General features: G+C 56.8%; 54 protein-coding genes (2 of these 54 cut by a window edge). 25 read left to right on the top strand and 29 right to left on the bottom strand.

Features of this window, described 5'->3' with window-relative positions; genetic code table 11:
• The 8 genes in view from AC6I8R_RS02300 to AC6I8R_RS02265 are tightly spaced (at most 23 nt apart) and all read right to left on the bottom strand, a layout consistent with a single transcriptional unit that may run on beyond the window.
• A protein-coding gene (locus tag AC6I8R_RS02300) for an FAD-binding oxidoreductase (RefSeq protein ID WP_208724677.1) crosses the window boundary here: on the bottom strand, positions 1–505 show its 5' portion. 887 nt of this gene lie to the left of the window's left edge; the window shows 505 of its 1392 coding nt (coding positions 1–505); it begins with the start codon at positions 503–505; the stop codon falls past the left edge of the window.
• A gap of 23 nt (positions 506–528) precedes the next feature.
• Complete coding sequence (locus AC6I8R_RS02295) at positions 529–1329, bottom strand: ABC transporter permease (RefSeq protein WP_415173129.1); 801 nt, start codon at positions 1327–1329, stop codon at positions 529–531.
• Entirely contained in the window at positions 1329–2162 is an 834-nt protein-coding gene (locus tag AC6I8R_RS02290) for an ABC transporter ATP-binding protein (RefSeq protein WP_415173128.1), read from the bottom strand. Before AC6I8R_RS02290 ends, AC6I8R_RS02295 begins: the two co-directional genes overlap by 1 nt.
• Positions 2159–3130 (bottom strand): ABC transporter substrate-binding protein, encoded by a 972-nt coding sequence (locus AC6I8R_RS02285; RefSeq protein ID WP_021184200.1) that lies wholly within the window; start codon positions 3128–3130, stop codon positions 2159–2161. The genes AC6I8R_RS02290 and AC6I8R_RS02285 overlap by 4 nt, the downstream gene beginning before the upstream one ends.
• Positions 3131–3144: 14 nt before the next feature.
• Positions 3145–4023 (bottom strand): creatininase family protein, encoded by an 879-nt coding sequence (locus AC6I8R_RS02280; protein ID WP_497831863.1) that lies wholly within the window; start codon positions 4021–4023, stop codon positions 3145–3147.
• A gap of 14 nt (positions 4024–4037) precedes the next feature.
• Complete coding sequence (locus AC6I8R_RS02275) at positions 4038–4493, bottom strand: RidA family protein (protein WP_021184198.1); 456 nt, start codon at positions 4491–4493, stop codon at positions 4038–4040.
• A complete protein-coding gene (locus AC6I8R_RS02270) occupies positions 4483–5688 on the bottom strand; it encodes an amidohydrolase family protein (protein WP_497831862.1) in 1206 nt (401 codons plus the stop codon). Before AC6I8R_RS02270 ends, AC6I8R_RS02275 begins: the two co-directional genes overlap by 11 nt.
• Positions 5685–6641 (bottom strand): PDR/VanB family oxidoreductase, encoded by a 957-nt coding sequence (locus AC6I8R_RS02265; protein ID WP_497831861.1) that lies wholly within the window; start codon positions 6639–6641, stop codon positions 5685–5687. Before AC6I8R_RS02265 ends, AC6I8R_RS02270 begins: the two co-directional genes overlap by 4 nt.
• 147 nt (positions 6642–6788) lie before the next feature.
• Here AC6I8R_RS02265 and AC6I8R_RS02260 point away from each other — a divergent pair, with 147 nt between their 5' ends.
• From AC6I8R_RS02260 to AC6I8R_RS02250, 3 genes are all read left to right on the top strand, one after another.
• Entirely contained in the window at positions 6789–7739 is a 951-nt protein-coding gene (locus tag AC6I8R_RS02260; RefSeq protein WP_021184195.1) for a LysR family transcriptional regulator, read from the top strand.
• Between the two features lie 218 nt (positions 7740–7957).
• On the top strand, positions 7958–9823 hold the full coding sequence (bglF, locus tag AC6I8R_RS02255; protein WP_415173125.1) for a PTS beta-glucoside transporter subunit IIABC: 1866 nt from the start codon (positions 7958–7960) through the stop codon (positions 9821–9823).
• Between the two features lie 15 nt (positions 9824–9838).
• Complete coding sequence (locus tag AC6I8R_RS02250) at positions 9839–11233, top strand: glycoside hydrolase family 1 protein (RefSeq protein WP_021184193.1); 1395 nt, start codon at positions 9839–9841, stop codon at positions 11231–11233.
• A 69-nt stretch (positions 11234–11302) separates the two neighbouring features.
• Here the strand turns inward: AC6I8R_RS02250 and licT are convergent, their stop codons facing one another.
• Complete coding sequence (gene licT / locus AC6I8R_RS02245; RefSeq protein WP_497831860.1) at positions 11303–12166, bottom strand: BglG family transcription antiterminator LicT; 864 nt, start codon at positions 12164–12166, stop codon at positions 11303–11305.
• Positions 12167–12575: 409 nt separating this feature from the next.
• Between licT and AC6I8R_RS02240 the strand changes: the two genes are divergently transcribed.
• Both AC6I8R_RS02240 and AC6I8R_RS02235 read left to right on the top strand, forming a co-directional pair.
• Positions 12576–14096, top strand: a complete 1521-nt coding sequence (locus AC6I8R_RS02240) for a sialate:H+ symport family MFS transporter (protein WP_497831859.1) — start codon at positions 12576–12578, stop codon at positions 14094–14096.
• 1 nt (position 14097) lies between these two features.
• Positions 14098–14793 (top strand): RraA family protein, encoded by a 696-nt coding sequence (locus tag AC6I8R_RS02235; RefSeq protein WP_021184190.1) that lies wholly within the window; start codon positions 14098–14100, stop codon positions 14791–14793.
• 32 nt (positions 14794–14825) lie between these two features.
• Here AC6I8R_RS02235 and AC6I8R_RS02230 read toward each other — a convergent pair whose 3' ends face one another.
• Complete coding sequence (locus AC6I8R_RS02230; protein WP_497831858.1) at positions 14826–15722, bottom strand: DMT family transporter; 897 nt, start codon at positions 15720–15722, stop codon at positions 14826–14828.
• Positions 15723–15969: 247 nt separating this feature from the next.
• Between AC6I8R_RS02230 and AC6I8R_RS02225 the strand changes: the two genes are divergently transcribed.
• The 4 genes from AC6I8R_RS02225 to AC6I8R_RS02210 are packed head-to-tail and all read left to right on the top strand — an operon-like array spanning position 15970 to position 19294.
• A complete protein-coding gene (locus AC6I8R_RS02225; protein ID WP_497831857.1) occupies positions 15970–16809 on the top strand; it encodes a transporter substrate-binding domain-containing protein in 840 nt (279 codons plus the stop codon).
• 11 nt (positions 16810–16820) lie between these two features.
• Complete coding sequence (gene pxpB / locus AC6I8R_RS02220; RefSeq protein ID WP_415173156.1) at positions 16821–17522, top strand: 5-oxoprolinase subunit PxpB; 702 nt, start codon at positions 16821–16823, stop codon at positions 17520–17522.
• Entirely contained in the window at positions 17519–18505 is a 987-nt protein-coding gene (locus AC6I8R_RS02215; protein ID WP_497831856.1) for a 5-oxoprolinase subunit C family protein, read from the top strand. The genes pxpB and AC6I8R_RS02215 overlap by 4 nt, the downstream gene beginning before the upstream one ends.
• Before the next feature lie 21 nt (positions 18506–18526).
• Complete coding sequence (locus AC6I8R_RS02210; RefSeq protein WP_415173121.1) at positions 18527–19294, top strand: 5-oxoprolinase subunit PxpA; 768 nt, start codon at positions 18527–18529, stop codon at positions 19292–19294.
• A gap of 157 nt (positions 19295–19451) precedes the next feature.
• Here the strand turns inward: AC6I8R_RS02210 and AC6I8R_RS02205 are convergent, their stop codons facing one another.
• Positions 19452–20654: a pyridoxal phosphate-dependent aminotransferase gene (locus tag AC6I8R_RS02205; protein ID WP_208724667.1), complete on the bottom strand. Its 1203-nt coding sequence runs from the start codon at positions 20652–20654 to the stop codon at positions 19452–19454.
• 493 nt (positions 20655–21147) lie between these two features.
• Here AC6I8R_RS02205 and nac point away from each other — a divergent pair, with 493 nt between their 5' ends.
• The 6 genes from nac to AC6I8R_RS02175 all read left to right on the top strand — a co-directional run bounded on the left by nac (position 21148) and on the right by AC6I8R_RS02175 (position 25696).
• The gene (gene nac, locus AC6I8R_RS02200) at positions 21148–22071 is read left to right on the top strand and encodes a nitrogen assimilation transcriptional regulator NAC (RefSeq protein WP_013507594.1); all 924 of its coding nucleotides are present in this window, start codon (positions 21148–21150) and stop codon (positions 22069–22071) included.
• Positions 22072–22180: 109 nt separating this feature from the next.
• Positions 22181–22597, top strand: a complete 417-nt coding sequence (locus AC6I8R_RS02195) for an acetyl-CoA carboxylase biotin carboxyl carrier protein (RefSeq protein WP_021184182.1) — start codon at positions 22181–22183, stop codon at positions 22595–22597.
• Between the two features lie 130 nt (positions 22598–22727).
• Complete coding sequence (locus tag AC6I8R_RS02190; protein ID WP_013507592.1) at positions 22728–23480, top strand: SDR family oxidoreductase; 753 nt, start codon at positions 22728–22730, stop codon at positions 23478–23480.
• A gap of 12 nt (positions 23481–23492) precedes the next feature.
• On the top strand, positions 23493–24188 hold the full coding sequence (locus tag AC6I8R_RS02185) for an amino acid ABC transporter permease (protein WP_021184181.1): 696 nt from the start codon (positions 23493–23495) through the stop codon (positions 24186–24188).
• A 5-nt stretch (positions 24189–24193) separates the two neighbouring features.
• A complete protein-coding gene (locus AC6I8R_RS02180) occupies positions 24194–24949 on the top strand; it encodes an amino acid ABC transporter permease (protein ID WP_021184180.1) in 756 nt (251 codons plus the stop codon).
• A gap of 9 nt (positions 24950–24958) precedes the next feature.
• The gene (locus AC6I8R_RS02175) at positions 24959–25696 is read left to right on the top strand and encodes an amino acid ABC transporter ATP-binding protein (protein WP_021184179.1); all 738 of its coding nucleotides are present in this window, start codon (positions 24959–24961) and stop codon (positions 25694–25696) included.
• A 35-nt stretch (positions 25697–25731) separates the two neighbouring features.
• Here AC6I8R_RS02175 and AC6I8R_RS02170 read toward each other — a convergent pair whose 3' ends face one another.
• The 3 genes from AC6I8R_RS02170 to AC6I8R_RS02160 form a co-directional block, all read right to left on the bottom strand.
• Positions 25732–26901 carry a Gfo/Idh/MocA family protein gene (locus AC6I8R_RS02170; RefSeq protein WP_415173119.1) on the bottom strand — a complete coding sequence of 390 codons (1170 nt, stop codon included), beginning with the start codon at positions 26899–26901 and terminating at the stop codon, positions 25732–25734.
• 10 nt (positions 26902–26911) lie between these two features.
• On the bottom strand, positions 26912–27835 hold the full coding sequence (locus AC6I8R_RS02165; protein ID WP_415173118.1) for a TIM barrel protein: 924 nt from the start codon (positions 27833–27835) through the stop codon (positions 26912–26914).
• A 180-nt stretch (positions 27836–28015) separates the two neighbouring features.
• Complete coding sequence (locus AC6I8R_RS02160) at positions 28016–29044, bottom strand: LacI family DNA-binding transcriptional regulator (RefSeq protein WP_497831855.1); 1029 nt, start codon at positions 29042–29044, stop codon at positions 28016–28018.
• 277 nt (positions 29045–29321) lie between these two features.
• On the opposite strand from AC6I8R_RS02160, the gene AC6I8R_RS02155 reads away from it, so the two are divergent.
• The 3 genes from AC6I8R_RS02155 (at position 29322) to AC6I8R_RS02145 (ending at position 31783) form a co-directional block, all read left to right on the top strand.
• Positions 29322–30200 carry a sugar phosphate isomerase/epimerase family protein gene (locus AC6I8R_RS02155; protein ID WP_021184175.1) on the top strand — a complete coding sequence of 293 codons (879 nt, stop codon included), beginning with the start codon at positions 29322–29324 and terminating at the stop codon, positions 30198–30200.
• A 408-nt stretch (positions 30201–30608) separates the two neighbouring features.
• Complete coding sequence (gene yghU, locus AC6I8R_RS02150) at positions 30609–31487, top strand: glutathione-dependent disulfide-bond oxidoreductase (RefSeq protein WP_021184174.1); 879 nt, start codon at positions 30609–30611, stop codon at positions 31485–31487.
• A 2-nt stretch (positions 31488–31489) separates the two neighbouring features.
• A complete protein-coding gene (locus AC6I8R_RS02145) occupies positions 31490–31783 on the top strand; it encodes a DUF1330 domain-containing protein (protein ID WP_208724661.1) in 294 nt (97 codons plus the stop codon).
• A 57-nt stretch (positions 31784–31840) separates the two neighbouring features.
• On the opposite strand, the gene AC6I8R_RS02140 is transcribed toward AC6I8R_RS02145, so the two are convergent.
• The 4 genes from AC6I8R_RS02140 to AC6I8R_RS02125 form a co-directional block, all read right to left on the bottom strand.
• On the bottom strand, positions 31841–32929 hold the full coding sequence (locus tag AC6I8R_RS02140; RefSeq protein ID WP_021184172.1) for a YncE family protein: 1089 nt from the start codon (positions 32927–32929) through the stop codon (positions 31841–31843).
• Positions 32930–33079: 150 nt separating this feature from the next.
• Complete coding sequence (locus AC6I8R_RS02135) at positions 33080–33997, bottom strand: substrate-binding domain-containing protein (RefSeq protein ID WP_497831854.1); 918 nt, start codon at positions 33995–33997, stop codon at positions 33080–33082.
• Positions 33998–34075: 78 nt separating this feature from the next.
• Entirely contained in the window at positions 34076–34855 is a 780-nt protein-coding gene (locus AC6I8R_RS02130; protein WP_415173114.1) for a TIM barrel protein, read from the bottom strand.
• The gene (locus AC6I8R_RS02125; protein WP_021184169.1) at positions 34855–35874 is read right to left on the bottom strand and encodes a Gfo/Idh/MocA family oxidoreductase; all 1020 of its coding nucleotides are present in this window, start codon (positions 35872–35874) and stop codon (positions 34855–34857) included. Before AC6I8R_RS02125 ends, AC6I8R_RS02130 begins: the two co-directional genes overlap by 1 nt.
• 197 nt (positions 35875–36071) lie before the next feature.
• Here AC6I8R_RS02125 and AC6I8R_RS02120 point away from each other — a divergent pair, with 197 nt between their 5' ends.
• Positions 36072–38030: a sigma-54-dependent Fis family transcriptional regulator gene (locus tag AC6I8R_RS02120; protein ID WP_021184168.1), complete on the top strand. Its 1959-nt coding sequence runs from the start codon at positions 36072–36074 to the stop codon at positions 38028–38030.
• Positions 38031–38093: 63 nt separating this feature from the next.
• On the opposite strand, the gene AC6I8R_RS02115 is transcribed toward AC6I8R_RS02120, so the two are convergent.
• The 4 genes from AC6I8R_RS02115 to AC6I8R_RS02100 all read right to left on the bottom strand — a co-directional run bounded on the left by AC6I8R_RS02115 (position 38094) and on the right by AC6I8R_RS02100 (position 42589).
• Positions 38094–38774, bottom strand: a complete 681-nt coding sequence (locus AC6I8R_RS02115) for an SDR family NAD(P)-dependent oxidoreductase (protein WP_497831853.1) — start codon at positions 38772–38774, stop codon at positions 38094–38096.
• Entirely contained in the window at positions 38771–39955 is a 1185-nt protein-coding gene (locus AC6I8R_RS02110) for a sialidase family protein (RefSeq protein WP_021184166.1), read from the bottom strand. The genes AC6I8R_RS02115 and AC6I8R_RS02110 overlap by 4 nt, the downstream gene beginning before the upstream one ends.
• 1 nt (position 39956) lies before the next feature.
• Positions 39957–41378: a sodium:solute symporter family protein gene (locus tag AC6I8R_RS02105; protein WP_036626386.1), complete on the bottom strand. Its 1422-nt coding sequence runs from the start codon at positions 41376–41378 to the stop codon at positions 39957–39959.
• Between the two features lie 305 nt (positions 41379–41683).
• Entirely contained in the window at positions 41684–42589 is a 906-nt protein-coding gene (locus AC6I8R_RS02100; RefSeq protein ID WP_021184164.1) for a LysR family transcriptional regulator, read from the bottom strand.
• An 86-nt stretch (positions 42590–42675) separates the two neighbouring features.
• Between AC6I8R_RS02100 and AC6I8R_RS02095 the strand changes: the two genes are divergently transcribed.
• Positions 42676–43746 carry a tartrate dehydrogenase gene (locus tag AC6I8R_RS02095; RefSeq protein ID WP_021184163.1) on the top strand — a complete coding sequence of 357 codons (1071 nt, stop codon included), beginning with the start codon at positions 42676–42678 and terminating at the stop codon, positions 43744–43746.
• Between the two features lie 116 nt (positions 43747–43862).
• Here AC6I8R_RS02095 and AC6I8R_RS02090 read toward each other — a convergent pair whose 3' ends face one another.
• From AC6I8R_RS02090 to AC6I8R_RS02075, 4 genes are all read right to left on the bottom strand, one after another.
• Positions 43863–45188, bottom strand: a complete 1326-nt coding sequence (locus AC6I8R_RS02090; RefSeq protein ID WP_497831852.1) for a glycoside hydrolase family 28 protein — start codon at positions 45186–45188, stop codon at positions 43863–43865.
• 78 nt (positions 45189–45266) lie between these two features.
• The gene (locus AC6I8R_RS02085; protein ID WP_021184161.1) at positions 45267–46082 is read right to left on the bottom strand and encodes a carbohydrate ABC transporter permease; all 816 of its coding nucleotides are present in this window, start codon (positions 46080–46082) and stop codon (positions 45267–45269) included.
• Complete coding sequence (locus AC6I8R_RS02080; RefSeq protein ID WP_013507566.1) at positions 46082–46954, bottom strand: carbohydrate ABC transporter permease; 873 nt, start codon at positions 46952–46954, stop codon at positions 46082–46084. Before AC6I8R_RS02080 ends, AC6I8R_RS02085 begins: the two co-directional genes overlap by 1 nt.
• A 57-nt stretch (positions 46955–47011) precedes the next feature.
• Positions 47012–48352, bottom strand: coding sequence for an ABC transporter substrate-binding protein (locus AC6I8R_RS02075; protein ID WP_021184160.1), 1341 nt, complete (start codon positions 48350–48352; stop codon positions 47012–47014).
• Positions 48353–48881: 529 nt separating this feature from the next.
• On the opposite strand from AC6I8R_RS02075, the gene AC6I8R_RS02070 reads away from it, so the two are divergent.
• Entirely contained in the window at positions 48882–49481 is a 600-nt protein-coding gene (locus tag AC6I8R_RS02070) for a GNAT family N-acetyltransferase (RefSeq protein WP_497831851.1), read from the top strand.
• A 12-nt stretch (positions 49482–49493) separates the two neighbouring features.
• On the top strand, positions 49494–50585 hold the full coding sequence (locus tag AC6I8R_RS02065) for an ABC transporter ATP-binding protein (RefSeq protein ID WP_497831850.1): 1092 nt from the start codon (positions 49494–49496) through the stop codon (positions 50583–50585).
• A 332-nt stretch (positions 50586–50917) separates the two neighbouring features.
• Here AC6I8R_RS02065 and AC6I8R_RS02060 read toward each other — a convergent pair whose 3' ends face one another.
• Both AC6I8R_RS02060 and AC6I8R_RS02055 read right to left on the bottom strand, forming a co-directional pair.
• Positions 50918–52039: an ROK family transcriptional regulator gene (locus tag AC6I8R_RS02060; protein WP_021184155.1), complete on the bottom strand. Its 1122-nt coding sequence runs from the start codon at positions 52037–52039 to the stop codon at positions 50918–50920.
• Between the two features lie 28 nt (positions 52040–52067).
• Positions 52068–52934 carry a glucosamine kinase nucleotide-binding domain-containing protein gene (locus tag AC6I8R_RS02055; RefSeq protein WP_497832735.1) on the bottom strand — a complete coding sequence of 289 codons (867 nt, stop codon included), beginning with the start codon at positions 52932–52934 and terminating at the stop codon, positions 52068–52070.
• Positions 52935–53215: 281 nt separating this feature from the next.
• Between AC6I8R_RS02055 and AC6I8R_RS02050 the strand changes: the two genes are divergently transcribed.
• Positions 53216–54376, top strand: coding sequence for a Gfo/Idh/MocA family protein (locus AC6I8R_RS02050; protein WP_415173109.1), 1161 nt, complete (start codon positions 53216–53218; stop codon positions 54374–54376).
• Between the two features lie 69 nt (positions 54377–54445).
• On the opposite strand, the gene AC6I8R_RS02045 is transcribed toward AC6I8R_RS02050, so the two are convergent.
• Positions 54446–55717, bottom strand: coding sequence for an MFS transporter (locus AC6I8R_RS02045; RefSeq protein WP_415173108.1), 1272 nt, complete (start codon positions 55715–55717; stop codon positions 54446–54448).
• 418 nt (positions 55718–56135) lie between these two features.
• Here AC6I8R_RS02045 and AC6I8R_RS02040 point away from each other — a divergent pair, with 418 nt between their 5' ends.
• On the top strand, positions 56136–56735 hold the full coding sequence (locus tag AC6I8R_RS02040; protein ID WP_497831849.1) for a hypothetical protein: 600 nt from the start codon (positions 56136–56138) through the stop codon (positions 56733–56735).
• Positions 56736–57019: 284 nt separating this feature from the next.
• On the top strand, positions 57020–57282 hold the 5' end (the start) of the coding sequence (locus AC6I8R_RS02035) for a glucose/quinate/shikimate family membrane-bound PQQ-dependent dehydrogenase (RefSeq protein ID WP_415173106.1). The gene runs 2128 nt beyond the window's last position; the window shows 263 of its 2391 coding nt (coding positions 1–263); it begins with the start codon at positions 57020–57022; the stop codon falls past the right edge of the window.

Below are 57282 nucleotides of genomic sequence, written 5' to 3'. Positions count from 1 at the left end.
GCGGGCCATAGTTGATGGAACCCACGCCACCAAAACCGCCGCCAAACAGACCGCCAAGAGTCGCCAGCTTCCAGGTGGACGGCATACAACGCAGCTCCCAACCGAGCGGCCGGGTATGGGCTTCCAGATCACCGAGGCGAATCCCGGCCTGCGCACAGACCGTGCCTTGCCCCATGCTCACCACGGCGTTGAGTTTGGTCATATCGACCATCAACCCACCGTTAAGCGGAATCAGCTGACCGTAGTTGCCGGTGCCACCACCCCGCAGATTCAGCGGGATGCGGCGGGCAGTACAGGCCGCCACCACCGCCGCCAACTCCTGCTCATCGCGCGGGCGCACCGCCAGCTCGGCGAACTTCTCTTCCAGTTGCGGTTTCAGCACCGGGCTGAACCAGTGAAAATCGCGCGACAGGCGTTTGACCTTCGGCGCTTCTTTAATCCAGTCAAGTTCAGGCAACGCCGCAACCAGCGCCGCCAGTGCAGACTGACGATCGGAATCAGACATCTTTCTTTCCTGTAGTTGAGGTATCAGGTCGGGCTAAGTTCGCTCTCATGCCAGGCCGCCAATACGCGGCGCGTCAGCCACGACATCAGGGCAAACAGCAGGAAACCCGCCAGAGAAATCAGCAGCAGCGCGGCAAACATCAGCGGAATATTGAGCTGATAACCGGCCTGCAAAATCTGGTACGCCAGCCCGGTATCGGTGCCACCGGTGCCAGCAACAAACTCCGCCACCACCGCGCCAATCAGCGACAAGCCGCTGGAGATACGCAGCGCGCCAAAGAAGTACGGCAACGCCGAAGGAATGCGCAGGCGCAGCAGAATCTGCAAACGCGACGCATGGTTCAGTTTGAAATAACTCAGCAACCCCGGCGAGACGCTACGCAGTCCCTGGGTGGTGTTGGAGATAATGGGAAATACCGCCATCAGCGTGGCACACACCACCAGCGACATGGTGGTGTCTTTCACCCAGATGATGATCAGCGGCGCAATCGCCACAATCGGCGTTACCTGTAAAAACACGATGTAAGGAAACAACGCGCTTTCGATAAAGCGGTTCTGCACCAGCAAAAACGCCACGATGGAGCCAATCACAATCGCCACCACAAAGGAGATCACGGTGATTTTCAGGGTGTAAAGCAAGGACATAAACAGCGTCGGGAAGTTCTGCACCAGGCTCTGCGCCACTACCACCGGCGACGGCACCAGAAAGGCGGGCACCTTCAGCGAGGTCACCAGAAACTGCCACAGCAACAACAGTACGATGGCGAACAGCGCCGGGAACAGCCACTGCTGAAACTTACGCTGCGCGGCTAAGGGCTTCTTCATTATTTGCTCTCCTGACTGGCGGCAAACAGACCGCGCTGCAACTGCTGTGCATACTGCGTAAACTGCTGGCTGACACGGAACTCATCATCACGCGGGAACGGCGCATCAATGCTGATATCATCCACCACGCGCCCGGGTCTGGCGGCCATCATGATCACCCGCTGCGACAGGAACACCGCTTCCTGAATCGAGTGAGTGACAAACACCACCGTCAGCTTCTGCTCCTGCCACAGTTGCAGCAGGTCGCTATCCAGCTTGTTACGGGTGATCTCATCCAGTGCGCCGAAGGGTTCATCCATCAGCAACACCTTGGGCCGCGTCACCAGACCACGCGCAATCGACACACGCATCTGCATCCCGCCGGACAACTCGCGCGGCAGCACATGACCAAACTGCCCCAGACCGACCAGTTCAAGGATCTCCCGCACGCGGGTGTCGGCTTCGGCACGCGGCACGCCGGCTAAGTCGAGCGGCAGGCGCACATTCTTGTGCACGCTGCTCCACGGCATCAGCGTCGCCTCCTGAAACACGAACGATAACGGCAGATCGCGCTGTTTTTCCCGGCGATCGCGCCGAAACAGCATCAACTTGCCATCGCTCGGCTCAATCAGCCCGGCGATCATTTTCAGCAAGGTACTTTTGCCACAGCCAGACGGACCGAGCAGCGAGACAAATTCGCCCTGGCGAATCGTCAGGTCCACCGGCAGCAAGGCACGCGTACCGTTCGGGTAAATTTTCTCAGCGGAGAGCACTTCAATCGCCGGAGAGGCCGCATGTAGCGGCACCGCTTGCGCATCATTGCTCATCAGGGTCAGTCGGCTGGCGGCATTCATGGCATAACCTTCACGTCTTGAATGAATTTCAGGGTGTAGCTGCCGTCAAACGGTACTTTCGCCGGGTCGATCAGCTTGTTGTCCACCAGCAGTTGCCAGGTCTGCTTCAGGCGCGGTACGGTCATGATGCCGATACCCCCGGTCTGCGCATCGCCGCCGGTCAGCATCTGATACTTCTTCATCTGCGCGATGCTGAAGGCAATCTGATCGTCGGTCATCTGCGGGTTTTCTTTCTTAATCAGCACGTTGCCCGCAGCCGGATTCTCCAGGTAGTTTTTCCAGCCCTGCATTGAGGCTTTGACGAAGGCTGCAACCGCCTGCGGACGTTTTTCGATGGTCGATTTCATACAAACGATGCTGTTGCCATACGGCGGGTAGCCCCAGTCGCTGATGGGGTAAACATTGGCCTGTGCACCGGCCTTCTGCACCGCGAACGGTTCGGAGGTCACGTAGCCCTGCTGCACCAACGTTTTATCCGCGAGGAATGGCTGCACGCTAAAGGTATAAGGACGTACACGCGCGTTTTTCAGGTTGAGTGCGCTCTGCGCCCACGGCCAGTACGAGGTATAGGCTTCTGCGGCTAACAGGAAAGTTTTCCCCTGCAAATCAGCCTGACTTTTCACATCCGGGTGGGTAATAAACACAATCGCCGAGTGCTGGAAGGTGGTGGCAACCGGTACCGCTTCCACGCCCTGCTGCCAGGACTCCAGCGCCTGCATGTTATCGCTGATGATGCAGTCAGCCTGACCAGCAGCCATCAGCTGCATGGTGTGCACCTGCGGGCCGCCCATTTTAATGGTGACATCCAGCCCGGCATCGCGGTACAGATTTTGCGCCTGAGCCTGATAAAAACCGCCATGCTCGGCCTGAGCATACCAGTTGGTCATAAAGGTAAATTTCTCGGCGGCCATACCTGGTGCCGACAGTGCCACAGCAAGCGCGGCGACAATGCTCAATGTTTTTTTCATAGCCGATCCCCGAATTAGCGCGGTTGTAATAATGATGCTGCGTCGTTTTGGTCTAAAACTTTGCCCTGCCACTGCCCTTTGCCCCACGCCGGTTCGGCACGGGTTACCCAGGTCATTTGGTGCACTTCGGTGATCACCTGCGCCCAACTGATAGCCAGCGACTCAAGGATCGCCGCGCCCTGCTCTGGAGTGGAAGGCAACGGATCGCCAATCACGCCGCTGGGGCCGAAATCATACGAAGCCCAGGCCGCCATCGGGCGGGTGCTGGAGAGTGTCGGGCACGGGAACGCCGGTGGATAGTTGGCGACGGCTTTCTCCATCTGCACCGTATCAGGTGCCAGCGCCAGCATCAGGGCGGTTTCGGCATGACCGGCGTGCATCGCCATCTGACGCTCTTTCTCGTCCATAAAACTTTCGGCGCAGTTCGGTACTTTGAAAGTGTCCTGCATGATGATGATCATGTCGCCGTGGCGCAGACGCAGTTCACGCATCGCCATCTGCAATGGCTGCGGTTGACCGCCATGACCGTTTACCATCAGTAACTTACGGAAACCGGCGCGGTACAGCGATTCGCCAATCTCCAGAATGGTGTGCAGCAGCGTCTCACCGGTCAGCGTCAGGGTGCCGGGGAAATGCAGATGCTCATCCGATTTGCCATAGGTGATGGGCGGAATGGCGTAGGCCGGGATTTCTGCCGGTAAACGCGCCAGTGCATGGCCGACTACCCCGGAGGAGATCACGCTGTCCACCGCGCACGGCAGATGCGGGCCATGCTGCTCAATCGCCCCGGTCGGCAGAACGATCACCGTGTTGGCTTTGTCTTCCAGCGTGGCGATATCGGTCCAGCTCAGATACGGCAAAAAGCGGTTTGCCGGAATATAACCATGTAACATCTCGCTTCCTCGTGTTATTGCGGCAACCACGCCGTCGCTTCAACTTCAATTAAGACATCCGGGCTGGGCAGCATTTCGCTGACCTGTACCACGGTAGAAACCGGTGGCGTATCGGGGTAAAACAACTTGCGCACCCGACTGTAGTGAGGAAAGTGGTCCAGATTGCGGAAGTACTGCACCAGCTTGATCACATCGCTCATCTGGCCGCCTGCGCTCTCGATGGTGGTGCGGATGCTCTCCAGCACGTACCAGCTCTGCGCCAGAATTGGCCCTTCTTTGATATCGGTGGAAAACTCGCCGGTACGCCCCAACAGTTGCTGCGCCTCGGCGGGGATATCGTCGTAACCGCGCACAATCAGCGCGGTTTGTGGATTCACCGGGATGATGCCGGAGAGAAAGATAAAATCGCCCGCGCGTCGCCACGCGGCATACTTCGCCAGCGGTTTACCCGCCCCAGCTTCAAGCGTCATTGGTGAACTCTCCATAACAGATCCCCTGTTTCAACCGATAGCGGTGGCGGCTGCGCAGTGGCCAGCTTGCCGCTTCGGCAGCAGGGAAAATGACAAAATCGTTAGCCAGCAGAGTTGCACCGTCATGTAACGCCGCACGCTGGCAAATCAGGGCCGATGCTTCATCAAAAGCCGCGCCCAGTTGCGCACTCAGTAACCCGCTAAACAGTGTATCGAGTGGGTCGTAGCTGCCGACCGGACAGAACGCGTCCTGCACGTTATCCGCTCCCAGCAACACCGGCATACCACGCGTTTGCGCCTCTTTAATCAGGGTTAAACCGCGCTGGCGCGGGGTGCGTCCCGGCACCGCGTCCTGTAACAACAGGTTGGTCAGCGGCAGCGCAATCAGGGTGACGCGGTGTTGCGCCAGCACATCGAGGATCGCCTCGCCGTCCTCCTGCTGCGCCAGCGCACAACCGTGGCTACAGGTAATACGTCCGCTAAACGGATGGTGTTGCAAATAACGCGCCAGCCAGCGCAACCCTTGCGCGTCGTGGCTCAGTTCTTCGTCGATATGCAGATCAATATCCAGCCGCCAGCGTTCTGCCGCCTGTAACAGATGGGTAAATGCCTGCGCATCCCAGTTGCTGCTGTGAATAAAACCGCCAAGCAACGCACCGCTGGCAGCGACCTGGGCGGCAATATGTTCCGCCTGGTCGGCATCGGCAAAAAAGGTCAGCGGGGCCAACGCCACCCGTTCGAGGGTGCACAGCGGATGCTGCATTTCGCCCACGATCTGCCACGCCAGTGGCGCATCGGCTGAGAACCAGTCGATATGGGTACGCAGCAGGCCCACGCCAGCCTCCACCGCCCAGTTCAGCGCCTGGCGGGCGCGTTGGCGCAGATCGTCCGCGCTCCAGCGCGCCCGGTCCTGATGCATCGCAGCAATCGCCGCCAGCAGGCCCGGTTGCAACGCCGGGCTGCGCTGCACGGTGAAGGTTTTATCGAGATGGGCGTGAGGTTCAATCAACGGCGGCAGCACCAGCGCGCCGCTCAGCGCCAGATAGCCGCTAACGTCACGATCTGGCTCGATATGGGTGCCATCTTCGCGAAAATGTAGCGTCGCCAGCACTGGATGATCGCCATGCATCGGCCAGTCCTGCGGGAGCAGCCAGCGGGGTAAACGCGCGCCTGTCGCGCCTGGATACGCGTTCACAGGTCAAGTACCAGTAACGGGGAACGGGCGCGTGAGCAGCACAGCACGACGCAGTCATTCGCCGCGCGCTCTTTCTTACTCAACACTTCATCGCGATGATCCGGCTCACCGCTCAGCACGCCGGTAATACAGGCTCCGCACATGCCCTGCTCGCAGGAGAGTTCGATGTCGATCCCTGCGCGCTCCAGCACTTCAGCAATGCTTTCATCGGCATTGATGGTGTAACGCGCACCGCTGGAGGCGATTTCTACCGTGAACACGTCGCCAGCAATCGATTGCGTGGTGACATCAGGTTTGAATTTTTCGCTATGCAGTTGATCGTCACGCCAGCCATGTTGCTGCGCCAGTTGATGCAGATGATCCATAAAACCCGCCGGTCCACAGCTCACCAGCACGCTGTTGTGCGCTACTTTGAGGTCTTCCGGTACTCGCTGGCGCAGGCTATCGCCCTCGCTGCTGTAATGCAGCACCACCCGCGAGCCAAGCTGGTCCAGACGCGCACTGAACGGCAGCTCATCGTGACGTTTAAGAAACAGATGCAGCGTGAACTCGGCATTCTGCGCCGCCAGTTGCTCAGCCATCACCAGCAACGGCGTCAGCCCGATACCCGCCGCAAACAGCAACGTACGCGGCGCTTCCGGCAGCGGAAAATGGTTGCGTGGTGCGGAGATGGTTAAACACGTCCCCGTCTGCACCTGATGGTGTAGCCAGCGAGAGCCGCCGCCCGATGCCTGATCGAGACGGACGCAAACTTGATAGTGTGCCTCCCCGGCGGCCGAGCACAGCGAATACTGCCGCTTGCCACAGTCGGGAATGGTCACATCAATATGGGCACCGGGGGTAAACACCGGTAGTGGGTGGCCGCTGGCAGACGCCAGGGTCAGTAATACATTGCCAGCACCGTTGAACTGCTTTGCGATGACGGTGACAGCCAGATTCTCTGCCTGCTTCATAATAATCCTGCATACGACGGACACGTCATCAGCCGGGAGGCCGCGCGTAGTCTTGTTTTTATCGTGATTGCGATTATTATTTTGCCTGTGTGTAAGCGTCCATCTGTTTAATTCGCACGATGCGTTGCAAAAAAGAGAGCACCCGCTATGTTCGCCTTCTCCCGGTTTCTGATCTACTTCACCGAGGTGGCCCGCCAGGGTTCACTGCGCAAGGCTTCCGAGACGCTGCATGTCTCGGCATCCTCCATCGATCGACAGATTTTGCGGGTGGAACAGCAGCTGGATATGCCGCTGTTTGAACGTCATCCATCAGGATTACGTATGACCGCAGCCGGGGAAATTTTGCTGAACGCCGCCAGGAACTGGCAGCGTGAGTTTGGTCGCGTCTGTACCCAGCTCGATGATCTGCGCGGCCTGCGTCACGGTCATGTGCATATCGCCACCATTGATGCCATCAACCGCGGCTTTTTCTCAGCCATTCTGCAACGCATTCGCACCGAGTATCCCGGTATCTCCTTTACGCTCACCACCATGAGCAACATCCATATCGCTAACGCGCTGACCAATGGCGACGCCGATTTTGGCATCATGCTCAATCCACAAAGCTCGCGCGAGCTGCTGGTGAAGTCGTTTGCGGATTTACGCCTGGGTATTGTGGTCAGCAGCCAACACCCGCTGGCCAAGCTGGAAACTATCCGCTTCAGCCATTGTGAATCCTGGCCGTTTATCGTTCCCGCCGCCCCCCTGATGCTGGCAGAGCCGCTTGAGGCCCTGATCAACAGCTCCGGCATCACCCTGAATGAGGTAGGCCGCACCAACAATATCCATATGCTGCGTTCGCTGGTTCGCGATGACGTGGGCATCAGCCTGATGTGTTGGCTGGATATTGTGGATGAATACCGCCGTGGTGAACTGAAATTTATCCCGCTGATAGATGGCATGCTGAAGCCGTTTACCCTGTCGCTGTGCGTCGCCCCGCAGCGTCAGCTATCGATTGCCGCCTCAATGATGCTGCGTGAACTGGAGTCGTTTTTCGCCCTGATGCAGAACGAAGAAGCCCTGGCGGGGCAAACCACTGCCCCTCCGCCCGCCCCGTAACAGCGGGATTTTTGACTCGGCTCACACTTTCTCCCTTTCCCCTCTTGCCAGTCTGCCGTTGATTGCTGAAGATGGGCGCGATTCAGGATTGTTACTGCAAATCAGGCAAAACCTAAATCGCACCGCATTCAGTTTTCGAGCGCGGTGCGATTTAGGTTTTTTTTTGCCTCCAATCCGGGACAACCCGAGAACAACAGCGATTATCAGCGGGAGTAGGTATGCCATATCAGGAACTGGCCGACGAAATTGTCGAAGGTGTCGGCGGTAAAGCCAACATCATCAGCGTGATCCACTGCGCCACACGCTTACGCTTTAAACTCAAGCAGCCGGGTAAAGCTCAAACCGCGGCGTTGAAGAATAATCCCGGCATCATCATGGTGGTGGAGAGCGGCGGCCAGTATCAGGTGGTGATTGGCAACCACGTTGGCGAGGTATATCAGCAGGTAGCCAGTCGTCACGGTTTGGAGAACGACAACAGCGACCGTGCCGATGCCCCCAAACAAACGCTGTTCGCCCGCTTTATCGATCTGGTTTCCGGCATCTTCACCCCGTTTATCGGCGTGATGATCGCCTCCGGTATTATCAAAGGACTGCTGGCGCTGGCGCTGGTGCTGGGCGTCATGCATCAGGAGAGCGGCAGCTACAAACTGCTGTTTGTCGCCAGCGATGGCCTGTTTTATTTCCTGCCGATCCTGCTTGGCTACAGCGCCAGCAAAAAGTTTGGCGGCAACCCGTTTGTCGGCATGGCTATCGCCGCTGCGCTGGTCCATCCGCTGATCCTCACCGCGCTGGAACAGCAGCAGCAGGGCGAGAATCTGCGCTTTTTCGGCATCCCGCTGGAGATCATCAACTACAGCTCATCCGTGATCCCGATTATCTTTGCCTCCTGGGTTGCCAGCCTGGTTGAACGGGTGGTACATCCGCGTTCTCCTGGCGCGGTGCGTAACTTCACCACCCCGCTGCTGTGCCTGATTATCACCGTGCCCCTGACCTTCCTCGCCATCGGTCCGGCTGCCACCTGGCTGAGCCGCATGCTGGCGGAGGGGTATCTGTGGATTTACAGCCTCAGCCCGACCATCGCCGGTGCGGTGATGGGGGCCATCTGGCAGGTGTGCGTGATCTTCGGTCTGCACTGGGGGCTGGTACCGATCATGCTGAATAACCTCACTAACTTCGGCCACGACACCCTGCTGCCGCTGCTGATGCCAGCAGTGCTCGGCCAGGCTGGCGCCACCCTCGGCGTGATGCTGCGTACCCATGAAGCCAAAGTGAAGGCGATGGCCGGTTCTGCCTTTAGCGCCAGCATCTTCGGCATCACCGAACCGGCGGTGTACGGCATCACCTTACCCAACCGTCGTCCCTTTATCTTTGGCTGCATCGGTGGCGCACTGGGTGCTGCAATCCTTGGTTTCTGGCATACCACCATTTATTCGTTTGGTTTCCCCAGCATCTTCACCTTTATTCAGGTGGTGCCGCCCAGCGGCATCGACGCCAGCGTCTACGCCTCTTTTGCCGGTGCCATCGTGGCATTGCTGTTCGCCACCGTCGCCACCTGGCTGTTTGGCCTGCCCACTCCCGCCCCGTTAGTGGAAACCGCCCCGACTGCGGCAGGCGACGCCTCGCCGGTACGCAAGCAAACCGTGTTTAGCCCGATCTCGGGCAAGGTAATGGCGCTGGATTCGATCAAAGATGAAACCTTCGCCAGCGGCCTGCTGGGCAAAGGTGTGGCAATTGTGCCGGATAATGGCCGCGTGGTGTCGCCGATTGATGGTGTGGTGTCATCATTTTTCCGCACCCACCACGCCATTGGATTGACCGCAGACGACGGTGCGGAAGTCTTGATTCATGTCGGTCTCGACACCGTCAAACTGGACGGCAAATTTTTCACGCCACACGTCGCCGTCGATGATGTGGTGAAAGTGGGCGATCTGCTGCTGGAGTTCGACCTGAGCGCCATTCAGGCGGCCGGATACGATCTCACCACCCCGGTGGTGGTCAGCAACAGCGATGAATTTATTGATGTTTTATCCCTGCAACCGTCAACGGTAACGGCCTGTGCGCCGTTGCTCAGTGCGGTGAAATAATTGAGGAGTTACAAGATGACCTTACGTTTCCCGGATGGATTTTTATGGGGCGGTGCCGTAGCCGCCAACCAGGTAGAAGGCGCGTATCAGACCGGTGGCAAAGGCTTATCCACCTCCGATCTGCAACCGAAAGGCATTTTTGGCGATCGCGTTGAACGCCACGCCGGTGATTTCGGTATCAAAGACACCGCGATTGATTTCTACCACCGCTTCCCGGAAGACATCAAACTGTTCGCCGAAATGGGCTTCACCGTGCTGCGTACTTCAATTGCCTGGACGCGCATCTTCCCACAGGGCGACGAAGCCGAGCCAAACGAAGAAGGGCTGGCCTTTTACGATCGCCTGTTCGACGAGATGGCGAAATACAACATTCAGCCGCTGGTCACGCTGTCGCATTATGAAATGCCGTACGGGCTGATCAAAAAATACGGCGGCTGGGGCAGCCGCACCACTATCGACTGCTTCGAGCGTTACGCACGCGCGGTATTCACCCGTTTCCAGCACAAGGTGAAACTGTGGCTGACGTTCAATGAAATCAATATGTCGCTGCACGCGCCCTTTACCGGCGTCGGTCTGCCGGAAGAGAGTGACCAGCAGGCGATTTATCAGGCCATCCATCATCAACTGGTCGCCAGTGGCCGTGCGGTCAAAGCCTGCCATGAAATCGTTAAAGACGGCAAAATCGGTAACATGCTGCTCGGCGCGCTGCTCTACCCGCTCAGCTGCCGCCCGGCGGATGTGATGGAAACCATGCAGCAGAACCGTGAATGGCTGTTCTTCGGTGATGTGCAGGTACGTGGCTACTACCCGGCCTATATGAAACGCTTCTTTGCCGACCGTCAGATCCAGATCAACATTACCGATCAGGACAAACGCGACCTGCAAAACACCATCGATTACATCTCCTTCAGCTACTACATGACCGGTTGCGTCACCACCAATGAAGAAGAGAATCAGAAAGCGCGCGGCAACATTCTGTCGATGGTGCCAAACCCGCATCTCGCCAGTTCCGACTGGGGATGGCAGATTGACCCGGAAGGGCTGCGTATCCTGATGAACCTGCTGTACGACCGCTACCAGAAACCCCTGTTTATCGTGGAGAACGGTCTTGGCGCGAAAGACAAGGTCGAAGCCGATGGCAGCATCAACGACGACTACCGCATTCAGTATCTCAATGACCATCTGGTGCAGGTGCGTGAAGCGATTGAGGACGGCGTGGAAGTGATGGGCTACACCTGCTGGGGACCGATCGATCTGGTCAGCGCTTCAAAAGCAGAGTTCTCCAAACGCTACGGCTTTATCTACGTCGATCGCGATGATAACGGCAACGGTACGCTGGTGCGCTCACGTAAGAAAAGTTTCTTCTGGTATCAGGAAGTGATTGGCAGCCACGGTGCTTCACTGAAGTAAAGCACCTCGTAGCGGCGCGATTTATCGCGCCTGTTTTAAAAGACGCGTGATAAATCGCGCCGCTACGGATCAGGCTTCATCGTCCCCGATTTGCAACGCCCGCGTCTCTTTACGCACCCGCTCGATATGGATGGTGAGAAACATCCGCTCCTCATTCGACAAGGCATAGTGGTATTTCTGCTGAATATGCTGATCAACCTTGATGGTGCACTGGTACGCTTCCGGGTACTTGTCGCGCACCACATCATGGAGCGATTCATCCTCGCTGCACACGCCGCGTTTACCCAGCATACGTTGCGCGAAAAATTTCAGATGGTTAACAAAGCGGTTATAGCTCAGGCTTTCAACGCGATAATCGAGTTGCAGGCGATACTTCACAATCTGCAAAATATCCTGCATAAACCGCGTGATATGCGCGACATCTGACATATCGTTATCAAGCTGGGCATTCACCAGATGCATGGCGATAAAACCGGCCTCATCCTCTGGCAGACGTTCACCGAAGCGTTTCTCAATGATCGCCAGTGCCTCCAGCCCCAGCGCGTACTCGTTGGGATAGAGCGTTTTGATCTCCCAGATCAACACATTGCGGATCGGCAAATTTTGCCGATGTCGTTCAATCGCAAAGTTGCAGTGATCGCATAGCGCGATCGACAGACTTTCATGCAATTTCGATCCCAGTTGCTCCCTGGCACGCGCGATGATCAATTCGGTGGTGGTGATCACCTCGATCGGGATCTCCGACAGCAGTTCGCTCAGGCGATTGGTCAGCGTATGGTTTTGCAACGCAAACACTTTTTCGATCAACTGCGCATCCAACGGATCGCCAATGCGCTTGTTGAACGCTAACCCGCGTCCCATCACCACCTGTTCCTGGCCCTGCTCGCCCAGCACGATGGCCACATTATTATTAAGTATTTTCGCAATCTTCATTTGGCACCCTGAAAACGAAAAAACCTGACCTCCCGCGAAGCGAGCTGTCAGGTTTTGCCTGTGTGGAGGAACACAGTAACAATCCGCTCCATCATAAATGCCTGGCATCACACGGCAAGCTGAAATCGGGATAAATGTGACCCGGCTCCGTTTCTTTTCACTGATGATAGCAGAGGACCATACAATAAATTTATTCCCCCATAATAAAATCCAATAAATTTATTTATCATTGAGTTAAATCAACCCTGATTTTTATTTCGTGATCACTCCACCGTTAGCCGTAACACAACATCCGTAACACGCTATTTATCCGGTAGGCTTCATCAAACAGAAAAATAAATACCCTGAACCGGACGTGCCCGCACGCCCCTTATTTCCCTTACCCTATAAATAACATCAGGAGTCAGCCATGCCTGAAGAAACGACGCTATTACCCTGGTATAAACGGCTGAATCGCCAGCAATGGAAGGCATTCTGGGCCGCATGGATGGGTTATATGCTGGACGGTTTTGACTTCGTCATTATTACCTTAGTCCTGACCGAAATAATGGCGGAATTTAATGTCACCACGGCGGAAGCGGCGGCGTTAATTTCTGCCGCATTTATTTTGCGTTGGTTTGGTGGATTGGCACTCGGTGCTATGGGCGATAAATATGGCCGTAAAAGTGCGATGATCACCAGCATTATATTATTTGCCGGTGGCACGTTCGCCTGCGGTATCGCACCCAATTATACCTGGATGTTTATTGCCCGCGTGTTGGTCGGAATCGGCATGGCCGGTGAATATGGCACCAGTTCTGCCTATGCCATCGAAACCTGGCCGAAAGATATGCGCAATAAAGCCAGCGCCTTCCTCAATTCCGGCTTTTCTGCGGGGGCCATTTTGTCGGTGCTGGCGTATAGCTGGGTGGTTCCGCTGTGGGGTTGGCGCTCGCTGTTTTACCTCGGCATTATCCCGGTGTTTTATGCCCTGTGGCTGCGCCGCGCCATTCCGGAAGCCGAAGAGTGGGCGGCGGCCAAAGCCAAAGCTGCCAAACCGGCAGAAACCATGATCGACACGCTGTTTCGTGGGCCAAACCGCTTACGTAACACCCTCAACCTGCTGCTGGGATTGGCCGCCGCCGTGTCCCTCTACTTCTGCTTCGACCACCAGACCTCCGGGGTGGTGACCGGCGTGCTGGCGGTGATCATCGCGGCAATCTTTATCCGTTTTCTGGTGCAGAGCGGCGGCGAGCGCTGGCCCACCAGCCTGATGCTCACCGTCACTATCGTCTGCGTGTTTCTTTACGGCTGGCCGATCCACGCGCTGCTGCCTACTTACCTGAAAACCGAGTTGCACTACTCGCCAGAAGTGGTCGCGCTGGTGTTCTCCTTTAGCCGCTTCGGCATGGGCCTTGGCTGCTGCGTGGCGGGGATCGCCGCCGATCGCATCGGTACGCGCAAAACCTATGTACTGAGTCTGCTGATCGCCCAGATGATCATCATCCCGGTATTTATGCTCAACGGCTCCAGCGTCTGGTTACTGTGCCTGCTGATCTTCCTGCAACAACTGTTCAGCCAGGGCGTCGGCGGCCTGCTGGCGAAGATGATCAGCGGCTACTTCGATACCGAGCAGCGCGCAGCCAACCTCAGCTTTATCTACAACATCGGCTCACTCGGCGGTGCACTCGCGCCGGTGCTGGGTGCGCTCATCGCGCAGCACGCCTCACTGGGTAGCGCGCTTGGCGGCCTGTCGTTTGGCCTGACCTTCGTGGTGATGTTGTTGATTGGCTTTGATATGCCGTCGCGCGTGCAGCGCTGGTTAAAACCGCAGGCGCTGCGTCACTACGACACCGTCGATGGCACCCCACTTGCTGGCGCGTTCACCCGTGAAGAACGTGCCGCCCAGGACCTTACCCGCTTAACTCAGGCAAACCCTGAAAGGAGATAACATGACCGCAGGAAACCGCATTTATTTACGTCGCCCGGCTGATGCTGAACCGCTGCTGGAAACCTTCCGCACCCTGCCAGCTGCCGTGGTCGCGGATTGTATGAGCCGCCTGCCTGCCCTGTCAGCGGAGATCAGCCTGAAAACGGCCCCACAACAACCGATTATGTGTGGTCTGGCAGTGACGGTGAAAGCCCGTTCAGGCGACAACCTGATGCTGCACAAAGCGCTGGATATCGCCGGGCGCAACGATGTGATTATTCTGTCGAACGAAGGCGATCGCAGCCAGTCGCTGATGGGTGAAGTCATGGCGACCTATGCGAAGCAGCGCGGCATGGAAGGGATTGTGCTGGATGGCCCGGTGCGCGACATCGACGGATTATCACGCATGGATTTCCCGATCTACGCAGCCGGAGTCACGCCGGGTGGCCCCTTTAAAGACGGACCGGGTGAGATCAACGTGCCGATCGCCTGCGGCAAAATCCATGTCTCTCCGGGCGATATCATCCTCGGTGATGCCGATGGCGTGATTGTGATCCCGCGCCAGGATGCCGCACGTATCCTGGAAGATGCGCTGGCCTATTTACAGGTGGATGAGCGCAACTTTGAGCTGGCGAAAACCGGCTCACTGGAACGTGGCTGGCTGGATGAGACGTTACGCAGTAAGAAGGTGGAGATTATTGACGATATTTATCGTTAACAGGAATCGCGCCGCCAGGATGCGGCGCGTTGTTACACCAGCGCCAACTTCCGCTGCCGTTGCTCACGCCACACGGCAAAAATCCCGGCCAGCGCCACAATCGATGCGCCAAACAGCGTGGTGGGACCAGGCAGGCTATTAAGGAACAGGTAACCTACCACCATCGACCATACCAGGGTGGTGTAATCAAACGGGGCCAGCAGCGAAGCATCCGCGTAACGCAGGCTGAGCGTGACCAGAATCTGTGCCAGACCGCCAAACAGCCCGCAGCCAATCAGCAGCAACAGCTGGCTGCCGCTGGGCATCGCCCAGCCAAACACAATAGTGGCGAGGCCAATCACCGTGGTCATCAACGAAAAATAGAACACAATCGCACCGGGCTTTTCGATGCCATTGAGAAAACGAATTTGCACGTTGGAGGTGGCGGTACAGATCGCCGCCACCAGCGCGCACAGCACGCCGATACCCGCGCTGGCATGGGCAGCACTGGCGGAGAACAGCGTCAGTTTGGACGACAGCATGATCAAAATGCCGGACAGGCCGACCATCACCGCCAGCCAGCGCGATGCCCTGACCCGCTCTTTCAGCAGCACCGCCGCCATGATCACGGTAAACAGCGGCGCGGCGTAGCTCAGTGCAGTGGCATCCGCCAGCGAGATATACACCAGCGCCAGATAGTTAAAGTACATGCCACCGGTGCCGGAAAAACCCCGAATCAGATGACCGAACAGATTGCGGGTTTTCAGGTTTTCCAGCACGTTCCCCTGAATTTTCAACCATATCAGCAGTGGAAACAGCGCGACAAAACTGCGGAAAAAAATCACTTCCCCGGTGGGTATGGTGCCGTTCAACCCTTTGACACACGCCAACATCAGCGTTGAACACAACGCCGCCATTATCTTCAGAACTACGCCTAATCTGGCATTCATTGCTTTGACCCTATTCTCTCTCTACCACTCGCAACCGGCTTGATTGCCGAGAGGACAACGCGCATACCTTATGGAGAGACAGAGGGCCGCGATAACACTATTTTGCTCTGCCTGAATAGCAATAACTTATCGCCCACCGTCATAGCATTTCGCTATCGCGCGACAGGGTTTCCCTCTTATTCGCCGCAAAACAAAGCCGATATAGTCCAGGAAACGCGAATATTGACGGATTACCGAGGGGAATCACATGACCATGAAAAGACGTACCACCATCGGGCTGGCGCTGCTGCCGCTGCTGGCTATCTCTTCCGCCCATGCTGACCTGATGGCAAACATTAAGTCGAGCGGCGAACTTAAGTGCGCAGTCTATTCCGACGTGCCACCCTTCTCCTCGCCGGATCCGCAAACTCGCCAGTTGGCTGGCATGGACGTTGACCTGTGCAACGCGCTGGCAAAACAGATGGGGGTCAAAGTCACCCTGGTGCCGACTTCCGTGGAAGCACGTATCGCAGTGATCGCCACTGGCCGCGCCGATATCCTGATCGCTAACCTTGCCTACACCAAAACCCGTGGCAACCAGATCCAGTTCAGCGACCCGTACTATGTCGCCAAAGAGATGCTGCTGGTGAAAGCGCCGCTGGCCGACAAGCCGCTGAGTTACTTTAAAGGTAAGCGCATCAGCGCCACCAAAGGCACCACCTCAGAACAATCCATCCACCTGAAAGGCGCACGAGCCGTGACCTTCCAGGACACCGCCTCGGCTTTCCTCGCGGTGGAACAGAACAAAGCATTGGGCTTTGTCACCAACACCATGACCGGTATCAAGATGATCACCCAGGCGAAAAAAGACGGTATCGATCTGGCGATGATCAAAGAACCGATGGCGCTGGAACCGATTGGTGTCGGCATGAAACGTGACGAGCCAGCGTTGTTAGCCAGCGTCAACAGCGGCCTGAAAGCGATGGACGATGACGGCACCATCGACAAAATCTGGGACACCTGGATTGGGCCAAAGACCGAATACAAAATGGTGCGTGAGGAGCGCGTTCAGCCGCTCTCCAGTCTGAAATTTGAACCGCTGGAATAACCATGCCCGTGATGTCGCCATCTGATATCAAGCCCGCCAGCGCACCCGCGCTGGCTTGCTCCTCTACCATTACCCTCTCCACCATTGGCGCACGCGCCTGGCTGGTGGAAGCACCGGGCGGTTTTGATTTGCCCTCACAACGTCGCGTCTGGTCGCTGGCACGATTGCTCGCCAGTGGCGAAGACGTTGAATCACTGATCCCTGGGGTCACCAATCTGCTGGTGCTGTTTCGCCAGATTCCCCCCGACGAGACTGCGGTGCGCGCCCGACTGCATGCCGCCTGGGAACAGGCGCAGGCCATCCATCCGCAGGGCAAACTGATTGAGATTCCTGTGGATTACGGTGGCGAACACGCGATCGATCTCGATGCCGTTTGCCGACATACCGGTTTCAGCGCGCGCGAAGTGGTACGTCGTCATCATCAAAGCGAATACACGGTATTCGCCCTCGGCAGCGCGCCGGGCTTTGGGTATCTGCATGGGCTGGACCCGCAGCTGGCAACGCCACGCAAAAAAGTACCGTCGCTCAGCATGCTGAAAGGCACCGTCACCATTGGCGGCGCGCAGGCAGGCGTCTCGGCGCTGACCGGCCCGAATGGCTGGAACGCGATTGGCTATGCCGAACTGGAGGTGTTTGATCCCCTGGCGGACTCACCGGCGTTGATGGCCCCCGGCGATCGCATTCGCTTTCTGCCGCAGAGGATTGAACTGTGATTGAGATTGAACAAAGCGGTGCGCTCAATACGGTGCAGGACTTAGGCCGTTTCAACTATCGCCATATGGGCGTGTCGGTGAGCGGCGTGATGGACCCACTGGCGTTGCGGGCAGGCAACCTGCTGCTCGGTAACGAGGAAAATGCCGCCGCGATTGAAGTGCAACTGTTTCCATTTCGCGTGCGCTTTTTGCAGGATACCAGCATCGCCGTGACCGGCGCTGACTGTCGCGCCACGCTGGATGGCAGCCCTCTGCCGCCCTGGTGGGGTTGCGGCGTTCGCGCCGGTCAGGTGCTCGAGCTGCGCTACCCACGCAGCGGCGCCCGTGGATATCTGTGCATTGCCGGTGGTATCGATGTGCCCGTGGTGCTGGATTCGCGCAGTACCGCGCTGCGCGGTGCCTTCGGTGGTCATCATGGCCGGGCATTGCAGCGTGGCGACCAGTTACCCCTTGGCCCGACAACTGGCCCGACATTACCGCAGGCGGGTATCGGTATCGAACCGCCGGAAAGCGCGCTGGGTACCTGGTTCCCGCGTAATAACGCCGGTGAGATCCAGCTACGCGCCATTCCCTCCGGCGAGTACGCATTGTTTGCTGAAGACGCCACGCGTTTCTGGCAGCAATCCTGGCAAGTTTCCAACCAAAGTAACCGTACCGGTTACCGGCTGGCAGGAGATCCGATCTTCCCGTCACAAACGGTAGAGATGCGATCCTATGGCCTGATCCCCGGTATCGTGCAGGTGCCCCCGGCCGGTGAGCCGATCATCCAGTTAAGCGATGCCAACACCGCCGGTGGTTATCCCAAGATCGCCGGGGTGATCGAGCAGGATCTGTGGCGACTCGGTCAGGTACTGCCCGGCCAGTCCATTCAGTTGGTAAAAAGTGATGCGCGTGAAGCCATCGCCATCGAACAAGAAGTGACGCGCTGGCTCACCCGGCTGCGTCTGAGCTGCCTGCCGCTGCGCAAGGCCGTGGGCGTTTAACCCTGGCAAGGAACCAAAACGATGAAGATTGATGTCAATTCCGATATGGGAGAAGGCTTCGGCGTTTATCAACTGTGTGATGACGCCGCACTGATGCAGGTGGTGTCATCCGCCAATATTGCCTGCGGTTTTCATGCCGGTGATCCCACGATCATGACCAACATGGTCCGTCTGGCGAAGCAGCATGGCGTGGGGATTGGTGCACATCCGGGCCTGCCGGATCGCCAGGGTTTTGGCCGCCGTGAACTGCCTTTTTCCGCTGACGAAATTTGCCAGCAGGTGGCGTATCAGCTGGGTGCATTGATGGCGATTGCCCGTGCCGAAGGCACTCAGGTTGCCCATTTCAGCTTCCACGCAGCGATGGGCAATATCGTTAACCGTGACGCCGCGCTGGCGCAGCAAGTGATGGAGCTGGTGGCGCGTATTGATAGCTCGCTGATTATCTTCGCCCAGCCGGATACCATTATTGAACGCGCTGCGCAGGCCGCCGGTCTGAAAACCCTGACGCTGTTCCTCGCCGACCGCGCTTACGATGCCCAGGGGCGTCTGGTGCCGCGTGGTATCGCCGGTTCGGTGATTAAAGAAGAAAGCGCGCTGCGCGCCCGTGTGCGCCAGTTTCTGCAACGCGGCACCGTCACCACTCTTGAAGGTGAAGAGATCGCGGTACGCGCCCGCTCAATTCTGGTCCACAGCGATACACCGGGTTCACTGGCGCTCGCCACCATCGTACGCAGTGAAGTTGAAGCCAATGGTCATCAGGTGGCTCCGGCGACTGAAGTGCTGGCCTGATACCCTCACCCCGGCCCTCTCCCGCAAGCGGGAGAGGGAGAAGGGAGAGAGTGCTATATGTACCCCCTCCCGCAAGCGGGAGAGGGATGCAAGATTTGCTCGGTCGGTCCCCTCTCCCGCTTGCGGGAGAGGGTTAGGGTGAGGGTTAAGGCAATCCTTACCGGCAACCGGCACAAAACGCCGCAATACGATCACAACCCGTCTGCAAACGTTCCATGCTGGTGGCGTAAGACAGACGGATAAACGGACTCATGCCGTAAGCCGCCCCCTGCACCGTCACCACATGTTGCTCCTCAATCAATGCCAGTACGAAATCGGCATCGTTGTTGATCTGACGGCCACCCGCGCTGACTTTACCGATATAACCCGCGATATTAACGAACAGATAAAACGCGCCTTGTGGCTTATGGCAACGCAGACCATCAATTGAGGTCAGGCGTTCCAGCACGTAATCGCGACGTTCGCGGTAGATACGTGCACGTTCCTGCAACAGATCCTGTGGGCCTTCCAGCACCGCAACTGCGGCGGCCTGAGTCAGGGTGGTCACGCCACCACTGTTCTGGGTATTAACGTTGCTCATCGCCTTGATCAACGGAGCCGGGCCGCCGCAAAAGCCGAGACGCCAGCCGGTCATTGAGTACGCTTTTGACACGCCATTCACCGTCAGCACCCGGTCATACAGACGCGGTTCAACCTGCGCCAGGGTATAAAAACGCACGTCGTCATAAATCAGATGTTCGTAGATATCATCCGTCATGATCCACACCTGCGGGTGACGCAACAGCACTTCTCCCAACGCCTGCAACTCTGCTTTGCTCGCCACTGAACCGGTCGGGTTACTGGGATAGTTGAGCAGCAGCCATTTGGTTTTATCGGTGATCGCCGCTTCCAGCTGCGCCGGAAGCGGTTTAAAACCATTCTCCTGGGCGCACGGCAGCGGCACCGGGATACCACCGGCAAATTTCACGATATCGGCATAGCTGATCCATGACGGCGTCGGGATCACCACTTCGTCGCCCGGATTGATGGTCGCCAGAATGGCGTTGAAGATGATCTGCTTGGCACCGCCAGCCGTAAGGATCTGGCTGACGTCATAATCCAGCTGGTTATCACGTTTAAATTTCAGCTGGATCGCTTTACGCAGGGCTGGCGTGCCATCGGTGGGTGGATAACGGGTATCCCCCGCGCGCGCCGCCGCATAAGCCGCCTCAATGGCGTGGTCCGGCGTCGGAAAATCGGGTTCGCCGGTGGAAAGTGCCACCACATCAATGCCCTGCGCCGCGAGATCGCGTGCTTTTTGGGTCATGGCGACGGAGGCGGAAACAGTCACATTCTTTAGTCGATCGGCTATCTCGGGCATGGGGAACACTTCCCTCTCTCAGTGTCAGCAGAAACGGCGCGGCACGCCAAAACGCGCGCGGCCAGCAAAGTTCTCTGAGCATAGGTTTTCGCCCACAACCACCGCTAATAGTGCTTTGTTGTGGTGATATAACACAAAACGATGACAGGACCGGCTGCACACTTTTGCAGCAAAGTCAGCGCATTGCCCGGAAATGCGCGGCGGGTCACGCAGCGCGCGCGCCAGATATGTTAAAAAACTGTTACTTTCAAGCCGCTGCGCGCGCCATCGTGGCGCATTGCTCCCGTCAGCCATCGGTAACGCTAATGGGAAAATGCACCAAAATTGTGCAAAACATCCTGTCTGAACATTTGTTGAGCAGGCAGTAAGTCAACTCAGCAAAAGCCTTAGGAGGCATGTGCGCCGTACCCTCCTGCCTGAGTTCAATCACTAAACCTTATTCTGGCATCAACTTTGCTTGATGCTGATATGCGTTCCGTTGGAGGGAGTGACCATGAATCTTCGCCGTCTTAAATACTTCGTCAAGATTGTCGATGTCGGCAGTCTGACGCAGGCCGCCGATATTTTGCATATCGCCCAGCCCGCCCTGAGCCAGCAGCTGGCAACGCTGGAAGGGGAAGTGAACCAACAATTGCTGATCCGCACCAAGCGCGGCGTCACCCCTACCGAAGCGGGTAAAACCCTCTATTCTCACGCCCAGTCCATTTTGCGCCAGTGCGAACAGGCGCAAAGTGCGATTGATCGTGTCGGGGCGTCGCTCAGCGGCAGCGTCTCAGTCGGCCTTGCGCCCGGCACGGCAGCGCAAAATCTCGCCCTGCCGCTGATGATGGAAGTGCAGCAGCAGCATCCCGGTATCGTGCTTTATTTCAACGAGAACTTCGGCACCACGCTGAGCGAGTTGATCATGAACGGTCGCATGGACATGGCGGTGATCTATGACCATCGCAATATCCACGGCCTGCGTTTTATGCCGCTGATGAAGGAAGATCTGTGCTTCGTCTGTCCGTTCAGCCTGGCGAAACCGATGAAAGAGATCCGTCTGGCAGAAGTGGCGCAGTACGATCTGTTCCTGCCGCGCATCTATAACATCATGCGTAAGGTGCTGGACGATGCCTTTGTGCAGAATAACCTGCAATATCGTGTTAAGTGCGAGATCGAATCACAAACCACGCTTAACGCCGCACTGACTGCCGGTCTGGGTGCCACCATCATGCCCGAATCCGCCGCGCGGGCGATGTTGAAAACCTCAGACTCGTGGATGGCGAAGATTGTCGAGCCAGATGTACAAGCCTCGTTGTCGTTCTGCATGTCCGATCATCTGCCGCTGTCGCAACCGGCAGAAGCCGTTAAATCGATTCTGTTGTCGCTGATGTCACGGCGCAACGTGGAAAACCATCCCCTGACGCTGGTGGGATAAGCCTCGCTTATTACCGCAAAGCGAAACCCTCTTACTGCCCGTCTGACGAACGCGCTAGATTGACTGCGTTAGCTGCCCGCTCCGGCGGGCTTTCTTTGACGGGAACCCTATGGAAAAAACTGCAATACCGCTGCCGACGCTGCGTGCCGTCGCGCGCAAAATGCAAACCGCCGGGCTGAGCCACCTCACGTTGGGCGGCAAGGCGTGGTCGGTAAAAATGACCTTTGCCGCTGTGCCCCCCTCTGCGCCTCAACCGGTTCCCGCACCGCCGATCGCGCTGCGCCCGGTCGGCGCACCCATGCCCGGTACGCTGCGGTTACGCCATCCGCTAAGTCAGCAGGATTTTGTCCAGCCCGGACAGGTCGTCAAACCCGATGACGTGCTCGCACTGGTGCAGGTTGGCCCGCTCTATTTACCGGTCATCAGCCCGGTAAACGGCACGGTACAAAACGTGGTAATCAACGACGGCTCACCGGTAGAATACGAAGAAGAAATACTGATAATTCATGATCATAACCAGGAATAAGCGCGGTTATAAGGGTCGCTTATTGCCTCAAAATTTTTATGTCTTATCCCCATTGAACATAACTGCATAAAGTCAGAAAAAGATCAGAAACGCGCCGCTGCCCCAGGCCCGGCGATGACAGGAGAGGCAAATGCCATTTTCAGATTACAAAACCGCACTGGTCACTGGCGCATCCGCCGGGATGGGTGAAGCCATTGTTGAGCGTCTGTGCCAGGAAGGCATTACCGTTCATGCCGTGGCACGCCGCAAAGAACAACTGGCGGCGCTGGCCGAACGTACCGGCTGTATCCCACACGCGGTGGATGTCAGCGATCTCAGCGCACTGACCGCCCTGTGCCAGGACCTGCAAATCGACATTCTGGTGAACAACGCCGGGCTGTCGCATCCGGGTTCGATTCTGGATGCCGACGAAAACGTGATTGAAACCCAGGTGGATGTCAACCTGCGCGCCGTGCTGCACCTGTGCCGGCTGCTGGTGCCAGGCATGGTGGCACGCGACCGTGGTCATGTGTTCAACATCACCTCCATCGCCGCAATTTACAACTTTGGCGGCAACTCGGTGTACCACGCCACCAAAGCCGGGGTCCATGCCCTGTCGCGTCAGCTGCGCGTCGACTGCTATGGCAAACGTGTGCGTATCACCGAGATCTGTCCGGGCCGCGTCGCCACCGATATTTTCGGCAACGTCTCTGGCGATCACGAAGAAGCGCGCCGTCGCTTTATCGATGGCTTTGAACTGCCGCAGGCGAAAGATATCGCCGACTGCGTAGCCTTTGCCCTCTCTGCGCCGGTGGCGGTGAATATCGGCAATATCGAAATCACCCCGACGTTGCAGGTACCGGGCGGCCTTTCCACCATGCGACCGGGCGACCGCGCCGAGTAATGAGGTAACACTATGGCACTCGATTTCAGCAGTGTGATAACCGGCCACTTCGGCCAGATGATCGTTGACGGAACGGTGGTCACTCTTGAACTGGCGTTGGGTGCCTGGCTGCTGGCGATGATCCTCGCCATGCTGCTGGTGGTGATCCGCCTGACCGATCAACGCATCGCGGTCGGACTGGTGAAGGCCTATGTTTCTTATCACCGCAATGTCCCGACGCTGATTCAGTTAATGATGTGGTATTTCGCCATTCCGACGCTGCTGCCGGAAGCGCTGCAAATGTGGATTAACAACCTCAACGCCGAATTTCTGTTTTCACTGGTGGCGCTGGGCCTGTGTCAGGCGGCGTACTTCTCGGAAGATATTCGCAGCGGTCTGCGCGCTATCCCGGATGGACAGAACGAAGCGGCGCGTGCGCTGGGGATGGGTTATGTGCGCGCCATGTGGTCGGTGATCCTGCCACAGGGGATTCGTAACGCGCTACCGGCGCTGATTAACCATACGGTGCTGCTGTTCAAAAACACCAGCCTGGCGATGGTGATTGGTGTGGCGGAACTGACCTATGTCACCCGCGATATTGAAAACCAGACCTTCCGCACCTTCGAGTCCTATTTTGTGGCAACCGTTGGCTATCTGTTCTTCTCCCTGATGCTGATGGGCCTTGGCGCGCTACTGGCCCGCCGCTTTCAACGCGTCTATGCGAGGTAATGGCGATGTTTGAGATGTTCACCATTTTGCATGACAACGGCATGCTGCTGTTAATGGGCCAGTACCCGAACGGGCCACTGGGCGGGGTGCTCTGTACCCTGGTGATCTCGCTGCTGGCGGTATTGCTGGCCTTCCCAGTGGGCGTGTTGCTGGGGTTGGCGCGTCTGTCGCCGTGGCGCTGGCTGAGCTGGCCCGCCACCTGCTGGGTCTATCTGCTGCGCGGCATCCCGCTGATGATGGTGGTGTTCTGGACCTACTTCTGCGTACCGCTGTTGATTGGTCACAACATCAGCGGCTTCTCCACCATGCTGTGTACGCTGGTGATTTATGAGAGCGCCTATATCGCCGAGATCGTGCGTGGCGGTATTCAGGCGTTACCGCACGGGCAGTACGAAGCAGCGCGTGCATTAGGCATGGGCCACATCAAGACCCTGCGTCTGGTGATCCTGCCGCAGGCGTTGTTTAACACCCTGCCAAGTCTGGTAAGCCAACTGGTTTCGATCATCAAGGACAGCACCCTCGGCTACGTGATTAACGTGCCGGAGCTGACATTTGCGGCCAACCAGGTCAGCAACCAGTTACTGACCAAACCTTTCCAGGTGTTCGCCATCGTGGCGCTGAGCTACTACATCATCTGCTTCAGCCTGACGTGGCTCGCCAACAAACTCGAAGCGCGCCTTGCGCAGAAACGTCGTCAGTCACCGGTGGAGACGCCCACGGTAGCACCGGCGGTGATGATGACTAAAACCCAATCGCAATAAGGAACCGCTATGAGACCGATGATTCTGTTTAATCAGGTCAACAAATGGTACGGCGCGTATCAGGCGCTGACTGACCTGAGTGCCGAGATCAATCCCGGCGAAGTGGTGGTGGTCTGTGGCCCCTCCGGTTCCGGTAAATCGACACTGATCCGCACCGTTAACCGCCTGGAGCCAATTGAAGGCGGCCAGATTGTGTTTGACGGTATCGATATCCACGGCAGCAGCACGCGCCTGAATCAGCTGCGCACGCGTATCGGTTTTGTGTTCCAGAGCTTCAACCTGTTCCCCCACGTTTCCGTGGCCGAGAACATTATGATGTCACCGATGAAGGTACTGGGCGTGAAGCGATCAGAGGCACGTCAGCAAGCGGGGGAACTGCTGGAACGTGTCGGCCTGTCGCACAAGGCGGATGCTTATCCGGCGCAGCTTTCCGGCGGTCAGCAACAACGCGTGGCGATTGCCCGTGCGCTGGCGATGAAGCCACCGGTGATGCTGTTTGATGAACCGACATCAGCACTCGATCCCGAAATGGTGGGTGAGGTGCTATCGGTGATGCGCGGCCTGGCCCAGGAGGGGATGACAATGATGTGCGTCACCCACGAGATGAACTTTGCCCGTGAAGTGGCGGATACCATCTGGTTTATGGATCAGGGGCAGATTCTGGAAAAGGCCACGCCGGACAAGTTCTTTACCCAGCCGCAGCACCCGCGCGCACAACGCTTCCTGAGCGATTTGCGCTCGCATTGATTAAAGGGCGCGATAAATCGCGCCGCTACGGAAAATCAGCAATCCACCCACACCGCACCGGCGTCGGCGGATTGCACGCATTGCTCCACCCAGCGCACCCCCATCAGCCCGGCATGTACATCGGGATACCAGAAGTCGCCCAGGAAAGCGTGATCATCGCGATCGGTAGCATCCATTGCCAGCGCAAAGCGACGATAGAGATTGGACCAGGCTTCAAACAGCCCTTCAGGATGCCCCCCGCCAATACGATCTTCCTCTACAGCGCGGCTGTGCAAATACCCCATACCGCGCTCCAGAATCTGCACCGGCTGCCCCTGCACTTCATAACGTAGCTGGTTCGGTTGTTCATCCCACCACTCGAGGCTGGCCTTTTCACCAATCACGCGCACTTTCTGGCCGTGCATCGAACCACAGTTCACCGCCGACGCCCACATGGTGCCTACCGCGCCGTTGTCATACTCCATCATCACAAAGGCGTTATCTTCCAGCGGTGCCCGACTTTTGACGAAACTCTGGCGGCTACACAGCAGGCGTGTAACTTTCAGCTTCGGCACCATAGTTTCCGCGATAAACAACGGATGCGTCGCCAAATCGCCCAGCACATAGCTGGGGCCGACAAAACGGGGATCGACGCGCCATTTGGTGCTGGCATTTTGCAGCTCCACGGCCTCGTTATGAAAGCCGTGAGCAAACTGCATATTAATGATGCGAATCTCCCCCAGCAGCCCTTCGGCGATCATCTCCCGCGCCTGATGAATCAACTGATGCCCGGCGTAACCATAGGTCACACCGATGATTTTTTTCTTCTCAGCGCAAAGTCTTTCCAGCTCGTCGGCCTCGGCAGCGGTGAAGCACAGCGGCTTTTCACACACCACATGCAGCCCGGCATTGAGCGCCGCCCGGCAGATAGCAAAGTGGGTGTTATTAGGCGTGGCGATGGACACCGCTTCAATGCCGTCAGCGCGTGCCGCTTCAGCAGCAAACATCGTCTCGTAATCGGCATAGCAGCGATCTTCCGCCACCCCCAGCGTTGTGCCAAAGGCCCGGCCCCGCACGGCGTCGATATCAAACGCCCCAGCCTGTAAGACAAAATTGCCGTCGCGCAGCGCGGCAGAACGGTGAATGTAACCTATCTGGCTGGTGCCACCGCCGCCGACCATACCCCAGCGCAGTGAACGATCGAGAGCTTTTGTACCGTTAATCATGATGTTGTCCTCAGAATCCGACTGATTGCAGATAGTGCAGGCTGGCTGTGACGTCGCGCAGGCTGGTGTCAGCATGGCGCGGATCGCGTTCCTGTTCGATGGTGATCCAGCCCTGATAATCGCGTTCCGCAAGGAAGGCGCGCACCGCCGGATAGTCAATTGCCCCTTTGCCAATCGGACACATCACCCCTTCGGCACAGGCAGCAAAGAAGTCGATGCCGCGAGCGATAACATCGCGCCATACCGCCTCGTTCACGTCTTTAAAGTGCAGATAATCGATGCGATCCCAGTAGCGATTGAGGTAGGGAATCGGGTCCATGCCTGAGTAGTACAGATGGCCAGTATCGAGACACAAACCCGCCACCTCATGCGGGATATCCTGCACCAACTGTTCCAGTTCATCGGCGAATTCAATGCAGCCTCCGGCGTGAGGATGGATCACCGCGCGTACGCCATATTCACTCCAGGCGATCTCACTCAGGGTGGTGATGTGCTGCATCATGCGTTGCCAGTCTTCCGGGGACAGGCGTGGCGCTTTATCCGACTGACCGGCATATTTCGCGCGCTGCGGATTACCAAAATCGATTATCACCAGATAGGGAGCCGGCGCGTTCTGCGCATGGGTTTTCTCAGCCGTCGGCACCAGGGAGAGATTGCGGCAGATATTGTGGGTCAGTTCCACCATCGCCGGGAAATTGGCTGCACTGACCAGATCGTCGAAAATTGTGCCTGCTACCAGCGACAGCCCGTAATGTTCCAGTTGCTGGCGTAGCTCGCTGGCCGCCACCGGCAGATAGCTCCACGGCCCCAGCTCAATGCTGCGATACCCGGCTTGTGCCGCTTCGCTCAGGACTTTTTGCCACGGCGGCAGGAAAGGATTTTTCGGATCATCGACGCCCCAGCTACAGGGCGCATTGGCGATATGGATAGTCATGATCGTTCCTTGCTGTGATTGATGCAGCAAGTATCAAATAAAAATTTCATCCACAACAAGCATGAAACTTTCATTTTTTGATAGCGATCAAGTTATTAATTATCATTTAAATGATAGATTATCTATCATTTGGTGCAATAAATCGCGCCGCTACGCCTAAGCAGCGGTTATCGCGCGTTTTTACAAATTCTCCCGTGTGACAATATCGAACGGCAGCGTGACCTGCATAAAATGCTCGCTGCCATCCGCCTGATGCTGTTGCAGGGTTTGTACCAGGGTAGTTGCCAGACCCTCAATACGATGACGCAGCATCACCGTGATGGTGCCATCAATCAATGCCAGATCGCCGTCGCTGACCGGGCCATGACAAATCAGTGCCACGCGACGCTGCGGTTGCTCACGCAGCGCGCGAATGACCCCTTCAATCCCGCCGCACGGCGCAAAAATCAGCGCCAGATCGGCATGTTCATCCAACAAACGACGCGTTGCCAGATAACCCCCGTCAATCGACTCATGGGTTTTGAGTGGTTCCAGCACCTGACGCGCGTTGTCCTGCTCGCGCAGGTAAGAACGGAAACTGATTTCGCAACTCTCCTGGCAGGTAAAACGGTGGTCCCCCACCAGCACCCCTACCGGTCCCGGCTGATGCAACAGATGCGTCGCCATCCAACCTGCGGTGCGTCCGGCCTTCTGGTTATCCAGCCCGAAATAACCGGCATGACCACAGGGGGAGAAGTTGGAAAACAACGCATATACCCGCACGCCCTGACGCGATACCGTTTCGATCGCCCGGCGAATCAGCGGATGGTCAAGCGCCACCAGCCCGATGACATCCACCTGTTGCGCCAGCGAATGCAGCGAGGCCACCACCGCATCCACATCGTCAATATCGTGCCAACAAAATTGTGCTTCGCTACCGGCGGGATGTAACGGCTGTGTCTGCTGACGCAACGCGTCAGTGAGCGACTGATAAAACGAATAATTTTTTGCCAGCAGAATAAACCCCATACGCAACGCGACAGCAGGCGTTAAAGCCCGGCTGCTGAGTAACGGCATCAGGTCAGCGCGATACCCCAGACGCCCCGCCGCTTCCAGCACCTTCTGCTCGGTGGCGGCGCGCACCGGCGCACGACGGTTAAGCACGCGATCAACCGTCGCAACGCCGACACCCGCAGCGGCGGCAATCGCATTCATGGTGATTTTACTCATACAAGATATCCGTGATAGAAAATTATCAAAAAATGATAACCGGATGACATCAAATTTGCGAATAATTCGCGCCAAAAATCGTCATATAATCGTAATTTCTGATAGAGAATCCCTCATAAATTTGACCACCATCGCAAAAACGAAACGAAAATCACCAATCAACCTACTTTTCGGAATAAATGTTTGATAATTATTCTGCCTGACAACGCTTGTGGTGAGGGGTGGATTTGCTTCAGCAAAGCGTTAAAGCAACCGGCTTAACGCGCAGGAGAAAACAATGAAAATCGCTTTTGACGTGGATGTAATCCGCGACCTGGGGATCACCCGCATGGTGCAGCAGGTGGCGGAATGGGGCTACAAATACATCGAACAGTCGCCCCATCCACAAATTAACCCGTTCTATAAACACCCGAAAGCCAGCCGCGAAATCATCACCGAATATAAGAACGCGCTGCGCTCCACCGGTGTGGAGATCTCCTCGTTTATCGTGGTGTATCGCTGGTCTGGCCCGGACGAAGCCCGCCGTCAGGCGGCGGTGAAGAACTGGAAGCGGATGATCGAGATCGCCGTGGAAATGGGCGTGCCGGTGATCAATACCGAGCTGTCCGGCAATCCCAATGAACCGGAGATTTGCGAAGAGATGTTTTACCGTTCGATGGAGGATCTGCTGCCCATTATCGAACGCGAAGGCATTCGCGTGGAAATCCAGGCCCACCCGTGGGATTTCTGCGAGGAGAGCAACGAAACCGCTGATATCGTGAAATCATTCCGCAGCGATAACGTGAAGTATATCTACAGCGCGCCGCATACCTTTTTCTACGACAAAGGCAAAGGCGATGTGAAAAGCATGCTGCATTATGCCGGTGACGATCTGTCGCATATGTTGATTGCCGACACCATGAACCACACCAAACATTGCCGCTATATCGTCAACCCGCCGGGGGTTGATGCCACCATCCACCAGCATGTCGGCGTGGGTGAAGGTGAAGTCAATTTCGATGCGCTGTTCGAAGCGTTACGCGAGATGGATTTTGCCAAACGTACTTTTAAGGTCGGCGGCGAATCGATTATCTCGGCAGCGTTGTTTGGTTATCCGGAAAAAATGAAGTACCAGGCAGTGGAAACCCGCGAGCTGATTGAACGCGAGTTGCTTTGAGTTTGGTGCGCTTTGTTACCCTCACCCTAACCCTCTCCCGCAAGCGGGAGAGGGAACCGATCGAGCCTATGGCATTTCGCCCTCGCCCTCATGGCAACCGATCGAGCATATGGCACTTCTCCCTCGCCCTTATGGCAACCGTTCGAGCATATGGCACTTCTCCCTCGCCCTCATGGGAACCGTTCGAGCATATGGCACTTCTCCCTCTCCCTCATGGGAACCGATCGAGCATATGGCACTTCTCCCTCTCCCTCATGGGAGAGGGCCGGGGTGAGGGTATCAGCACGCACCAACCCCACCTCAACACCGGACTTTGCCTCTCACCGCCAGCGCGGTTAAATCGCCTGTGACTGCGGCTGCTACACTCAGTGGCAGCAAAAAATGCAACCACAACAAGGCGAAATCACTATGTCGGAACATCAGTATCAGCCCGCAAAAGTCTGGACCTGGGACCCGGAAGCCAAAGGCAACGGCGCGAAAACCAACCGTCCGACTGCCGGGCCGACGCATGAGAAGACCCTGCCGGTCGGCAAACATCCGCTTCAGCTTTATTCGCTGGGCACGCCAAACGGCCAGAAAATTACCATCCTGCTGGAAGAACTGTTGGCGCTCGGCGTGAAAGAAGCCGAATACGACGCCTGGTTGATTCGCATCGGCGAGGGCGATCAATTCTCCAGCGGCTTCGTTGAGGTCAACCCTAACTCTAAAATTCCGGCACTGCGCGACCACTCGGTTAACCCGCCGCTGCGCGTGTTTGAGTCCGGCAACATCCTGCTGTATCTGGCGGATAAATTTGGTCACTTCCTGCCGAAAGATGTGGCGGGCCGCACCGAAGCGCTGAACTGGTTGTTCTGGTTGCAGGGTTCAGCCCCCTACCTTGGCGGCGGTTTTGGCCATTTCTATTTCTACGCGCCGGAAAAAATCGAATACGCCATCAACCGCTTTACCCTCGAAGCGAAACGTCAGCTCGACGTGCTGGATCGTCAGCTGGCAGATCACCGCTATCTGGGCGGCGACGAATACAGCATCGCCGATATCGCCACCTGGCCGTGGTACGGCAACCTGATACTGAACAATCAATACGACGGCGCTGAGTTCCTGGATGTGCAGTCATATAAAAATGTGGTGCGCTGGGCGAAAGAGATTGCGCAGCGTCCGGCGGTCATCCGTGGCCGTAAGGTGAACCGCGCCTTTGGTGCCGCGCCGGAAGATCAGTTGCTGGAACGCCATGATGCCTCCGATTTTGATACCAACACCGAAGACAAACGCCAGGCGCGAGGAGAGTAACCGTGAGCGCATATGTGATTTTTATCCGCGATGAAACCCTGAACGACAGCGAAATGGCCACCTACGCGCAGAAAGCGGGGGAAGCACGCGGTGATCATCCGATTAATCCGCTCGCCTTTTACGGCGCGCTGGAAACGCTGGAAGGCCCACAAGCCGAGGGCGTGGTGGTGCTGGAGTTCCCGGATATTGATGCGGCAAAAGGCTGGTATTACAGCCCGGCCTACCAGGAAGCGAAAGAACATCGTCTGAAAGGGGCGAACTATCGCGTGTTGCTGGTGCAGGGCGTCACAGCGTAGCGGCGCGATTTATCGCGCTTATTCATTGAGGGCGGTGTCACCACCGCCCTTTACCTGTCAATTCAACGGGATACGCACCACGCTATCCGGTCCTTTCGCAGAATGATCTTTGTTGAAGCCCTGCTTCACCGTCACGAATAACGTCTGACCATCCGGCGATACCAGCAAGCTGTTGGGATGAGTCGGCAGCGTCCAGCTATTTTTCACCGCATAGCTGGTGGCATCGAGTTGCAGCACTTTGCCCGATTCACGCTGGCTGATGTAGATCTCATTGCGTTTGGCATTGAACTTAATACCCAGCGCGTCACCGTCAATACGCTTGATCACCTTGCCAGTATGCTCATCAAACACCAGCGTGGTTTTCGCTTTAGAGTTGTCAGTGACAAACAGGCGGCCGGTGGCCGGATCTTCCGCCAGATTCAGCAGCAGGTAGGTTTTGTCGTCGCCCGGCGTCCAGCGCTGTTCGATCTTGTGATTACGCGGGTTGATCACCAGGATCTCGCCACTGCCGTTGGCCGCATAGATACGATTGGTCACTGAGGAGTAAAGCAGACCGGTGACCCACTTCCCGGCATTTTTAATGGTGGTTTTCAGCTTAAAGGTTTTGGCATCCACCACCCAGATCAGGCCCGGATCGGCGACTCCGCCGATATACAGCAGGCCATCATGCAGCATGATTTCACGCGCGCCCGTCGGGAAGCCTTTGTCATTGATCAGGCCAAACTTCAGACGCTGCAACACCTTGCCGCTTTGCGCATCAACTTTCGAAATCCCGCCATCCAGCGTATTGGTGACGTACAGCAGGCTGCCGTCCGGCTCCATCGTCATGCCGAAGTTTTTCAGGTCGGTATGGGTTTCGCCGAGGGTTTTCAGCGTGGCCGGATCAAGACGGTAGATCACCCCACCGTTGACGCCTTTAAAACTCTGGGCACTGGCGACATACAGCGAAGCAGTGCTGCCAGGAACATACGCCATCTCATACAGGCCTTCCGCCAGTACGCGCTGCTGCACATTGCTGGCAACCGGTTGTGGGGCGACGACCGGAGCAGCGGCTTTTTTTGCCGGTGCCTGGCAGGCCGTCAGACTGAGCGCCGTCACCACGGCCAGCGCCACGCCCGCGATACGCGGATTGAACAAGGATTTCATTCTTAGCTCCATCAGGGAGTTATAAAAAGAATGAGAATCATACGTATTAACGATTGGCGAGTAAACGTAACGCTGATTATTCGTCACAGCGCAATAATTGCGCCGCTACAAGCCAGCAAGAACCGTAGCGGCGCGATTTATCGCGCAATATTAATTCGCCGCCACAAACTGCGTGTAATTTTCCGGCGTAATGGTTTTATAAGGCACCCAGTTGTAAACCTGCACTTTTTGCTTATCCAGCAACGCTTTGGTCACCTGCACCGCCCCGGTTGCCTGCCCTTTAGCATCCTGGAAAATCGTCAGCACCATCTTGCCGTTCTTCACGAACTGCTGCCCGTCCGGTGTGCCGTCAATACCCGCAACGAGGATCTTTTCATTCTTCGCCTGATTCAGCGCCATAATCGCGCCAATGGCCATCTCATCGTTGTTCGCAGCGATGGCATCAATCGGACGCTGGTTAAGCAGCCAACTCGACACCACATCCACCGCTTCATTGCGTTGCCACTTCGCACTTTGCTTCTCGACCACCTTCATATCTTTGTATTTGGCGATCACCGCTTCTACCGCCCTGGTACGCTCACGCGCTTCCTCGTTCGACAGCGCGCCCATCAGAATCGCCACGTTGCCTTTGTAATTCATCTTTTTCGCCAGCGCCTCCATCTGCATTTCTCCACCCAGCGCAGAATCTGAACCGACGTAGGCCATATCCGCAGGCAGCTTCACCTCCGGCTTACGGTTAACGAAGATCAGCGGAATACCGGCACTCTTTGCGGCGGTGATCATCGGCAGCACCCCCTGGGTATCCACCGGATTGAGGATAATCGCGTCCACCCCCTGGTTGATAAAATCGTCCACCTGCTGCACCTGGAGCGCCACATCGCCTTTGGCATCCACAAACTGACCCTTGAGCTGATTAGCCTTCAGTTCGGCTTCCATCTGGGTGCGTAAAATGGACACAAAATTGAGGTCGAAGTTAGCCAGGGCCACACCGACGGTGAAGGTCTTTGCACTAACACTCAGGCTGAACAACAACGAACAGAGCAGGATAAATAAGCTTCTGATTTTCATGATAGTTTCCTGTAGGGTTGAGATTTTATTGTTGTGTTTTAACGCCGGGCAACAGGCAAATACCCGGCAGGGTAACGCTTATAAACTGAAGTGATCGCGGAACTGTGCCAGCGCGGCAGTGCTGTCGCCACTGGCCCATCCCTCCATCGCCACCGTGCCCTGATAGCCGATCTCATGCAGCGTGCGGGCAATGGCACGATAGTTGATTTCCCCGGTGCCCGGCTGCTGACGCCCCGGCACATCGGCCACCTGAATCTCACCAATCGCCGGGCCAGCACGACGGATCAGTTCGATCAGGTTGCCTTCGCCAATCTGCGCGTGGTACAGGTCGAGATTCATCTTCAACGCCGGACTGTTCACCGCCTCCACCAGCGCCAGGGTATCGGCGGCCAGGGCAAACGGCGTACCGGGATGGTCAACCGGCAGATTAAGGTTCTCCAGCGTGAACACGCGTCCTGCCCGTTCGCCGAGTTGGGCGACTTTGCGTAGCGTGTCAGCGGCTTTCAGCCACATCGCGCCAGTCACCACCTCTACCGGTTTGACCGGCAGCCCCTGGTCATCCAGCCCGGTGCCGTGCAGGTTCAGTCCCGGACAGTTAAGCCGCGCCGCCACCGCCAGCGAGGCTTCGGCACTTTGTAACAACTCAGCGATGGCATCATCGTCGGTCAGGTTGCCGGTCAGATAGCCGGTCATGGAGGTAAAACGCGCCCCGGTAGCCGCCAGCGCGTCAATATCCTTATTGGCCCAGCCCCAGATTTCGACGCCAAAACCCAACGCATGAATACGTTTAACGCGTTCAATAAACGGCAGATCGAGAAACACCATCTCGGCGCAGACAGAAAGTTGATAGCTCGCCATTAGCGACCTCCCAGCGTGATCGGTTGGTTGCGTTGTACGGACTCAATACAGGCCAGCGCGATTTCCAGTGCGTTGCGTGCATCTTCACCGGTGGCACGCGGGGTTGCGCCGGTACGAATGCAACGCGCGAATTCCGTCATCTCTGCCACATAGGCTTCACGCAGCAGGTCGGAGTCCAGCCGTGAGGTATCAATCGCGATGCCACCCGCGTGATAACGCACGCAGTGGTTGGCATTGATGTGCCCGGCCTGCAACATCCCTTTGCTGCCAAATACTTCGCCCCGCACGTCATAGCCGTATACCGCCTGGAAGTTGGCTTCGGCGGTAGCAATCGCCCCATTGTCGAAACGAATCGTCACCACTGAGGTATCCAGTAAGCCTTTATCTTTAAAATCCGGCCGCACCAACGCATCAGCCAACGCATAGACCTGTACCGGCTTTGCATGCGGATTGAAGTGCAGCAGGGTGTCGAAATCGTGAATCAACGTCTCGAGGAAGATGGTCCACGGCGGGATCGGGGCAGGATCGCGCAACGCCGGGTCACGCGTCACCGAACGGCTGAGTTGGGTGACGCCATTCTCTCCGGCTTCCACCGCGGCGATGGCCGCCGCAAACCCTGAGTCAAAACGACGGTTGAATCCCACCTGCAACACCACACCGGCACTTTTCGCTGCGGCAATGGCACGGTCGGCTTCATCCAGCGTCACCGCCATCGGTTTCTCGCAAAACACATGCTTGCCCGCCTGCGCCGCTGCAATCACCCATTCGGCATGGGTACGTGCTGGCGCGGCAATCGCCACCGCATCAATCTCCGGGTCCTGCAACAACGCGTGCAGGTCACTAAAGGCTTTCGCCACCCCCAGTTGCTGCGCCAACCGTTCCGCCGCGCCGGGCTGGGGATCGGCGATGGCGGCCAGCGTCGCTCCCGGTACCCGGTACGCCAGGTTTTCCGCGTGGAAGCTACCCATGCGACCGGCACCAATCAAGCCAACGCGTACAGGTTTGGAATCAAGACTCATTGCTAACTCCTTGTTATTTTGGAGGCATCCCGAATGGATGCGGCCTGTACCGGGGTTATTGCAAAGCCAATGCCAGGTGGAAATCGGCGAAATGTGTGAGACACCACACAGATACAGCTCACAAACTGGCAACAAAATTTACATGTCAACTTCACATGTAAATAAAATGGACATTCCATCCATCACCGGAGTGCGTTATGCGATCTCTGAGCGACCGCTTGCCGTTTAAAGATGAAAGCGATCCGATCTTCAGCCTGCCAGGCGGCGCGGAAGTCGGCGAGTGGGATAATTTGTTGTGGCAGGGCTGGCACAGCTTTCAGCGCGGTGAGCAACCGGGCTGGATGCGGCGCAGCATTTTGCAGTCGTGGCAACGCTCGCAGCAGCGCGGTACCGATCCGGAGGATTTTACCTATATCGCCCCGCCCGCTGAGGAGCTGGCCGCGATTCTCGAACACAACGCCGAGTTGATCCTGGTTGCGCGCAGCATTATGGAGAACCTGCTGGCCTATAACCCGGATGGGCATATCAACCTGACCGATGCGCAGGGTGTGACGCTGCATTTCTGTGGCGCAGATATGACACCTGTCGGCAGCATTCTGCGTGAAGAGGTACTGGGCACCAATTGCACGGCTCGCTGCCTGATTGAACAACGGCTGGTGTATGTACTGAGCGGTGAGAACTGGAAATTCGATCTGCGTAAACGCCATCGACAATGCGCTGCCGCTCCGGTGCGTGATGCCAGCGGTCAGTTGATTGGCGTGCTGACGCTGACCGCCACCCCCGATAACTTCAATGCACACACGTTGGGTACGGTGCAGGCGGCGGCAGAAGCGGTCGGGCAACAGTTGATGCTGCGCCGCCTGCTGGCCGAGCAGCAGTCGATCCTTGAAACCCTGAATGAAGGGGTGATCGTCTGCGATCGCCACGGTCGGATCAAAACCCTGAACCGTTACGCCCGACAGATCTTTAGCGGGTTGGATCCTGATGCCGGGCCGATCGATGTGTTGTTGCAGCCGCAAGGAGCATCGCTGCTGACCATGCCATTCTGCAACGACCGCGAGCTGCAATTTATGCCCGATGGCGTGCAGTCGATCCCTTGCCTGATTTCGCTGATGCCCGCACCGGATGGGGGACGCGTGCTATCACTGCGCGAGAACCAGCGTATCCGCGCCATTACCCGCCGAGTGATGGGAGTCAGCGCCAGTTACACCTTTGAGATGATTCGCGGCCATGCGCCACGCGTGATGCAGGCAATTCAGAAAGCACGCGCCAGCAGCCGCACCGACAGTACCGTGTTGTTGACCGGTGAGAGCGGTACCGGCAAGGAGTTGTTTGCGCAGGCGATTCACAACGCCAGCCCGCGCCAGCAGGAAGCGTTCATCGCCCTTAACTGCGGTGCGCTACCGCGTGACCTGGTGCAAAGCGAACTGTTTGGTTATGTCGATGGTGCCTTTACCGGTTCACGGCGCGGCGGATCGCCAGGCAAATTTGAGCTGGCCGATGGCGGTACGCTGTTTCTGGACGAGATTGGAGAGATGCCGCTGGAGGCGCAGACCAGCCTGCTGCGCGTATTGCAGGAGAGCGAGGTGATGCGTATCGGGGCTGCCAATCCGCTGAAGGTCAATGTGCGGATTATCGCCGCCACCCACTGTAATTTGCTGGATGCCGTGGAAAAAGGCGCGTTTCGCCGCGATCTCTACTATCGCCTCAACGTGGTGTCACTGGAGATCCCCCCGTTGCGCGAGCGCCAGGAGGACATTCCCGGCCTGGTGAATACCTTTATTCTGGCACTGTGCGCGCGCCTGAAACGCATCGCGCCCCAGGTGTCGCCGGATGCAATGCGCTGCTTGCAGGCGTGGCATTGGCCGGGCAACGTGCGTGAACTGGAGAATCTGGTCGAACGCATGGTGAATCTGTGTGAGGGACTGGAGATTGGCAGACAAGATCTGCCGGATGAAATGGTACAGCGCCATCAGCCGACCGTGCAGTTGCCTTCATTGCAGGAAAATGAGCGCCAACATGTGTTGCAGGTAGTGGCGGAGCAGCAGGGCAATCTGCGCCAGTCGGCGCAGCTGCTGGGGATTTCGCGCACCGCGTTGTACAACAAGCTGAATCAGTGGCAGGTGGACCTGGCATCGTTACGTCGGCGATTGTAGCGGCGCGATTTTTTCATACAACGCGCACGATATTGCGCGATAAATCGCGCCGCTACGTTTCGGTTATGACAGGGACGCCCCGCCACATATCACCAGCTCCTGCCCGGTGATGGCATCTGCGGCGGGCGACAGCACAAATCCGGCCAACGCCGCCACCTCCTCCGGCTTGATATAGCGCCCTATCGGCGGCAGTTTTGGCGGTGAGCTGGCGCGGCCAGGTTGCAGCAGCATTGGCGTCTCGGTGGCACCTGGCGCAATCACATTCACCGTAATCCCCTGAGACGCCAGCTCGGCGGCCCAGCTCCGAGCCATGCCGACCATCGCCGCCTTGGTACTGACGTACTGGCTGCGCCCTGCTGCGCCGCGTGAGGTACGACTGCCAATCAGCAGGATACGATCGCCCCGTTGCATGCCGGACTGCAACGCATTGGCCATGATTTGTGCCGCCTGCACATGCAGATACCACAGCCTGCTGCTGGCTTCTTCATCCAGCGCCCCCAAGGGCGCAGCCGCCATCATCCCTGCGGCATGCACCAGCGCATTCACGCCGGGCAACATCGCCAGCGCCTGCTTCAGTCGCACAGCGTCAAACAAATCGACGCTGACCGAGGTAAAAGCCGGATGATCTTTTTTCACCTCGCTGCGGCTGAAGCCGGTCACCTGCCAGCCCTGCTGCAACAAATGGTCGGCAATCGCCGCACCTATCCCGGAGCTGACACCGGTCACCAGCGCATGGCGGTTCATGAGACAACCCAGGATTCATCAACGCGCACGTACTTAATCGCCTGACGGAAATACGTGTAAGCAATATGCAGCGCACCGTCCTCGCTCTGCTTAATGCTGGGGTAGGAGAACTCACGGTTTAATTTCTGCTGGGAGTTGTTGGTCATGCAGTAGCCATCGCCCTCATCGAGGTTGCGCTGCCAGGGCCAGCTCCGCCCGTCATCCGCCGAGATCGCCAGCGTCATCGGCGCACGCGGCGCACCCCAGAATGCGGTGCGGCCACTGTGCACCACCGGCTCCGCCGCCACTGCGACGTCCCCCTCCTCCTCATCGTCGATTTCGTCATACAACGACAGGCGGCGCTCGCTGGCGTCTTTGGCGCTCATGGCGTTAAACACCAGCGCCAGATGACCGTTGTGCAGCGTGGTGACCTGAATCGAGGAGTTATTATTTGGCAGTTCCGTCGCCTGCGGCGCACTCCAGCTTTCGCCACCGTCATGAGAACGGCTTTGATAGATGTGATCTGCCCAGCGGCTGCGATACAACGCCAGCAGGCTACCATCCTGCAACAGGGTGATATTCATATGCACGCAGCCGAGGCTGTCCGGCACCGCCACATCGCGCCAGCTTTTGCCCTGATCGCTGGAGATTTTCACCGCGCTGACATCATCGTTACCGACCCATTTCACTCCCGGCTGGGTACGGCAATAGAACACCGGCAGCAGCCAGTTGCCATTCGGCAGTACCACGATCGGCTGGCGGATAAAGGTCCCGGGTTGATCAAGCAAGGTATCGATGGCGCTCCAGCTACGGCCAAAATCGCGTGACTGGCGATAGCGCACAATCGCGGTGTCCTGATTGCCGGACTTCTGTGCAGTCCACAACAGCCACAGCACCTGTTGCGGATCGAGAAACAGCACCGGGTTTTGTTCCGATCGCGTCGGATCGTCCGACAACTTCTCCGCCTCGCTCCATTGATCGCTGCCTTTCGTCAGCCGTGAACACCAGACCGAGATATCCGCGATCCCTTCCTGCGTGCCGCCAAACCAGACGCACAGCAGGTCGCCATTCGGCAGCGGCAGCAGATTAGCAGCATGGTTCTGTGGACAGACCGAAGGCAGCATCGCGGTGAGCTGCTGCGCGTCCTGCGCGTGCGGATGAAGGTTACCGTTACGTTCGACGGTAAGGGTTAAGTCGGTCATATCAGGCTCCACTGTTTTGCATGGTTCGTTTCGGGGCATTTTTATCTTGCGTCTGGCGCGACGGGATCAGGCGGTCAATCACCATCACAAGCGCCGGGGTCAGCAGTGCTACATACATGTTGTTGATACCAAAGGGATCGCCCAACAAATACCACACCGACGTCACCACACAGGCGGCAATCAGCCCGGCATTTGCCCCGCGTGTACTTTTAAAGAATGGCAGGTAGAACGCGATGATAGCGACCACCGAGATCGACAGACGGATGGCACGGGTGAAGAACGACAGCTTCAGCACTTCAGGCACGAACAAGACGAAGATCAGCGGCAGGAAACCAATCACCAGCGACAACCAGCGCGTCATACGAAATTCACGCTCCGGGGTCGGATTGCGGTACGGAACATAAAAATCTTTCACCACCAGCGAGGCAATAGCCAGCGCGACGGTACTGACACTGACGAAAATCGATGCCACCAGCGAGGTGGTGACAATGCCTGCCAGCCACGGGCTCATATCCTGTAAAAACACCGGCAGCGCATACAGGCTCTTGATATCAGGATGGAGGAATTTTGCCGCCACGCCGATCAGCGCGATGGCGATGGCAATCGGCATACAAAAGAAGAAGGCAACCCAGGTGGCGCGCTTCGCCGACGCGGCGTTTTTGGTGGAAGCAATCGCCTGAATTACAAACTGGGTACAGAAGATGGAACCGATGGTGCCGATCAGCCAGGCAAAAATGGTGCTGGCCCCGACGTTACCATCCCAGGTCCAGTAGAAATGTGGCATCTGTTTGATCATCGGGCTGACACCACCGGTCATATGCAGCGCCACGCCGAGAATCACCATAATACCGATGTATTTCAGGCCGCTATGCAGCAGCGTCACCCAGGCGATGCCTTTCATGCCGCCAAAGACAAAATAGAAGGTACTGACCACCGCCGTGATAAACGCAGCGGTAGTGAGATTGAGGTTCAGCACCGTGGAAATGGCCGCTGCGCCGCTGACGTAGTTACCCACGTTCACCAGCAGCAGCGCGTAAATCATGATCAGTGAGATGATGTTTTTGGTCGAGTTACCGTAACGTTCGGCAATCGCCCCGGAAATGGTGATTTTCCCGGTGTTATAAATACGTTTGACCAGCAGCATACCAAACAGCGGGAAGCCTATCGCCGCACCGATTACCGACCAGGAGGCAGCAAAACCATCCTCAAAGGCGGCCTGGGCGGTGCCGATGGTGGATTTAGCACCAATATATTCTGACATCAGCATCACCCCGACGATAAACGCCGGCATGGCGCGCGAGCCAGCCATAAAATCACCGGTGTTTTTACTGCGCAAACGCCAGGTCAGCCAGGTGGTAAACAGGATATATGCGATCACAATCCCGACAATAATCACCATCCCTTCTGTAGAGAATTGTTTCATTTCAGCCTCATCGATAACGTAGGGTCGTGGCAGGCGCTGGGCTTCACGCACGCCGTTATAGCGATGGCATTTTTCTCTTTGTGGTGTCTTTGCACCGAACGCCATCCATTGCGCCTTGTGATTTATTTCAGTCAACAAAGAATAAGATCACGCAGCGAAGTGGCAATTTATAGGCGATAAGGACAATTATTTGTTTGATCGTGCTCACAAACACTCAATATTGATTGGAAATAATCATATCGGTCATTTGCTCTATCCAACTTTCGGGGTTCACTTCATTTATCGCGCCGCTACGGAATGTGCCTTTATAGCGTCTGCTGCAAAAACTCCACAAAGGCGCTAATACGTGCAGGCAGTTGGCGCTGGGGCTGCCAGACGGCAAAGATATCGCCGTCTGGCGCACTCCAGTCGGGCAATACATGCAGCAGCTCGCCGCTGTTAATGCTGTGCTGCGCATCCCACCACGAACGCAGCAGAATGCCATGCCCGTCCTGCGCCAGTTGCATCGCCACTTCACCGTCGTTGGTGACCAGGGTTCCGCGCACCTTTTGCGTCAGCTGCTGTCTGCCATCCGTCAGCCGCCACAGGGCAAAATCGCTTTCGTACTGACGCAGCAAAATGCAGTTATGCTGCGCCAGCGCCGCCACGCTGTCGGGCAGGCCACAACGCGCCGCGTAAGCAGGGGCACAGCACAGCACGCGCGGATTGGTCCGTAGCTTGCGTGCCATCAAGCGAGCATCCGGCGGCTCACCAACACGGATATCGATATCGATGTGCGCATCAAGGAAACTTAACGGCTGGCTGCTGAGTTGCAGGCTGAGTGACAATTCCGGGTGCAACGCCGCAAAGCGCGACACCAGCGGCGCAACATGGCGGCGACCGAAGCCGAATGACGCATTGATATTCAATGAGCCGCGCAACACCGCCGTCTGGCTGCTGACCGACTCCTCCAGCTCCGCCAGTTGATCCAGCAGTGGGCGCGCGCCCTCCAGGTAGCGTTTTCCTTCCGGCGTCAGCTCCAGCCGCCGGGTGGTACGACGTAGCAACTGCACCCCCAGCCGCTGCTCCAACTGGCTCAGGCGTTTGCTCACCGCCGGTAACGAGAGTCCCAGCTCACGCGCTGCCGCCGTCAGGCTGCCAAGGGTGGCGATACGCACGAAAAACGCCAGGTCGTCGGTGGAGGTGCGCGATTCTCTACTTTTATTCAACATTGGCTTGCTGCTCAGGCTAATTATTTCCCCATGATGCAAAGTTATACTGCGGGCAGAACATCAACAGCAACCTGCGAGAGACCCCTATGAGCGGCAAAACATTTAAAATCGCCGTCATCCCTGGCGATGGCATTGGTAAGGAAGTGATGCCAGAAGGCATCCGCGTGATGGACGCGGCAGCAAAAAAATTCAATATTCCGCTGGAGTGGCAATGGTTTGATTTCGCCAGCGCCGAGTACTGGCAGCAGCATGGCAAGATGTTGCCGGATGACTGGTTCGCTACCCTGCAAACCTTTGATGCGATCTACTTCGGTGCCGTAGGCTGGCCGGATGTGGTACCGGATCATGTCTCGCTGTGGGGATCGCTGTTGCAGTTCCGCCGCGAGTTCGATCAATACGTCAACCTGCGTCCGGTGCGTCTGATGCCGGGTGTCAAAGCGCCGCTGGCAAACCGTCAACCGGGCGATATCGATTTCTACGTGGTGCGTGAAAACACTGAAGGCGAATATTCCAGCGTCGGCGGCACCATGTTCCCTGGCACCGAACGTGAAGTGGTGATTCAGGAGACGGTGATGACCCGTACCGGCGTCGATCGTATTCTGAAATTTGCCTACGAGCTGGCGCAGAAACGACCGAAAAAACACCTGACCTCGGCCACAAAATCCAACGGTATCGCCATCACCATGCCGTACTGGGACAGCCGTGTGGAAGCCATGTCAGCCAGCTACCCGGAGATTAAAGTCGATAAATATCATATCGATATCCTGACCGCTAACTTCGTGCTGCACCCGGACTGGTTCGATGTGGTGGTGGCGAGCAACCTGTTTGGCGATATCCTGTCGGATCTCGGCCCGGCCTGTACCGGCACCATCGGCATTGCGCCTTCAGCCAATATCAACCCGGAAGGGAAATTCCCGAGTCTGTTCGAACCGGTACACGGCTCCGCGCCGGATATTGCGGGCAAAGGCGTTGCCAACCCGATTGGACAGATTTGGTGTGGCGCAATGATGCTGGAACATTTGGGCTATGCCGAAGCCGGTGCAGCGGTGCTGGATGCCATTGAACGCACGCTGGCGGCGGGCACCAGCCTGACGCGCGATTTGGGCGGCAAGGCATCAACCGAGGAGCTGGGCGCAGCGATTGCCGCCGCGCTGTAATCGAAAAAACCGCGCGATAAATCGCGCCGCTACAGCAGGGCGCGATGTTAACGTCGCGGTGTAATTTCATGATGTTATCGTAGCGGCGCGATTTATCGCGCAAAGTGTCCATCGCCTTACGGCAAAATCTGCACCGTTTCGCTATGCCAGCCGGTCGGCAATGGCTGTGGGCGCACAATGGTGACGTTATGCAATTGCAGGTTCTCCACCCCGCGCGCATACAGGCCCGGCAGACCATGTGGATAAGCCGCAACCCCAAACGCCTGCCCGGTCTGGCTATCCAGCTTGTAGGCATTATCCAGTCCCATCCCCGTTGGGGATTCAGGATTACACGGCGGGCGCACATCGTAATATCCCTGTCCTTCAGCGGCCACCTGACGCAACTGCACGTTGCTCAGCATCACCTCGCGGATCTGCCCTGCCACCTCGCTATGCAAATTGATGGCCCCTTCCATCACGCCACTGACGTTGCTGAATTGCAGTTGTTCGATAACGCCCGGCACGATCGCCGGATCGCGGGCGCGTACCGAAACAAACAGCGCATCGGCTTTGCCCCAGTGGCAGGGTGGCGCAAGGTGGCAGGCCAGCGTCAGATTGCTGAATAACAGGCGGCGGAAACTGCCGCCATCGCGCGACAGCAGGCCAATCGCCCGATTGGAGTCGAAAATGGTGCAGCCGCTGACGGTGACATCTTCCACATCATCAAAGGTCTCCGTGCCGATCTTGAACGCACAACTGTAAGAACGCAGTTGGCAATTGCTGATCATAATCTGCCGCGCCGGACGCCGCAGAGGGGCGGGTTTTTGCGTGGTTTTGATGCAAATGGCGTCATCTGCCGCACTCAGGTAGCAGTTGCTGACAAACACCGCTTCGCAGCTATCAATATCCAGCGCATCGGTATTGGGCATGGTCATGGCGTTATCAATCGTCAGGTGTTCGATATGCACATGGCGGCAGCTCACCAGATGAACCGTCCACATCGGTGCCTGCACAATGGTGAACTCCCGCAGCGTCACCTGCTCACAATCTTCAAACACGATAATCCGTGGGCGCTGAGGACGTGGCAGTCGATAACCCTGCTCATCCTTCTCGGCAGCAAACCAGGCTTCACCATCGCCATCAATCACCCCTTTACCGCTGATGCTGATATTGCGCTGGCCGACCGCATACAACAGCACATGCTGCGACAGCTCGGCCTGACTCTGCGCCAGACAGCGTTGATAATCCTCGACTCTTTGGCTTGCCAGCAAGGTGGCCCCCGCCGCCAGATGCAGGTTGAGATGGGAACCCAGCGTGAGGGTGCCGAGGCGATAGCGGCCCGCTGGCACCGTCAGCGTCCCGCCGCCCTGCTGCGCCAGCTGATCCAGCGCACGTTGAAAACAATCAGTATCGAGGGTTTCGCCGTCAGCGACGGGGTGAAAATCAGCCAGTGAAAGGTGCATGCGGTTCTCCTGAGTTGCAGCGTAAGGCCATTGCAGCATGCACATGGCGCGAAAACCTTTCGCTGATGGACAAGGCGCTTATTTCACCGCGCCTTCGGTCACGCCACTGATAAATTTGCGCTGAAAGATGAGGAACACCGCCACCAGCGGCAGGATCACGATCATCGCGCCAGCCATCAACACCGGGATATCGATGGTGTTTTTATTCTGGAAGAACATCATGCCAATCGGCAGGGTACGCAGCTCGTCTTTGTTAACCAGAATCAGTGGGATCAGGAATTCGTTCCACGTCCAGATAAACAGCAGCAGCGCCAGGGTGGACAGCGTCGGCCAGATGGCGGGCACCAGAATGCCCCACAAAATTTTGCGCCGTGACGCGCCATCCATGACTGAAGCCTCCACCAACTCGCGCGGCACCTGTTGCAGCGCCGTGGCGATCATCAGGGTGGTGAACGGCAGCGACAGCGCAATCTGCGGCAGGATCAGCGCCAGATAAGTATTGGTCAGCCCCATCCAGCGTAACTCGTGGTACAGCGGAATGATAAAGGCCTCACTTGGCAGCACCATCCCCAGACCCAGCATCGCCGCCACCACTTTTTTGCCCGGAATCTTCAACCAGGCGAAACCAAACCCGGCCAGAATGCCCAGCAGGATGCTGCTAATCACCACCGGGATCACCACCAGCACCGAGTTCATAAAGTAAACGTTGAAATGGCCCTGCTGCCAGGCGGTGACGTAGTTTTTAAAGTTGAGCGAAGATGGCAGGGTAAACACCCCCTGGAACAGCTCCATCTGGGTTTTGAATGAGGTCATCAGCGCCATCAGAAATGGCAGGATGGTCATCAGCGCGACGATCCAGATAAGCGCACGAGAAACAACTGGCGTGCCACGCATCAGTGACGCTCCCGAATAACAAAGTGAATTAACGCGTTGATCAACAACACAATCATCATACTGAATACCGCCACTGCCGAGGCGTAGCCAAAGTAGTGCAGGTCGAAGCCCTGCTTATACATAAAGATGTTGGTCACCATAGTGGCGGTGCCCGGCCCGCCCTGCGTCATCACATAGACCAGGTCGAAGGCTTTCAGGCTGGCGATCACCGTCAGCAGCAAGGCAATGCGCAGCTCCGGGCGCAGTGACGGCAGCGTGATGCGCATAAATTTCTGCCGCCGCGAGGAGCCATCCAGATCCGCTGCTTCCAGCAATGACGGATCCATCCGTTGCAGGCCAGCCATAAACAACACCAGACAAAAACCAAAGAAGTACCAGGTGGCGACAAAGCCGACGGCGGGGAGCGCCCAGGTGAAGTCGCCTAACCAGGAGATCGCCAACTGCGGCAATCCGATGGCGCGCAGGAACTGGTCAATCGGGCCAAATGCCGGGTTGTACAGCCAACGCCACACCACGCCGAGTACCGCCATCGGCATGATATAAGGCAGAAAGAAGAAGATACGCAGCAGGCTGCGCTCCTTGTTGCTGCGCGTTTCATACAGGAAGCTACACAGCAGCAGCCCTACGCCAATCGGCAGCAGAGTGTAGAACAACATCAACAGCGCGTTGTTGCCCAACGCCACCCAAAACACCGGGTCGCTGAACATACGCATATAGTTGCTGATGCCGGTAAAGATCGGCATCGAGGTGCCGTCCCACTCGGTAAAACTGATGCCCAGCGACGCCAGCAGCGGCAGCAACAGAAAGACCGCGTACACCAGCACCGCGGGCAGGAGATAGAGCGCATTGCGCCAGGCAGATTTGTTCAGCATAACCGTACTCGCTTGCGGGCCTGTCTGCGGTCCGGCATCGCTGCCGGACCGGATTTATCAGTGCTTAAGGGTTTTCAGGTAACGTTGATAGTTGTTATCGAAGTTGGTGACCATCTGGTCAGCGGTTTGACGTCCCGCCAGCAGAAGCTGCACGTTCTGGTTCAGCTCGGCGTTCATGGTTGGTGTCGCCCAGTCAACGTAATGGCCCAGGCCATCGTGTTCATTAAGCGTCACCCACACCTGATACGTTTCCGCCAGCAACGGGTTATCCGACGGGATCTGCGCATTTTTGCTGGCACTGGCGGGCAGGAAGCCGACTTTCAGCCAGCGGTTAGCCATCTCATCCGACACGATGTAGTCGATAAACTTCGCTGCGGCATCCTGCTGTTCTTTGCTTTTCGCCGTGCTGGTGATGGAGAACGCCAGGTCTGTGCCCCCGACCATTAACGCATGCTGCACGCCCTCGCCCATCGGCATTGCCGCGAAGTGAATATCTTTGTTGTCTTTGAACTGACCGAGATACCAGGTGCCGCTCACCAGGAAGGCCGCCTGACCGTTCTGGAACAGCGTGGCTGCATCGTCATGACCAATCCCCTGGAAACCTGGGAAGAAATACCCTTTGTCATTCCAGCTTTTCATCATGTTGGCGGCTTTGACTAACTTGTCATCTTTGAAGGTGCCGCCGACATCGTAAATCAGGTCATCCAGTTTTTTGCGATCGCTGCTTTCGATCTGCGCTTCCCAAAGGGTACTGAGCAGTTGCTGCCCCATATTGCCGTCCAGCAAACCCAGCATCATCGGCGCGGTGCCCTGCGCTTTCAGTTTTTCCATTGCCTGTTCCAGCTCCGGCAGGGTTTTTGGCACCGCAATGCCGGCTTTATCCAGCAACGCTTTGTTGTAGTACAGACCAACCATTTCACCGAGGCTGGCAACGCCGTACAACTTGCCGCTACCGAAATCCTGGGTATCAGACCAACGGTTGCGTTTCAGAATCGAATCCGGGAAGCGCGTGGTCCAGCCGTAGGTTTTGGCGTAATCATCCAGCGGCCAGAGTAATTTGTCTTTGACCAGCGATCCCATATCGCCGCCGCCCTGGTTGACCTGCGCAATCTGCGGGCCATCACCGGCGGTCAGCGCCAGTTTGAGCGGGATGCGGGTATCTTCAAAGGAGTGCACGGAACGCTGGATGACAATGCCCGGATTTTTTTGCTGGAACGCTTTAATCGCCTGATCCACCGCTTCGGTCTGCTGTGGATAGTTATAAATGTCCCATTCGTTAAGGGTCACGCTGGCGGCCTGCGCCATCGATGCGCCGAGCAGTACCCCAGCGGAAACCAGACGAGACAGGGTGCGCAGAGAGCGATGGAAGTACTGCGAACGTACGGTTGACTCACACATAATGCTCGGTTTCTCCAACAGATGACTGGCATCCCTTCATCTCGACACCCGCAGATCCCGCAGGTTGATTCAGCAGAAATATCGCGCTTATCCATACTTACTTTATGAACAAAAGAAAGTCAAACCTGTGCGGCGCGGAATTTTTGCTCTGTGATGCAGTGCAAAAAGTGAGAAGAAAGGCCCGTCGATCAGCAGAGAATGCTGCTTAATTCAGCAAAAATTGGCGGTAATCAGCCTGTCGGCAATGATGACCAGCATAAATCACTCGTGATTTTGCCAGCCATTAAGCCACTGATAGAGCATATGAAAATCGTATAGTTATGACGAAGAAACGAAGGGGAATGGGTACAAGGCCCCGCGCAGCAAGGACCAGCCAGCGCATTTTAGCGCGACTGTCATCGCATCAGTCATGCGCTGCGGTTATGCTTCTGTGCCGCTTTGCGAGATGACGCAATTATTACACCTTGAAAACTAAGTCAGCTTTCATTACCGTAAAAACTGTTCATCTCCTGACCACAGAGGCTCCACCATGACGGCTGAAGGTGTTATTCGTCACGCCACCGAGGCGGATTTTCCCGCGCTCTCGCGTATTTGCTTAGAAACCGCCAATGCGGGAAAGGATGCGACGGCGCTTTATTCCGATCCCGCCCTGCCTGGCCTGCGCTTTGTGATCCCTTACGCGCGCTTCGTCCCTGAGTTTGCCCTGGTGCTGGAGCTGCACGGCGAGGTGGTGGGCTACGCCGTAGCGGTGCCGGATACCCGCGCGTTTGAGGCCATCCTCAATCAACAGTGGTGGCCGAAGTTGCAGACGCAATATCGCGCCACTCCCACCAGCGCACCACTCGACAGCAAAGTACTGGATGCCATTCGCCAGCCGGATGCCGCCGCCGAGCAACTGGTAAGCCAGTGGCCTGCGCATCTGCATATCAATCTGTTGCCTGTGGCACAGCAAGGCGGTTGGGGACGTAAGCTGATCGAGCAATTGTTGACGCTGCTGCGTCAGGCCGGCGTTTCCGGCGTACATCTTGGCGTCAGCCTGCAAAACGAGCAGGTGTGCGGTTTTTATCAGCGCCTTGGCTTCACGCCTATCGTGCGCAGCAACGCCATCTATATGGGCCAGTTACTTTAAGCGAGACATAGCATGACCAGCCTGCATCTGCAAAGCGTTAAGAAATCCTATGAGAACGTGAACGTGATTCACGGTATCGATCTCACCATCAACAGCGGCGAGTTTGTGGTGTTTGTTGGCCCTTCCGGCTGCGGTAAATCGACGCTGTTACGCATGATTGCCGGGCTGGAGGAGATCAGCGACGGCAAGTTGCTGATTGAGGGGGCGGATATGACGCACCAGCCCGCCACCGAGCGTGGCATTGCGATGGTGTTTCAGTCCTACGCGCTCTACCCGAATATGACGGTGCGCGGCAACCTCGCTTATCCGCTGGAGGTGATGAAACGCCCGAAAGCGGAGATTGAACAGGCGATACGCCAGACCGCCGAGCGTCTGCATTTAACGGAATTGCTGGATCGGCTGCCGCGTGCTCTGTCCGGCGGGCAGCGTCAACGCGTGGCAATAGGCCGCGCCATTATTCGCCATCCGCGCATTTTCCTGTTTGATGAACCGCTGTCGAACCTCGATGCCGAATTGCGTTTGCAGATGCGTATTGAGATCGCCCGCCTGCACGCTTCACTCGGCAATACCATGATTTACGTTACCCATGACCAGTTAGAAGCGATGACGCTGGCTGACCGTATCGTGGTGCTGCGTAAGGGGCAGATTGAGCAGGTTGGCGCCCCCCTGGAGTTGTACCGCGACCCGGATAACCTGTTTGTCGCCGGGTTTATCGGCTCACCGAAAATGAACTTTTTACCGGCTGAAGTGACGGCGTTGGCTCCCGGTCAGGTGCAGCTACGCGTGCCATCGCTGGGGATTCAGGCGTTAACCCTGAAGCTGGCGGCGACCTGCCACGAAGGGCAGAAAGTGACGCTGGGGGTGCGGCCTGAGCATTTTCAGCTCGCCCCGGATGCCAACGCGCCGCTGAGTTTTAGTGCACCGCTGTCGTTCAGCGAGATGCTGGGACATACCAATTATCTTTATCTGGATGTCGGGCAGGAGCGTCTGCTGGTGATTGAGGAGCGCCATGCGACTCATCATGAGATTGGTGAACTGATGCGTTATCAATTGGATGCGGGGAGTTGTTTGTTGTTTGATGAGCAGGGGATGCGGTTGCGGTGACTGTGTTCTGGCTGCTGGTGCGGGCTGACTCCGAGAAGGTTCCGCCCGCCAGGCATCAGGTAGTTTCAGCTGCAACGTGCTGGCGGACGGGTTAAGGCCCGAAGGCGCGGGCCTTAACAATCCGCGCTCGGCGCCGTCCTCGCGCAGCGCTATGCGCTGCGGATGCCGCCCACCCCATCGCCTGAAAGCCAGGTGCTCTCTTCATTGCGCGATAAATCGCGCAAAAAAGAGGCTGCCGCAGGGCCCGGCAGTGCAGAGGACGCCGCACCGGCGAGCTGAAACTACATCAGCCTAAAGCGAACGAAACCACCTCAGAGCGAGCGAAACCCGTTTTAAGACGCGATCTCTTCATCCGCCTGCGCGGCCAGCAAATCCAGCAACTTATTCACCGCAAAACCCGCCGCGCCCTGCGCCCACATCCGATTAGACTCGGTCAGGAACTGCAACGGCGTCATATGCGGCGTCAATTTCAGGCGATAGTTCTGGAAGCTTTGGGTGATATGGTCCAGCAGGATACGCGACGCCATCTGCGGCTCCATCGCCAGATAAACCACATCCGGGTCGTAGGCAATTGACAGGTTCGCCAGTGACATCCCCAACTGATGCCCGGCTTCCGCCAGCGCACTCAGCACCTCGGGTGTCGGACGCATATCGAGGTCACGCAACGCCTGCGGCACCTCATCTTTCAACGTGGCAGCCACCCGTTGCAGGATCGCCTGCGATGAGGCGACATCCTCCAACAGGCGTTCGGAGCCGTCGCCCAGCAGGGCATTGCCAATTTCCCCCGCTTTGCCGTGGCGGCCCCGATATAGCTGGCGATCGAGCAGAATCCCTGCGCCAATGCCTTTGCCAAAGGTGGCGATAATCGCCGACTGAGCATGGCCGAGCTGACCAAAAACCAGCGCCGCCATCGCCAGCGCGTTGGCGTCGTTTTCGATAAATACCGGCAGCGAAAAACGCTCTTCCAGCAGGCGAGCAATCGGCACGTTGTCCCAGTCCAGCACGCGGGAGCGCACGCAGTAGCCGTTGCTGGCATCCACCAATCCGGAAAGCGCCAGGCCAATCGCCCCCACTTTCTTGCCCTCGACACCACGCAAGAACTTCGCCAGCGCATCGCCCAGTTGCTTGGGCGTCATCGCACCGGAAGGCATCTGCTGCTCGCCAATAATGTTGCCACCAAGGTCGGTCAGCACGATCAAATTGCGTTCGGCGTTGAGCTGGATACCCACCACGCTGGCGTGGTCAGGATTAAGACCGAGCAGGGTTTTTGGACGCCCCATCGAAACGCGTCGCAACCCCAGCTCCTGCACAATGCCCCGCGTCAGCAGGCGATTGGTGGCCTGCGAAACCGTTGACATACTCAAGCCGCTGCGCACTTTCAGATCGGACTGGCTGATCGGCGCATTTTCGACAATCAGCCGCAGAATTCGGGCGGTTACGTTCGGAGCGATCATGGTTCTCTTTATCAGCAGAATGAAAAGGTTATGCGGGTTGGCTCAGGCTAAACTGCGTGGCGAGCCGGATCGCGCCACTCAGCGCATCCCCCTGTGGCGGCACCAGCAACGCGGCGATCTCCGCCGGGAGCCAGGGCTGAATCGGGGCGGCTAAGCCCCCCATCAGCGCCAGATTACCGTGACTACGCGCCAGCAGCGGCTGCACCATCTGCGCAATATCCGCTGCGGTTTGCTGAATCAACGCCGTGCCATGCACATCTCCCGCCTGCGCGGCAGCGAAAACGTCCGGCACCACCCGGCCCCAGTCAGCCGGTGTGGCATGACGTGACCAGATTAGCATCTGTTCCGGGCTGTCGTGATAATGCGCCATGATGCGTTGCGTCAGCGCAGAAGGTGGCACAATGCCTTCGTGTGCCAACAGCGCCAGCCTGAGTGCGCGTTGGCCCAGCACCGCGCCCGATCCGGCATCGGACAGGGCAAAACCCCAGCCGCCGAGCAGCGTAAATTGCGTGCCATCCCAGGCTGCCCCCTGGCTACCGGTGCCGGTGATAAACACCGCCCCCGGCGCGCCATGATGCGCACCGGCACAGGCGATTTCGACATCGGTGAAGACATAGCGTGCCTGACAAACCGGCTGCCAGCTCTCCAGCCGGGCTTTCACCGAGGCAACATTGGCACCCGCCAGCCCCGCCACCAGCACCGTTTGCGCCCGCGCCGTCGCCGGTAAGGCCGCCTGGGTGAAGAGATCGTCAATCACCCGATCAATCGCATCAATGGCCGCCTCAAACTGCGACCAGACGTTAGCAGGCCCACCGCGCGCTTCCGCCAGCAGCTGTCCCTGAGCGTCGGTGAGACGTCCACGACAGTGCGTACCACCACCATCAATACCCAGCATCAGTGACTGCACGCGCTTCCTCCTGCCTTGCCCCGCACGGAATGACTCTTTATAGATGTGCGAAAGATAGGGTAAAAAAACTTAAATCGCAATAACAAATAAATATGGAAGCCAAGACACCAAATAAAAATGATTAAAATCATATAAATAATAAAAACACACATTTCTTGCACCAGGATATCCATTGACATTAGTTTTTCTGCCGTAATAAGTTAGCGGTCATATTATCAGCAGCCTGATGGGTCGGGCGGCTAACAGGCAACGGGCTTCAGGGGTACAACATGAAAGTGGGCATTATTGGTCTTGGCTTTCGTCTTTCCCATGTGGTGAAAGAGTTCAGCAAAGCCGATACAGAGTTCTCCGTCGTGGGTTATGTCGATCCGGCTCCGGCGGGTTTACCTAATCTTCACACCTTCGGCATCGATCCCGGCAAAGCATTCGACAGCATCGACGCCCTGCTGAGTCATGGCGGCTTTGATCTGCTGCTGGTCGGTTCACCGAACTTTATGCATCTTGAGCATATCCGTCAGGGACTCGCCGCGGGTTATACCGTCTTCACTGAGAAGCCGGTGGTGATCAATGAAGAACAGACTATGGCGATGGCGCAGTTGGTGCAGCAATACGGGCATGAACGCATTCTGGTCGGCCTGGTGCTGCGCTACTCGCCGCTGTACCACGATCTGCTGGCAGCGCGTGATGACAACCGTCTCGGAGAAATCACCTCCATCGAAGCCACCGAACATATCAAGCCGTACCACGGTGCCTTCTTCCAGCGTGACTGGCGTCGTCTGGAAAAATACGCCGGTCCCTACATTCTGGAAAAATGCTGCCACGATATCGATCTGTATCAGGGATTGATGGGTGAACGTCCAGTGCGCGTCGCCAGCTTTGGTGGCCGTAAATCCTTTACCCCGCAACACGCGCCGCAAGGTGCCGTGACGGCAGATTCCGAGCTGTATCACGTCAAGCCGAGCGGCTGGTCAAGCACCGATGCGGTGTTCGACAGCGACGCCGATATCGTTGACTACCAGACAGCGCTGATTGAATACGCCGGTGGCGCTACCCTCGCCTTCCACGCCAACCTTAACGTGCCGGATGAGTTCCGTCGTTTCTGCGTCATGGGCACCGATGGCATGGCTGAGGGCGACTTTGTACGTAACTACTTCCGTGTGCACAACGCCCGAACTGGCGAACGTGAAGTGGATACCGTCTACAGCGGCAACGCTTACGATGGTCACTATGGCGCTGATGCCCTGATGGCCGAAGAAATTGTGAAACACATTAAACAGGGAACGCCGCTGAAGGTCACGGTGGTGGACGCGCTGGAAGCGGGACTCACCGCGATAAAAATCGACGAAGCGCGAAAATCGAAAACCGTGGTGGATATGACAGAAAGCTGGAAAAAATTTGATGCCAGCTTGGGGAAAACAGCGGCCGTCTGACGGCCACTGCTCGCGATCCCAGCCCCCTGATCGCGAGCTTTGTCATGGCAGTTCGGACTGGCAATACCCTTAACCGGCCTGTTGGCCGGTTTTTGTTGCCTGCGGCACCACCGGATCGTTCTCCAGCCGCTGACGTTTCCGCAGATGTGGGAAAAGGGTCATCCAGAGCGCCACCACCATCAGCGTACCAATACCGCCAAGTGCCGCAGCAGGCACTGCACCCAGCCACGCCGCCAGCATCCCGGACTCAAATTCACCCAGCTGGTTGGAGGTATTAATAAAGATGGCGTTCACCGCGTTGACACGCCCCCGCATATCGTCCGGGGTATCCAACTGAACCAACGCGCCGCGAATCACCATGCTGACCATATCAAACGCCCCAAGCGCGGCCAGCGCCAGCAGCGACAGCCACAACTGGCTGGAAAGCGCGAAGATAAGCGTCGCCACCCCAAAGCCGGCCACCGCGCCAAACATGATCATCCCGACGTGCTTTTCCAGTTTGTGACGACTGAGCCATACACCGACCACCAACGCCCCGACTGACGGCGCGCCACGTAACATCCCCAATCCCCAGGGTCCGGTGTGCAGAATGTCTTTGGCGAAAATAGGCAGCAGCGCGGTCGCCCCGCCCAGCAGTACCGCAAACAGATCGAGTGAAATCACCCCCAGCACATCTTTGCGTTCACGGATGAAATGCACACCGGCAAACAAGTTGGTGAGGTTCATTGGCAGGCGCGTTTGCGGCGGGCGTTCATAGCGAATACGGCTGACCAGCAGCAGTGAGAACAAATAAAACAACGCCGAAACACCGTACACCACATCCGGTCCGGCCACGTACAGCAACCCACCGAGCGTAGGCCCAATGATCACCGCGGCCTGTCCACCGACCGCGTTAGCCGCCGTTGCGCGAGCCAGAATCTGTGGCGGCACCAGCGCGGGCAGCATCGAGGATAATGCCGGCCACTCCAGCGCCTTGGCGACGGCAATCAGAAATACCAGGCTCCAGATAGCGGTTTTATCTGCCCAGTTGAATAACGTCAGCGCCACTAACGCCAGCAGCGCTCCCCACTCGACCAGTTGTCCAAACAGCACAATTCGCCGCCGGTCGAACTGATCGGCCAGATGTCCGGCTGGTAACGCCAACAGCACCGATGGCAGAAACTGCATCAGGCCAATCATCCCCAACGCCATCGCGCTGTTGGTCAGCGAGTAGATTTGCCAGCTGACGGCAACGGAAAACATCTGAAAACCAAATGAGGAACAGGTGCGCGCCAGCCAGAAAGCAACAAACGACCTATGCCGCAGCAGCGAGCCATCCGCTGCTGATGTCAGTGAACCCATATTTATCCCATCCTGAATTGCAGTTCCGGCCAGTGTCGTTGCACAAGCCTTATGAAAAAACCTCGCTGAGGTTTTCCTTATCTTTTTCAGGCGACAGAGTGCGGGATTTTGGCGGCTCAGGCAACGGCAAGGCGTGCTCTTTAAAAACAGTTGGTTATATAAAAAAAATCTAAGCATAGAGCTCTGAATATTAGCAGGCTTATTTTTTTATTGAGGAAATAGCCTAAACCACCAGAGAGGGGCAATAAAACGTTAATTAATGTATTAATAATACCTAATATCTCTTTAGCAGAGACAGATAAAAAAGGTGATCTTCACAAAGGAAACGTTTTATATTAGAAAACTGTTCACAGCAGCAGTCGCACCATTTTTATTATAAATAAACCCTTCCAGTTAATTAATATATTTATAGAGATAAATGGAAAACAGTTCATACAACCCTTATGTTACTGAGCGTATCCGCCGCTTCGATGGCAGGATAACCGGCGCTTGCTATTCATCACCCCTTATAAATTCTGGGCAGAATAGTCATGCATCACTTAACGATCGCAACATAGTTTCCTTACATAACCAATTTTTTGATGAAACAGCGTTAATAATTACCCCATTACAGGGAAATAGGCTTACGGATTTATTACAGACACCAGAAAATTATTCCTGCCTGCAATCAGACAATGTCCGACTGGCCATTAACTATGAGGCGTTGCAGCAGAATGGTCCCGCCTTAAAGTCCCTGGCACAGGATTTTAGTTTCTGGCTCTATGATGTAGCGACACCGGGAACCCAGTGGCGAAATATTGAGGCATTTCCCTTCAGCGGCATTGTGCTGACCCATGTTTTTTTCAACGAAAATTATCTCAAGTTCAGCTTTCCCTTTCTCCTCTCTTCCTTCCGGGAAAGAGAAGCAGAGGTGATATTACGCACCCCGACTTTAACACTGACGGATGAGTGCTATGCTCGATTACATATCAGTGGCTGGCAGGAACAACGCACCAGCAGCGATTTATTTGAAGTGTAAACGGTTACACAAAATAGCGCGCTCAGCAAAAACAGCCCGATCAATTCGGGCATGTTACCGGTAATACCCTTATAAAATGTTGTGTCATTCCCCATTCCGAAGTCCAAAGCGCTGAAAAAGATCAAACCTGTTAACGTTTTTAAGATAAAATTTAACGCAAAGGGATCATCAGGCGTCACGGAAGCGTTCCGGAGTGGACATTTACATCACCTCGTACCTTATATCGGGATTCGGCGCAACGCGTTGTTTCCTTTAGTCTTATGGCGAAAAAAGAGGTCAACATTATGGGGAAAAATTCCTCATCTTTTGGCGTAATTCGTTTCCTGACAGTGCTGTTCGCACTGCTGACAGGGGCGTTTATGCTGATTGGCGGCGCGTGGTTAGCCGCCATTGGAGGTTCCTGGTACTACGTAATTGGCGGTGTGGTTATGTTAATCACCGCTATTCTGCTGTGGCGTCGTAGCGGTTCAGCATTGGTGTTGTACGCCTTGCTGCTGCTGGCTACGTTGGTGTGGGGCGTATGGGAAGTCGGTTTCGACTTCTGGGC

It is taken from the genome of Pantoea sp. X-Soil-OKNW-713 (assembly GCF_059730685.1).
Note: the sequence above shows the minus strand (reverse complement) of the source record. Positions and strands in the feature narration are given on the sequence as shown.

Bases quoted from the DNA above. Each gene is read 5' to 3' on its own strand.
- AC6I8R_RS02295 (WP_415173129.1), bottom strand. From the start codon at position 1,329: ATGAAGAAGCCCTTAGCCGCGCAGCGTAAGTTTCAGCAGTGGCTGTTC.
- AC6I8R_RS02290 (WP_415173128.1), bottom strand. From the start codon at position 2,162: ATGAATGCCGCCAGCCGACTGACCCTGATGAGCAATGATGCGCAAGCG.
- AC6I8R_RS02285 (WP_021184200.1), bottom strand. From the start codon at position 3,130: ATGAAAAAAACATTGAGCATTGTCGCCGCGCTTGCTGTGGCACTGTCG.
- AC6I8R_RS02280 (WP_497831863.1), bottom strand. From the start codon at position 4,023: ATGTTACATGGTTATATTCCGGCAAACCGCTTTTTGCCGTATCTGAGC.
- AC6I8R_RS02275 (WP_021184198.1), bottom strand. From the start codon at position 4,493: ATGACGCTTGAAGCTGGGGCGGGTAAACCGCTGGCGAAGTATGCCGCG.
- AC6I8R_RS02265 (WP_497831861.1), bottom strand. From the start codon at position 6,641: ATGAAGCAGGCAGAGAATCTGGCTGTCACCGTCATCGCAAAGCAGTTC.
- AC6I8R_RS02260 (WP_021184195.1), top strand. From the start codon at position 6,789: ATGTTCGCCTTCTCCCGGTTTCTGATCTACTTCACCGAGGTGGCCCGC.
- bglF (WP_415173125.1), top strand. From the start codon at position 7,958: ATGCCATATCAGGAACTGGCCGACGAAATTGTCGAAGGTGTCGGCGGT.
- AC6I8R_RS02250 (WP_021184193.1), top strand. From the start codon at position 9,839: ATGACCTTACGTTTCCCGGATGGATTTTTATGGGGCGGTGCCGTAGCC.
- licT (WP_497831860.1), bottom strand. From the start codon at position 12,166: ATGAAGATTGCGAAAATACTTAATAATAATGTGGCCATCGTGCTGGGC.
- AC6I8R_RS02240 (WP_497831859.1), top strand. From the start codon at position 12,576: ATGCCTGAAGAAACGACGCTATTACCCTGGTATAAACGGCTGAATCGC.
- AC6I8R_RS02235 (WP_021184190.1), top strand. From the start codon at position 14,098: ATGACCGCAGGAAACCGCATTTATTTACGTCGCCCGGCTGATGCTGAA.
- AC6I8R_RS02230 (WP_497831858.1), bottom strand. From the start codon at position 15,722: ATGAATGCCAGATTAGGCGTAGTTCTGAAGATAATGGCGGCGTTGTGT.
- AC6I8R_RS02225 (WP_497831857.1), top strand. From the start codon at position 15,970: ATGACCATGAAAAGACGTACCACCATCGGGCTGGCGCTGCTGCCGCTG.
- pxpB (WP_415173156.1), top strand. From the start codon at position 16,821: ATGTCGCCATCTGATATCAAGCCCGCCAGCGCACCCGCGCTGGCTTGC.
- AC6I8R_RS02210 (WP_415173121.1), top strand. From the start codon at position 18,527: ATGAAGATTGATGTCAATTCCGATATGGGAGAAGGCTTCGGCGTTTAT.
- AC6I8R_RS02205 (WP_208724667.1), bottom strand. From the start codon at position 20,654: ATGCCCGAGATAGCCGATCGACTAAAGAATGTGACTGTTTCCGCCTCC.
- nac (WP_013507594.1), top strand. From the start codon at position 21,148: ATGAATCTTCGCCGTCTTAAATACTTCGTCAAGATTGTCGATGTCGGC.
- AC6I8R_RS02195 (WP_021184182.1), top strand. From the start codon at position 22,181: ATGGAAAAAACTGCAATACCGCTGCCGACGCTGCGTGCCGTCGCGCGC.
- AC6I8R_RS02190 (WP_013507592.1), top strand. From the start codon at position 22,728: ATGCCATTTTCAGATTACAAAACCGCACTGGTCACTGGCGCATCCGCC.
- AC6I8R_RS02185 (WP_021184181.1), top strand. From the start codon at position 23,493: ATGGCACTCGATTTCAGCAGTGTGATAACCGGCCACTTCGGCCAGATG.
- AC6I8R_RS02180 (WP_021184180.1), top strand. From the start codon at position 24,194: ATGTTTGAGATGTTCACCATTTTGCATGACAACGGCATGCTGCTGTTA.
- AC6I8R_RS02175 (WP_021184179.1), top strand. From the start codon at position 24,959: ATGAGACCGATGATTCTGTTTAATCAGGTCAACAAATGGTACGGCGCG.
- AC6I8R_RS02170 (WP_415173119.1), bottom strand. From the start codon at position 26,901: ATGATTAACGGTACAAAAGCTCTCGATCGTTCACTGCGCTGGGGTATG.
- AC6I8R_RS02165 (WP_415173118.1), bottom strand. From the start codon at position 27,835: ATGACTATCCATATCGCCAATGCGCCCTGTAGCTGGGGCGTCGATGAT.
- AC6I8R_RS02160 (WP_497831855.1), bottom strand. From the start codon at position 29,044: ATGAGTAAAATCACCATGAATGCGATTGCCGCCGCTGCGGGTGTCGGC.
- AC6I8R_RS02155 (WP_021184175.1), top strand. From the start codon at position 29,322: ATGAAAATCGCTTTTGACGTGGATGTAATCCGCGACCTGGGGATCACC.
- yghU (WP_021184174.1), top strand. From the start codon at position 30,609: ATGTCGGAACATCAGTATCAGCCCGCAAAAGTCTGGACCTGGGACCCG.
- AC6I8R_RS02140 (WP_021184172.1), bottom strand. From the start codon at position 32,929: ATGAAATCCTTGTTCAATCCGCGTATCGCGGGCGTGGCGCTGGCCGTG.
- AC6I8R_RS02135 (WP_497831854.1), bottom strand. From the start codon at position 33,997: ATGAAAATCAGAAGCTTATTTATCCTGCTCTGTTCGTTGTTGTTCAGC.
- AC6I8R_RS02130 (WP_415173114.1), bottom strand. From the start codon at position 34,855: ATGGCGAGCTATCAACTTTCTGTCTGCGCCGAGATGGTGTTTCTCGAT.
- AC6I8R_RS02125 (WP_021184169.1), bottom strand. From the start codon at position 35,874: ATGAGTCTTGATTCCAAACCTGTACGCGTTGGCTTGATTGGTGCCGGT.
- AC6I8R_RS02120 (WP_021184168.1), top strand. From the start codon at position 36,072: ATGCGATCTCTGAGCGACCGCTTGCCGTTTAAAGATGAAAGCGATCCG.
- AC6I8R_RS02115 (WP_497831853.1), bottom strand. From the start codon at position 38,774: ATGAACCGCCATGCGCTGGTGACCGGTGTCAGCTCCGGGATAGGTGCG.
- AC6I8R_RS02110 (WP_021184166.1), bottom strand. From the start codon at position 39,955: ATGACCGACTTAACCCTTACCGTCGAACGTAACGGTAACCTTCATCCG.
- AC6I8R_RS02105 (WP_036626386.1), bottom strand. From the start codon at position 41,378: ATGAAACAATTCTCTACAGAAGGGATGGTGATTATTGTCGGGATTGTG.
- AC6I8R_RS02100 (WP_021184164.1), bottom strand. From the start codon at position 42,589: ATGTTGAATAAAAGTAGAGAATCGCGCACCTCCACCGACGACCTGGCG.
- AC6I8R_RS02095 (WP_021184163.1), top strand. From the start codon at position 42,676: ATGAGCGGCAAAACATTTAAAATCGCCGTCATCCCTGGCGATGGCATT.
- AC6I8R_RS02090 (WP_497831852.1), bottom strand. From the start codon at position 45,188: ATGCACCTTTCACTGGCTGATTTTCACCCCGTCGCTGACGGCGAAACC.
- AC6I8R_RS02085 (WP_021184161.1), bottom strand. From the start codon at position 46,082: ATGCGTGGCACGCCAGTTGTTTCTCGTGCGCTTATCTGGATCGTCGCG.
- AC6I8R_RS02080 (WP_013507566.1), bottom strand. From the start codon at position 46,954: ATGCTGAACAAATCTGCCTGGCGCAATGCGCTCTATCTCCTGCCCGCG.
- AC6I8R_RS02075 (WP_021184160.1), bottom strand. From the start codon at position 48,352: ATGTGTGAGTCAACCGTACGTTCGCAGTACTTCCATCGCTCTCTGCGC.
- AC6I8R_RS02070 (WP_497831851.1), top strand. From the start codon at position 48,882: ATGACGGCTGAAGGTGTTATTCGTCACGCCACCGAGGCGGATTTTCCC.
- AC6I8R_RS02065 (WP_497831850.1), top strand. From the start codon at position 49,494: ATGACCAGCCTGCATCTGCAAAGCGTTAAGAAATCCTATGAGAACGTG.
- AC6I8R_RS02060 (WP_021184155.1), bottom strand. From the start codon at position 52,039: ATGATCGCTCCGAACGTAACCGCCCGAATTCTGCGGCTGATTGTCGAA.
- AC6I8R_RS02055 (WP_497832735.1), bottom strand. From the start codon at position 52,934: ATGCTGGGTATTGATGGTGGTGGTACGCACTGTCGTGGACGTCTCACC.
- AC6I8R_RS02050 (WP_415173109.1), top strand. From the start codon at position 53,216: ATGAAAGTGGGCATTATTGGTCTTGGCTTTCGTCTTTCCCATGTGGTG.
- AC6I8R_RS02045 (WP_415173108.1), bottom strand. From the start codon at position 55,717: ATGGGTTCACTGACATCAGCAGCGGATGGCTCGCTGCTGCGGCATAGG.
- AC6I8R_RS02040 (WP_497831849.1), top strand. From the start codon at position 56,136: ATGGAAAACAGTTCATACAACCCTTATGTTACTGAGCGTATCCGCCGC.